54 protein-coding genes (2 of these 54 cut by a window edge) are annotated in these 56,305 nt (G+C 68.1%); 43 read left to right on the top strand and 11 right to left on the bottom strand.

What is annotated here, in order from left to right:
* The 7 genes from fabF to HNR76_RS05365 all read left to right on the top strand — a co-directional run.
* Positions 1-212: the end of a beta-ketoacyl-ACP synthase II gene (gene fabF, locus HNR76_RS05335; protein ID WP_162309847.1), read on the top strand. Its footprint begins 1,027 nt before the window's first position; the window shows 212 of its 1,239 coding nt (coding positions 1,028-1,239); its start codon lies off the left edge, out of view; the stop codon is at positions 210-212.
* A 133-nt stretch (positions 213-345) separates the two neighbouring features.
* Positions 346-1,704, top strand: coding sequence for an aminodeoxychorismate synthase component I (locus tag HNR76_RS05340; RefSeq protein WP_162309848.1), 1,359 nt, complete (start codon positions 346-348; stop codon positions 1,702-1,704).
* A 111-nt stretch (positions 1,705-1,815) separates the two neighbouring features.
* A complete protein-coding gene (gene mltG, locus HNR76_RS05345; protein WP_162310113.1) occupies positions 1,816-2,847 on the top strand; it encodes an endolytic transglycosylase MltG in 1,032 nt (343 codons plus the stop codon).
* Between the two features lie 5 nt (positions 2,848-2,852).
* On the top strand, positions 2,853-3,536 hold the full coding sequence (gene tmk, locus HNR76_RS05350) for a dTMP kinase (RefSeq protein ID WP_162310114.1): 684 nt from the start codon (positions 2,853-2,855) through the stop codon (positions 3,534-3,536).
* The gene (locus HNR76_RS05355) at positions 3,533-4,570 is read left to right on the top strand and encodes a DNA polymerase III subunit delta' (RefSeq protein WP_162309849.1); all 1,038 of its coding nucleotides are present in this window, start codon (positions 3,533-3,535) and stop codon (positions 4,568-4,570) included. The genes tmk and HNR76_RS05355 overlap by 4 nt, the downstream gene beginning before the upstream one ends.
* A complete protein-coding gene (locus HNR76_RS05360) occupies positions 4,567-4,920 on the top strand; it encodes a PilZ domain-containing protein (RefSeq protein ID WP_162309850.1) in 354 nt (117 codons plus the stop codon). The genes HNR76_RS05355 and HNR76_RS05360 overlap by 4 nt, the downstream gene beginning before the upstream one ends.
* Before the next feature lie 41 nt (positions 4,921-4,961).
* Positions 4,962-6,017 carry a DUF4380 domain-containing protein gene (locus tag HNR76_RS05365; RefSeq protein WP_162309851.1) on the top strand — a complete coding sequence of 352 codons (1,056 nt, stop codon included), beginning with the start codon at positions 4,962-4,964 and terminating at the stop codon, positions 6,015-6,017.
* An 87-nt stretch (positions 6,018-6,104) separates the two neighbouring features.
* Here HNR76_RS05365 and HNR76_RS05370 read toward each other — a convergent pair whose 3' ends face one another.
* A complete protein-coding gene (locus tag HNR76_RS05370) occupies positions 6,105-8,192 on the bottom strand; it encodes a 3-hydroxyacyl-CoA dehydrogenase NAD-binding domain-containing protein (RefSeq protein ID WP_162309852.1) in 2,088 nt (695 codons plus the stop codon).
* A 310-nt stretch (positions 8,193-8,502) separates the two neighbouring features.
* Here HNR76_RS05370 and rpoE point away from each other — a divergent pair, with 310 nt between their 5' ends.
* The 10 genes from rpoE (at position 8,503) to HNR76_RS05420 (ending at position 17,899) form a co-directional block, all read left to right on the top strand.
* Positions 8,503-9,120: an RNA polymerase sigma factor RpoE gene (rpoE, locus tag HNR76_RS05375; protein ID WP_425501763.1), complete on the top strand. Its 618-nt coding sequence runs from the start codon at positions 8,503-8,505 to the stop codon at positions 9,118-9,120.
* On the top strand, positions 9,117-10,061 hold the full coding sequence (locus tag HNR76_RS05380) for an RseA family anti-sigma factor (RefSeq protein ID WP_162309853.1): 945 nt from the start codon (positions 9,117-9,119) through the stop codon (positions 10,059-10,061). Before rpoE ends, HNR76_RS05380 begins: the two co-directional genes overlap by 4 nt.
* A gap of 106 nt (positions 10,062-10,167) precedes the next feature.
* Positions 10,168-11,676, top strand: a complete 1,509-nt coding sequence (locus HNR76_RS05385) for a DegQ family serine endoprotease (RefSeq protein ID WP_162309854.1) — start codon at positions 10,168-10,170, stop codon at positions 11,674-11,676.
* 197 nt (positions 11,677-11,873) lie between these two features.
* On the top strand, positions 11,874-13,682 hold the full coding sequence (gene lepA, locus HNR76_RS05390; protein WP_183982139.1) for a translation elongation factor 4: 1,809 nt from the start codon (positions 11,874-11,876) through the stop codon (positions 13,680-13,682).
* Between the two features lie 9 nt (positions 13,683-13,691).
* Positions 13,692-14,492, top strand: a complete 801-nt coding sequence (gene lepB, locus HNR76_RS05395; RefSeq protein WP_162309856.1) for a signal peptidase I — start codon at positions 13,692-13,694, stop codon at positions 14,490-14,492.
* A 22-nt stretch (positions 14,493-14,514) separates the two neighbouring features.
* Complete coding sequence (locus HNR76_RS05400) at positions 14,515-14,892, top strand: DUF4845 domain-containing protein (RefSeq protein WP_162309857.1); 378 nt, start codon at positions 14,515-14,517, stop codon at positions 14,890-14,892.
* A complete protein-coding gene (gene rnc, locus HNR76_RS05405) occupies positions 14,882-15,580 on the top strand; it encodes a ribonuclease III (protein WP_162309858.1) in 699 nt (232 codons plus the stop codon). Before HNR76_RS05400 ends, rnc begins: the two co-directional genes overlap by 11 nt.
* Complete coding sequence (gene era / locus HNR76_RS05410) at positions 15,581-16,513, top strand: GTPase Era (protein WP_162309859.1); 933 nt, start codon at positions 15,581-15,583, stop codon at positions 16,511-16,513.
* A gap of 29 nt (positions 16,514-16,542) precedes the next feature.
* A complete protein-coding gene (gene recO / locus HNR76_RS05415; RefSeq protein WP_162309860.1) occupies positions 16,543-17,274 on the top strand; it encodes a DNA repair protein RecO in 732 nt (243 codons plus the stop codon).
* A 136-nt stretch (positions 17,275-17,410) separates the two neighbouring features.
* Positions 17,411-17,899 (top strand): NUDIX hydrolase, encoded by a 489-nt coding sequence (locus HNR76_RS05420; protein ID WP_162309861.1) that lies wholly within the window; start codon positions 17,411-17,413, stop codon positions 17,897-17,899.
* Between the two features lie 348 nt (positions 17,900-18,247).
* Here HNR76_RS05420 and HNR76_RS05425 read toward each other — a convergent pair whose 3' ends face one another.
* The gene (locus HNR76_RS05425; protein WP_162309862.1) at positions 18,248-19,006 is read right to left on the bottom strand and encodes a 3-hydroxybutyrate dehydrogenase; all 759 of its coding nucleotides are present in this window, start codon (positions 19,004-19,006) and stop codon (positions 18,248-18,250) included.
* 206 nt (positions 19,007-19,212) lie between these two features.
* On the opposite strand from HNR76_RS05425, the gene HNR76_RS05430 reads away from it, so the two are divergent.
* The 8 genes from HNR76_RS05430 to HNR76_RS05465 all read left to right on the top strand — a co-directional run bounded on the left by HNR76_RS05430 (position 19,213) and on the right by HNR76_RS05465 (position 26,082).
* Complete coding sequence (locus HNR76_RS05430) at positions 19,213-20,949, top strand: 3-hydroxybutyrate oligomer hydrolase family protein (RefSeq protein WP_162309863.1); 1,737 nt, start codon at positions 19,213-19,215, stop codon at positions 20,947-20,949.
* A 187-nt stretch (positions 20,950-21,136) separates the two neighbouring features.
* Positions 21,137-21,751, top strand: a complete 615-nt coding sequence (locus tag HNR76_RS05435; RefSeq protein WP_162309864.1) for a CDP-alcohol phosphatidyltransferase family protein — start codon at positions 21,137-21,139, stop codon at positions 21,749-21,751.
* A 49-nt stretch (positions 21,752-21,800) separates the two neighbouring features.
* Positions 21,801-23,504, top strand: a complete 1,704-nt coding sequence (gene phaE / locus HNR76_RS05440; protein ID WP_162309865.1) for a class III poly(R)-hydroxyalkanoic acid synthase subunit PhaE — start codon at positions 21,801-21,803, stop codon at positions 23,502-23,504.
* Positions 23,501-24,571, top strand: a complete 1,071-nt coding sequence (locus HNR76_RS05445) for a class III poly(R)-hydroxyalkanoic acid synthase subunit PhaC (RefSeq protein ID WP_162309866.1) — start codon at positions 23,501-23,503, stop codon at positions 24,569-24,571. Before phaE ends, HNR76_RS05445 begins: the two co-directional genes overlap by 4 nt.
* A 74-nt stretch (positions 24,572-24,645) precedes the next feature.
* A complete protein-coding gene (locus tag HNR76_RS05450; RefSeq protein ID WP_162309867.1) occupies positions 24,646-25,011 on the top strand; it encodes a DUF5329 family protein in 366 nt (121 codons plus the stop codon).
* A gap of 32 nt (positions 25,012-25,043) precedes the next feature.
* On the top strand, positions 25,044-25,253 hold the full coding sequence (locus HNR76_RS05455; RefSeq protein ID WP_162309868.1) for a PspC domain-containing protein: 210 nt from the start codon (positions 25,044-25,046) through the stop codon (positions 25,251-25,253).
* Between the two features lie 26 nt (positions 25,254-25,279).
* On the top strand, positions 25,280-25,717 hold the full coding sequence (locus HNR76_RS05460; RefSeq protein ID WP_425501755.1) for a hypothetical protein: 438 nt from the start codon (positions 25,280-25,282) through the stop codon (positions 25,715-25,717).
* A 128-nt stretch (positions 25,718-25,845) separates the two neighbouring features.
* Positions 25,846-26,082 (top strand): hypothetical protein, encoded by a 237-nt coding sequence (locus tag HNR76_RS05465; protein WP_162309869.1) that lies wholly within the window; start codon positions 25,846-25,848, stop codon positions 26,080-26,082.
* Between the two features lie 22 nt (positions 26,083-26,104).
* On the opposite strand, the gene HNR76_RS05470 is transcribed toward HNR76_RS05465, so the two are convergent.
* The gene (locus tag HNR76_RS05470; RefSeq protein WP_162309870.1) at positions 26,105-28,951 is read right to left on the bottom strand and encodes a serine/threonine-protein kinase; all 2,847 of its coding nucleotides are present in this window, start codon (positions 28,949-28,951) and stop codon (positions 26,105-26,107) included.
* Complete coding sequence (locus HNR76_RS05475) at positions 28,948-29,517, bottom strand: ECF-type sigma factor (RefSeq protein ID WP_162309871.1); 570 nt, start codon at positions 29,515-29,517, stop codon at positions 28,948-28,950. Before HNR76_RS05475 ends, HNR76_RS05470 begins: the two co-directional genes overlap by 4 nt.
* A gap of 368 nt (positions 29,518-29,885) precedes the next feature.
* Between HNR76_RS05475 and HNR76_RS05480 the strand changes: the two genes are divergently transcribed.
* The 4 genes from HNR76_RS05480 to HNR76_RS05495 all read left to right on the top strand — a co-directional run bounded on the left by HNR76_RS05480 (position 29,886) and on the right by HNR76_RS05495 (position 34,377).
* Entirely contained in the window at positions 29,886-30,326 is a 441-nt protein-coding gene (locus HNR76_RS05480) for a hypothetical protein (protein WP_162309872.1), read from the top strand.
* A 157-nt stretch (positions 30,327-30,483) separates the two neighbouring features.
* A complete protein-coding gene (locus tag HNR76_RS05485; protein ID WP_162309873.1) occupies positions 30,484-31,602 on the top strand; it encodes an OmpA family protein in 1,119 nt (372 codons plus the stop codon).
* A 31-nt stretch (positions 31,603-31,633) separates the two neighbouring features.
* A complete protein-coding gene (locus HNR76_RS05490; protein ID WP_162309874.1) occupies positions 31,634-32,260 on the top strand; it encodes a hypothetical protein in 627 nt (208 codons plus the stop codon).
* 47 nt (positions 32,261-32,307) lie between these two features.
* Positions 32,308-34,377 carry a hypothetical protein gene (locus tag HNR76_RS05495; protein WP_162309875.1) on the top strand — a complete coding sequence of 690 codons (2,070 nt, stop codon included), beginning with the start codon at positions 32,308-32,310 and terminating at the stop codon, positions 34,375-34,377.
* A 147-nt stretch (positions 34,378-34,524) separates the two neighbouring features.
* On the opposite strand, the gene HNR76_RS05500 is transcribed toward HNR76_RS05495, so the two are convergent.
* Positions 34,525-34,812, bottom strand: coding sequence for a DUF3247 family protein (locus HNR76_RS05500; protein ID WP_162309876.1), 288 nt, complete (start codon positions 34,810-34,812; stop codon positions 34,525-34,527).
* A 945-nt stretch (positions 34,813-35,757) separates the two neighbouring features.
* Here HNR76_RS05500 and HNR76_RS05505 point away from each other — a divergent pair.
* Genes HNR76_RS05505 through HNR76_RS05520 form a run of 4 tightly spaced genes read left to right on the top strand, consistent with a single transcriptional unit; the run spans position 35,758 to position 38,191 of the window.
* Positions 35,758-37,170: a tyrosine-type recombinase/integrase gene (locus tag HNR76_RS05505; protein WP_162309877.1), complete on the top strand. Its 1,413-nt coding sequence runs from the start codon at positions 35,758-35,760 to the stop codon at positions 37,168-37,170.
* Between the two features lie 3 nt (positions 37,171-37,173).
* The gene (locus tag HNR76_RS05510; RefSeq protein ID WP_162309878.1) at positions 37,174-37,527 is read left to right on the top strand and encodes a type II toxin-antitoxin system RelE/ParE family toxin; all 354 of its coding nucleotides are present in this window, start codon (positions 37,174-37,176) and stop codon (positions 37,525-37,527) included.
* The gene (locus tag HNR76_RS05515) at positions 37,527-37,847 is read left to right on the top strand and encodes a helix-turn-helix domain-containing protein (protein WP_162309879.1); all 321 of its coding nucleotides are present in this window, start codon (positions 37,527-37,529) and stop codon (positions 37,845-37,847) included. The genes HNR76_RS05510 and HNR76_RS05515 overlap by 1 nt, the downstream gene beginning before the upstream one ends.
* A 38-nt stretch (positions 37,848-37,885) precedes the next feature.
* Complete coding sequence (locus tag HNR76_RS05520; protein ID WP_162309880.1) at positions 37,886-38,191, top strand: helix-turn-helix domain-containing protein; 306 nt, start codon at positions 37,886-37,888, stop codon at positions 38,189-38,191.
* An 87-nt stretch (positions 38,192-38,278) separates the two neighbouring features.
* Here HNR76_RS05520 and HNR76_RS05525 read toward each other — a convergent pair whose 3' ends face one another.
* Together HNR76_RS05525 and HNR76_RS05530 are read right to left on the bottom strand one after the other, a co-directional pair.
* Entirely contained in the window at positions 38,279-39,634 is a 1,356-nt protein-coding gene (locus tag HNR76_RS05525; RefSeq protein ID WP_162309881.1) for an AAA family ATPase, read from the bottom strand.
* A 73-nt stretch (positions 39,635-39,707) separates the two neighbouring features.
* Entirely contained in the window at positions 39,708-40,610 is a 903-nt protein-coding gene (locus HNR76_RS05530; RefSeq protein WP_162309882.1) for a BrxR family helix-turn-helix transcriptional regulator, read from the bottom strand.
* Between the two features lie 210 nt (positions 40,611-40,820).
* Here HNR76_RS05530 and HNR76_RS05535 point away from each other — a divergent pair, with 210 nt between their 5' ends.
* From HNR76_RS05535 to HNR76_RS05565, 7 genes are all read left to right on the top strand, one after another.
* The gene (locus HNR76_RS05535; protein WP_162309883.1) at positions 40,821-41,042 is read left to right on the top strand and encodes a DUF2188 domain-containing protein; all 222 of its coding nucleotides are present in this window, start codon (positions 40,821-40,823) and stop codon (positions 41,040-41,042) included.
* 19 nt (positions 41,043-41,061) lie between these two features.
* Complete coding sequence (locus HNR76_RS05540) at positions 41,062-41,991, top strand: AAA family ATPase (protein WP_162309884.1); 930 nt, start codon at positions 41,062-41,064, stop codon at positions 41,989-41,991.
* Entirely contained in the window at positions 41,988-42,461 is a 474-nt protein-coding gene (locus tag HNR76_RS05545; protein WP_162309885.1) for a hypothetical protein, read from the top strand. The genes HNR76_RS05540 and HNR76_RS05545 overlap by 4 nt, the downstream gene beginning before the upstream one ends.
* Entirely contained in the window at positions 42,458-42,961 is a 504-nt protein-coding gene (locus tag HNR76_RS05550) for an HORMA domain containing protein (RefSeq protein WP_162309886.1), read from the top strand. Before HNR76_RS05545 ends, HNR76_RS05550 begins: the two co-directional genes overlap by 4 nt.
* The gene (locus HNR76_RS05555) at positions 42,961-43,866 is read left to right on the top strand and encodes a CBASS oligonucleotide cyclase (RefSeq protein WP_162309887.1); all 906 of its coding nucleotides are present in this window, start codon (positions 42,961-42,963) and stop codon (positions 43,864-43,866) included. Before HNR76_RS05550 ends, HNR76_RS05555 begins: the two co-directional genes overlap by 1 nt.
* Positions 43,867-43,875: 9 nt before the next feature.
* The gene (locus tag HNR76_RS05560; RefSeq protein WP_162309888.1) at positions 43,876-44,640 is read left to right on the top strand and encodes a DUF6602 domain-containing protein; all 765 of its coding nucleotides are present in this window, start codon (positions 43,876-43,878) and stop codon (positions 44,638-44,640) included.
* A gap of 91 nt (positions 44,641-44,731) precedes the next feature.
* Positions 44,732-46,054, top strand: coding sequence for an LA2681 family HEPN domain-containing protein (locus tag HNR76_RS05565; RefSeq protein WP_162309889.1), 1,323 nt, complete (start codon positions 44,732-44,734; stop codon positions 46,052-46,054).
* A gap of 16 nt (positions 46,055-46,070) precedes the next feature.
* Here HNR76_RS05565 and HNR76_RS05570 read toward each other — a convergent pair whose 3' ends face one another.
* The 4 genes from HNR76_RS05570 to HNR76_RS05585 form a co-directional block, all read right to left on the bottom strand.
* Positions 46,071-46,892: an HNH endonuclease family protein gene (locus HNR76_RS05570; RefSeq protein WP_211373157.1), complete on the bottom strand. Its 822-nt coding sequence runs from the start codon at positions 46,890-46,892 to the stop codon at positions 46,071-46,073.
* A 118-nt stretch (positions 46,893-47,010) separates the two neighbouring features.
* The gene (locus HNR76_RS15285; RefSeq protein ID WP_211373158.1) at positions 47,011-49,323 is read right to left on the bottom strand and encodes an AAA family ATPase; all 2,313 of its coding nucleotides are present in this window, start codon (positions 49,321-49,323) and stop codon (positions 47,011-47,013) included.
* Positions 49,310-50,626 carry a T6SS phospholipase effector Tle1-like catalytic domain-containing protein gene (locus HNR76_RS05580; RefSeq protein ID WP_162309891.1) on the bottom strand — a complete coding sequence of 439 codons (1,317 nt, stop codon included), beginning with the start codon at positions 50,624-50,626 and terminating at the stop codon, positions 49,310-49,312. Before HNR76_RS05580 ends, HNR76_RS15285 begins: the two co-directional genes overlap by 14 nt.
* A 58-nt stretch (positions 50,627-50,684) precedes the next feature.
* Positions 50,685-51,167 (bottom strand): hypothetical protein, encoded by a 483-nt coding sequence (locus HNR76_RS05585; protein ID WP_162309892.1) that lies wholly within the window; start codon positions 51,165-51,167, stop codon positions 50,685-50,687.
* A gap of 906 nt (positions 51,168-52,073) precedes the next feature.
* Between HNR76_RS05585 and HNR76_RS05595 the strand changes: the two genes are divergently transcribed.
* From HNR76_RS05595 to HNR76_RS05605, 3 genes are all read left to right on the top strand, one after another.
* Positions 52,074-52,658 carry an RNA polymerase sigma factor gene (locus HNR76_RS05595; RefSeq protein ID WP_162309893.1) on the top strand — a complete coding sequence of 195 codons (585 nt, stop codon included), beginning with the start codon at positions 52,074-52,076 and terminating at the stop codon, positions 52,656-52,658.
* 22 nt (positions 52,659-52,680) lie between these two features.
* Positions 52,681-53,673, top strand: coding sequence for a FecR family protein (locus HNR76_RS05600; protein ID WP_162309894.1), 993 nt, complete (start codon positions 52,681-52,683; stop codon positions 53,671-53,673).
* A gap of 190 nt (positions 53,674-53,863) precedes the next feature.
* A protein-coding gene (locus HNR76_RS05605; protein ID WP_162309895.1) for a TonB-dependent receptor crosses the window boundary here: on the top strand, positions 53,864-56,305 show its 5' portion. Its footprint extends 216 nt past the window's final position; 2,442 of the gene's 2,658 nt are visible here — the first part of the coding sequence; it begins with the start codon at positions 53,864-53,866; its stop codon lies beyond the right edge, outside the window.

Below are 56,305 nucleotides of genomic sequence, written 5' to 3' on the forward strand. Positions count from 1 at the left end.
TGGGCGCGGCCGGCGGCGTGGAGGCGATCTTCTCGGTGCTGGCCATCCACGAAGGCATCGTCCCGCCGACCATCAACCTGGAGCACCCGGGCGAGGGCTGCGACCTGGACTACGTGCCCAACGTGGCCCGCGAGGCGCGGGTCGACGTGGCCGTGTCCAACGGCTTCGGTTTCGGCGGCACCAACGGCACCCTGGTGTTCGGCCGGATCTGATCGCGAGCGCCACGGGCGTGCCGCGTACCGGCACGCCCGCCTTGCCGGGCCGGCATTCCTCCGCACCTCCGCCACGGACGGGCGGGGCGCGGCGCCGGCTTCCGCCTCTCCCAGAGCCGCGCCTGCGCCGACCATGCCCTGCCTCCACCCGCTTCCGGCCGACACCGACCTGCTGGCGCTGCACCGGCTGGCGCCGTCGCGCTATCCGCTGCTGCTGGAGTCGGTGGCGGCGGGCACCGCGCAGGGGCGCTGGGACCTGCTGCTCGCCGCCGACGGCCACGGCCTGCGCCTGGATGCCGACGGCATCACCCGCGACCTGGCGGGGCAGGTGCACCCCGGCGGCTTCCTGCAGGCGCTGGACACGCAGTGGCAGCGCCTGCGCAGCGAGGCCCGGGAGCCGCGCTGGCCCTTCATCGGCGGCTGGGCGCTGCTGCTGGACTACGAACTGGCCGCCCAGGTCGAACCGGTGCTCGACCTGCCGCTGCGGCCGTCCGGCGACCGCCCCATGGCGCTTGCGCTGCGCTGCCCGGCGGCGGTGCTGCGCGACCGCGCCAGCGGCGAATGCGTGGCGCTGGCCGAGGCCGGGCATGCCGCATCGCTGCAAGCGGTCCTCGACGACCTCGCCGCCGCCGCGGCGCTGCCACCGTTGCCGGCCTGGCGCCCGCCCGCGGCGATCGCCGAGGACGACCCGCAGCGCTTTCTCGACGGCGTCGGGCGCGTCCTCGACTACCTGCGTGCCGGCGACGTGTTCCAGGCCAACCTCTCGCGCGGCTGGCGCGCCCGCTTCGATGCGCCGCCGGACCCGGCCGCGCTGTACGCACGGCTGCGACAGGCCAACCCGGCCCCGTTCGCCGGCCTGTTCGCGGGCGAGGGCTGGGCGGTGGCCAGCTCCTCGCCGGAGCGGCTGGTCTCGGTGCGCGGGCGCGTGATCCAGACCCGCCCCATCGCCGGCACCCGTCCGCGTTTCGCCGGCGACGACGACGCGGCGCGCATCCGCGAGCTGGTCGGCCATCCCAAGGAGCGCGCCGAGCACGTGATGCTGATCGACCTGGAGCGCAACGACCTGGGCCGCGTGTGCGCGGCGGGCAGCGTGCAGGTGGACGAGCTGATGACGGTGGAAAGCTACGCCCACGTCCATCACATCGTCAGCAACGTGCGCGGGCGGTTGCGCGGGGAGGTCACGCCGGGCCAGGCGATCGCCGCGGTGTTCCCCGGCGGCACCATCACCGGGTGCCCGAAGGTGCGCTGCATGCAGATCATCGCTGAACTGGAGGGCACGCCGCGCGGCGCCTATACCGGCGCCATCGGCTGGCTTGGCCGCAATGGCGACCTGGACCTGAACATCCTGATCCGCAGCGTGGAAGTGCGCGGCGACGAGGCCTCGTTCCGCACCGGCGCCGGGATCGTGGCCGACTCGGTGCCCGCGCGCGAACTGGACGAGACCCGGGCCAAGGCGCGCGGCGTGCTGCGCGCGCTGGAGCCGTCGGCGTGAGCCGGCCGCCGGGCTCCTGCGCGGGCCGGTCGCGGTATCCTGAGCGGCCTCAGCAGCGATGGAGCGGACGTGGCCGGCGGATGTAGACGCATCGTGCGTGCGGTATTGCTGCTGCTGTGCGCGTCGCTGCTGGCCGCGGCGGTCGCGGCCGCCTGGATGTGGAACCGGTACCAGCACTTCGTCGATGCGCCGGCGTTCGGCGCCGACGCGGCCGCCAGCGTGCGGATCGAGCGCGGCGACGGCTTCGCCACGGTGCTGCGCAAGCTGCGCCAGGCCGGCGCCGATACCGGGCACGACCTGGAATGGCGCCTGCTGGCGCAGCGGATGGACGCGGCCGGCAAGCTCAAGGTCGGCGAGTACGCGCTGGAGCCGGGCATGAGCCCGCGCACCCTGCTGCAGCGCATGCGCGACGGCCGCGTGATCCACTACCGCATCACCCTGGTCGAGGGCTGGAACATCCGCCAGGTGCGCGCCGCGCTGGCCGCGGCCGACCCACTGGAGCACCGGGCTTCCGGCATGGACGACGCGGAGCTGATGGCCGCGCTGGGCCAACCCGGGCAGCACCCGGAAGGGCGCTTCCTGCCCGAGACCTATCTTTACCAGCGCGGCGACAGCGACCTGGACGTGCTGCGCCGCGCCCATGCGGCGATGGAGCGGGCGCTGGCCGCGGCCTGGGAATCGCGCGCGCCGGACACCCCGCTGAAGTCGGCCGAGGAAGCGCTGGTGCTGGCTTCCATCGTCGAGAAGGAGACCGGGCAGGCGCACGAGCGCGCGCAGATCGCCGGCGTGTTCTCGCGCCGGCTGGGCCTGGGCATGCTGCTGCAGACCGACCCGACGGTGATCTACGGCATGGGCGGCGCCTACGACGGCAACATCCGCAAGCGCGACCTCACCACCGACACGCCCTACAACACCTACACCCGCGCCGGCCTGCCGCCCACGCCCATCGCCATGCCCGGCCGCGACGCGCTGCGCGCGGCGGTGAACCCGGCGCCGGGCCGGACGCTGTACTTCGTCTCGCGCAACGACGGCAGCCACGTGTTCTCGGCCACCTATGCCGAGCACAACGCGGCGGTGAACTGCTACCAGCGCCGCCGCACCTGCCCGGCCGATGCCGGCGCCACGGCGGGGGAAGGCCGGTGAACGGCATCGCTCCGCCGCCGCGCCATCCGCGCCTGCTCAGCCTGGAAGGCGGCGAGGGCGCGGGCAAGAGCACCGCGCTGGCCTCGGTGCGCGAACTGCTGCAGCGCCGCGGGCACGAGGTGGTGCTGACCCGCGAACCCGGCGGCACGCCGCTGGCCGAGCGCATCCGCACGCTGCTGCTGGGCACGCGCGACACCTTGCGCGGCGAAGCCGAGGAGGAGCCGCTGGCGGCCGAGACCGAGCTGCTGCTGATGTTCGCCGCCCGCGCCCAGCACGTGCGCCACGTGGTGCGGCCGGCGCTGCGGCGCGGCGCCTTCGTGGTCAGCGACCGCTTCACCGATTCCAGCTACGCCTACCAGGGCGATGGCCGCGGCCTGGACCGGCAGTGGATCGCCGACCTGGAGCGGCGCGCGGTGGGCCTGCGCCCCGGGCTGACCCTGCTGCTGGACCTGGACGTGCGCGAGGGCCGTGCCCGCACCAGCGGCCGCGACCTGTGGCCGGACCGGATCGAGAGCGAACAGGACGATTTCTTCGAGCGCGTGCGCCTGGGCTTCCGCCGCCGTGCCCAGGCCGAGCCGGAGCGCTTCCGCCTGGTCGACGCCGCGCTGCCGCCGCCGGCGGTGGGCGAGGCCGTGGCCGGCGCCGTGTCCGCCTACCTGGACACGCTGACGGATGCGGACCTGGCATGAGCATCGCGCTTTCCTCGCCCTGGCAGCGGCGCGCGTACGAGCAGGCGGTCGCGGCGCTGGAAGCCGGGCGGCTCGCCCATGGCCTGCTGGTCTGCGGCCCCGAGGGGCTGGGCAAGCGCGACCTGGTGGAGGCGCTGGCGCAGTACGTGCTGTGCCGCGACCGTTCGCCGCAGGCCGGCCCGTGCGGGAAGTGCCGCAGTTGCCACCTGTTCGGCGTGCGTTCCCAGCGCGATCCGGCCGAGGTCCGGCCGGACGGGTCGCCGGCCCACCCGCGTGGCCACAGCGCGCATCCGGACTTGATCTTCGTCGGCTACGAGTGGCGCCTGAAAGCGCCGCCGCGGATGCGCACCGAGATCGTGATCGACCAGATGCGGCAGTTGTCCGAGCGCCTGGAGATGTCGGCCGAGGCCGGCGCGCGCGTGGCCATCGTCGAGCCGGCCGACGCGGTCAACTACAGCGCCTGGAACGCCATCCTCAAGACCCTGGAAGAGCCGCTGCCCGGCCGCTATCTGTGGCTGGTGGCGTCCAACCCCGCGCGCCTGCCGGCGACCATCCGCAGCCGCTGCCAGCGCCTGGAGATGCGCCTGCCGCCGCGCGAGGAGGCGCTGGCCTGGCTGCGGCAGCGCGGGCACGAGGCGGCGCCCGCCGCCGAGGCGCTGGAGGCCGCGCGTGGCCATCCGGGCCTGGCCGATGCCTGGCTGCGCGGCGACGGCCTGCCGCTGCGCCGCGGTATCGCCACCGACCTGGAGGCCATTGCCGCCGGGCGCGCCGACCCGCTGGAGGCCGCGCAGCGCTGGAGCGGGGACGATCTCGGCCCCGAACGGCTGCGCCACGCCGCCGAGATCGCGCTGGCCCAGGCCTGGGCGGGCGGCTTGACCGATCCGGCCCGATTGCACAAGCTGGCGGCGTGGTTCGACATGGCCAACCGTGCCCGCGAGCTGTTGCGGAGCACGGTGCGCGCGGACCTGGTGGTGGCCGAGCTGTTGCTGGCCTGGCGCGACTTCGCGAAGGAAGGCAGAGGGGAATACCGATGAGTGCTGCGAGCGGGCGCCAGGGCATCCTGTCGCTGGCGGTCAAGGACAAGGCCGCGCTGTACAACGCCTACATGCCGTACATCAAGCATGGCGGCATTTTCGTACCCACGCCCAAACGCTATTTTCTCGGCGACGAGGTGTTTCTGCTGCTCACCCTGCCCGACTCCAGCGATCGCCTGCCGATCGCCGGCAAGGTGGTGTGGGTGACCCCGGCCGGTGCGCAGGGCAATCGCATCGCCGGCATCGGCGTCCAGTTCCCCGAGGGCAGCGACGGCGAGGCGGTGAAGAACCGGGTCGAGACCCTGTTGGCCGGCACCCTGGGCGCGGACAAGCCGACCCAGACCATGTGAACGGCCGGGCCCGGGCCCGGCGGAACTTCTTGGAGGATGCGATGCGCGCTGCGCCGAACCTGATCGCCGGCCTGCTGGCCGCATGGCTGCTGGGCCTGCCGGCCGGCGCGGCAGCGGCCGACGCGCCCGCGCGTGCGGCCCTGCGCAGCGACGTGCTGGAACTGGAGGCCGTCCCGCGCCTGGGCGGGCGCGTGCTGCACCTGTCGCTGCGCGGGGCGCCCAACCTGATCAAGGTCGGCGAGGAGGCGATGGCCAGCCAGCCCGATCCGCGCGTGCAGGCCGGCGGCCAGAACATCCCCTACCTGGGCCACGAGGTCTGGGTCGGGCCGCAGGCGGACTGGTGGCGCTTCCAGACCGTCAACGCCGCGCGCCGCAAGGCCGGCGCGCAATGGCCGCCGGATCCGTGGCTGGCGCATGCGCCGACGAAGGTGCTGGCGCACGACGATGCGCGCCTGGTGCTGGAAGGCGCGGCCAGCCCGGTCAGCGGCGTGCAGCTCACCCAGACGTTCTCGATCCCACCGCAGCGCCCGGACACCGTCGAGATGGCGGTGGAGATGCGCAACATCCGCAAGCAGCCGGTGGCGCGCGACATCTGGTTCAACACCCGCGTGCCGCCGCACACGCGCGTCTACGTGCCGGTCGCCGCCGACGGCAGCGGCGTGCGCGTGCGTTCCGATACCGAGGACGGCTACGACGGCCTGCTCAGCAGCACCGCCGACGGCCTGTTCTCGCTGGAGCTGCCGCCGCCGGCCGAAGGGCTGCAGGGACGGCGGGGCAAGGTCTTCATCCAGCCGCGCGCGGGCTGGATGGCCGGCTTCGCGGCCGGCCAGGCGTTCCTGATCCATTTCGAGCACCAGCCGCTCGAGCGCATCCATCCGGACCAGGGGCAGATCGAGCTGTACCTGGACTGGAAGCCGGGCCAGGCCGACACCGGCCTGATGGAGCTGGAAGTGCATGGCCCGTACATCGCTCTCGAGCCCGGCGCGACCACCACCGCCCGCGAGTGGTGGGTGGTGCGCAGCTACGATGGCCCCGACCGTCGTGATGCGCAGGTCGCCTTCCTGCGGCGCATGCTGGATGAGGCCGGCGTCGAGTAGGCCCCTCGCGCGGCCGCTTCCGGCGCATCGCCCGGCACCGGATCACGCCGATACGCACGCATCGCGGTCGCCGGCTGCATCCGGCGCCTACAGCAGCTCCCGCAGTAGCGGGTTGTCCCAACCGGGGCGTGGGGCGAAGCGCTCGCCATGGCGGGCGCGCAGGGTCTTGAGCGTTTCCAGCAGGGCGTCGGCGCCGCTGGCGCGGATGTGCTGGATCGGGCCGCCGCGGAACGGGGCGAAGCCGGTGCCGAAGATCGCCCCGGCATCGAGCAGGTCGGCATCGGCGACCACCCCTTCGTGGAGGCAGGCCACCGCTTCGTTGAGCAGGGGCAGGATGAGGCGATCCTCCAGGTCCGCCGGCGCCTGGTAGCCGGCCGGCACCTCCGGCTTGACCGGCTTGCCGTTCTCCCAGCGGTAGATGCCCTGGCCGTCCTTTCTGCCGCGCTTGCCCGGCTCGACGGCGGACAGCGCCGCCGGCAGCGGCAGGCCGAGGAAGGGCGACAGTTCCGCGCCCACGCCCTGGGCCACGTCCAGGCCGACGGTGTCGATCAGTTCGATCGGGCCCATCGGCATGCCGAACTTCACCGCGGCCCGGTCGATGACCGCGCCGGGGATGCCCTCGGCAAGGGCGGTGGCCGCCTCCAGCATGTAGGGGAACAGCACCCGATTGACCAGGAACCCGGGGGTACCGGCCACCGGCACCGGGAACTTGTCCAGTGCCTTGCAGAACGCGGCCAGGCGCTCGACCGTGGCCGCGTCCAGGCGGTCGTGCTGGACGATCTCCACCAGCGGCATCGACGCCACCGGGTTGAAGTAGTGCAGGCCGGCGAACTGCGCCGGGCGGGCGATGTGTTCGCGCAGCTCGTCCAGCGGGATGGACGAGGTGTTGCTGGTCAGCAGCGCATCGGCCTTCATCCGCGGCTCCAGCGCCTGGTACAGCGCGCGCTTGGCCTGCGGGTCCTCGACGATCGCCTCGATCACCAGGTCGGCCTGGGCCGCGCCATCGCCGGCCAGGTCGGATTTCAGCCGCGCGGCCACGGCCGGCCGCTTGCCTTCGTCCTTGACCTTCTTCGCGAACAGTTCCTGCGCGCGTCCCAGCGCGGCGTCGATGAAGCGCTGCTCGCGGTCCTGCAGGGTCACCTCGAAGCCCTTGTAGGCCGCCCAGGCGGCGATGTCGCCGCCCATCACCCCGGCGCCGACCACGTGCACGCGCGCGATCCCCGCCAGCGGCTCGCCGCTGGCATCCAGCGTGTCCTTGCCGCCCAGGCCCTTGAGCCGCTCGCTGAGGAAGAAGATGCGGATCAGGTTGCGCGCGGCCGGAGTGCCGGCCAGCTTGACCACGGCGCGGCGCTCGGCGTCCAGGCGCGCCTGGATGCCGCCGCCGCCGCTGCGCTCCCACACGCCGATCAGCGCGTACGGGGCGGGGTAGTGGTCCTTCCTGGCCTTGCGCGCGACCTGCTTGGCCATCTGCGGGGCGAGGACCTTGCGCGCCACCCAGGTATTGGTCGCCCAGCCCAGGAAGCGCTGCCGGAACGGCCGCTGCACGCCCTTGAGCGCCAGCGCGGCGGCCGCGTCCTCCAGCAGCGCCGTCTCGACCACCTTGTCGACCAGGCCGATGCCGCGCGCGGCCGGGGCCGACAGGGTGCGCCCGGTCAGCATCATGTCCATCGCCGCCGGCGCGCCGACCAGCCGCGGCAGGCGCGCGCTGCCGCCCCAGCCGGGGAAGATGCCCAGCTTGGTCTCGGGCAGGCCGATCCGGGTGGAGCCGTCGCTGGAGGCCGCCCGGTAGTCGCAGGCCAGCGCCAGCTCGGTGCCGCCGCCCATGCAGAAGCCGTGGATCGCCGCGGCGGTCGGACAGGGCAGCTCGGCCACCTTCTGGAACACGGCCTGGCCGCGGCGAATGGCGTCGTCCACCGTGCCCTTGCGGTCGAACTCCTGGAATTCCTTCAGGTCGGCGCCGGCGATGAAGCCCGACGGCTTGGCCGAGCGGAACACCACGCCGGCCGGCGGATCGATGGCCAGCCGCTCCACGATGTCGGCCAGTTCGATCAGCACGTCCTGCGACAGCGCGTTGACCGGTGCGTCCTGGCGGTCCAGCGACAGCACTACCACGCCGTCGTCGCGGCGCGCGGCTTGCCAGTGGCTGAATCGGAGTCCGTCGAAACCTGCGAGCATGGCGAAACCATCCGGTCGTGTACGGAGAAGCGGCTATCATCCCGAGGTTGTTTCCGCCGCGTCAAATCCCATACATGTGCATACGGAGCCGGCACCAGGCGTGACGGGCGGCACGCGCGATCCTGCGCGCACGGCGGTTAAGGTTCTGCATGGGCGCCGCACCCGCGGCGGCGGCCGTGGCTCCATCGAACCCGAATCCATGATTTCCGGAGCGGCCCGCGCCAGGCCGCTGAACTTTTCCCGGCAACGGCGGTCACAGCGCACGGCCATGGCCGAGCTGACAGGAGTGCGGCCCGGCATGGCCGATGCGATGCAAAAGGATTCACCCCAGGAGCTGGACCTCGAGCTGGTCCGTCGCGTGCAGCGCGGCGACAGCGCGGCATTCGACCTGCTGGTGCGCAAGTACCAGCACCGGATCGTCGGGCTGATCGGCCGCTATGTCGCCGACTGGAGCGAGTGCCAGGATGTCGCCCAGGACACCTTCATCCGCGCCTACCGCGCGATCGGGAATTTCCGCGGCGACGCCCAGTTCTATACGTGGCTGCACCGGATCGCCGTGAACACCGCCAAGAACCACCTGGTCGCCCACAACCGCCGTCCGCCCATGGACGACATCGACGCCGGCGACGCCGAGCAGTACGACGTCGGCATCCGCCTGCGCGACACCGACACGCCCGAGCGCGAGGCCATGCGCGAGGAACTGGAGCGCACGGTGATGAAGGCGGTGGACGCGTTGCCCGAGGAGTTGCGGACCGCCATCACCCTGCGCGAGGTGGAAGGCCTGAGCTACGAGGAGATCGCGCAGAAGATGCAGTGCCCGATCGGCACGGTGCGCTCGCGAATCTTCCGTGCCCGCGAAGCCATCGATGTCGAACTTCGGCCGCTGCTCGATGTCCAAAGCGCTACCCGCGAGCGAAACCGCCCATGAGCCAAGACATGACCCCTTCCACCACCGGCGCCGACAAGCTCGAACGCCACCACCGCCAGCAGTTGTCGGCCCTGGTCGATGGCGCGCTGGCACCGGACGAGGCGCGCTTCCTGCTGCGCCGCCTCCAGCACGACCAGGAGCTGGCCACCTGCTACGAGCGCTGGCACCTGTGCGGCCAGGCGCTGCGCGGGCAGTTGCATGCGCTGGCCGCGCCGGACCTGGGCGCGCGCGTGGCCGCGGCGATCCGGATGGAAGTGGCGCTGCCCGTGGCGCGCACCGCCGGCACCCGCCCCGGCTGGGTCCGCTGGGGCGGCGGGGCGGCGGCGCTGGCCGCCTCGGTCGCGGCGGTGGCCCTGTTCGTGAGCCGGCCGCAGGCGCCGGTGCAGACCGGCCCGGCACCGGCGGTGCTGGCGGCCGATTCGATCCCGGCCGATGCTGCGCCCGCGGCCGCTGCCACCGCACAGGCGCTGGCCGCGTCGGACGCGTCCCGGGCCGTGCCCGAGGGCGATGCGCGGCTGGCCGCCACGCAGGATGAGCCGCGCGCCGCGACCCGCACCCCGCGTCCCGCGCGTCCGCAGGCGGTGGTGCGCGAATCCCTGCCGATCGCGGCAATGGCCCCGGCCCCGGTCCGCAGCGTCGCGGTGGCCGATGCCGGCCCTGCCGGTGCAGCGGTCGCCGCCGCCAGCGCGATGGCGCCTTCCACTTCCGTCGCCTCGCAGCAGGCGCGCGCGCCGTTCGCCTCCGCGCCGCTGGATGCGCGGCCATGGCCGCGCGCGGCGCTGCCGCAGCAGGCCAACGGCGCCTATACCGCCAGCTTCGGCGGCGAGAGCACCGCCGCGCGCACCTTCTATCCGTTCGAGCCGCGGCTCCCCGCCGCCGTGCCGGCCGCGGAAGGCGTGCCCCCGCCGGCGCCGCATCCGGCCGGGGACGCGCCGCGCTGAAGCCGCGGCCGTTGCTCCCTTCCTGCCGTTCCGCTCCCGGAAGCCGCCTGCGGCCGGCCGGGCAGCGGCCGGTCGTTTCCACGCACGATACGAGGCCCGCCTCCGCATGAATCCACGTGTCCGCAATCGCCTGTTCGCCGCCCTGGCCCTGACCGTCCCGCTCGTGGCCTGCGCGCGCGATCCCCAGCCCGCCGCGCCGCCGCCCGCGCCGGCCGCCGCCCAGACCGTACCGGCCGCGCCGCTGGTCACCGGCCTGCCCGATTTCACCCGCCTGGTGGAACAGGTCGCGCCCGGCGTGGTCAACATCGAGGCGCGCACCAGCCCGCGCGTGGCCTCGCGCGGCGGCATGCCCGACGAGCAGCAGATCCCGGAAATCTTCCGCCGCTTCTTCGGCCCCGGCTTCGGCATGCCCGGCCCGGCGCCGGAAGCGATGCCGGGGCGCTCGCTGGGTTCGGGCTTCCTGATCGGCGACGGCTACGTGCTGACCAACCACCACGTGGTCGACGGCGCCGATACCATCACCGTGCGCCTGGACGACCGCCGCGAGTTTTCCGCCGAGCTGGTCGGCAGCGACGAGGCCTACGACGTGGCCCTGCTCAAGGTCGAGGCCAAGAACCTGCCGAGCCTGCGCCTGGGCGACTCGGCCGCGCTCAAGCAGGGCCAGTGGGTGGTGGCCATCGGCTCGCCGCTGGGCCTGGAGCAGTCGGTGACCGCCGGCATCGTCAGCGCGCTGGGGCGCAGCGGTGGCCGCGGCCAGCAGTACGTGCCCTTCATCCAGACCGACGTGGCGATCAACCGCGGCAACTCCGGCGGGCCTCTGCTCAATACCGCCGGCGAGGTGGTGGGCATCAACTCGCAGATCCTGAGCAACTCGGGCGGCTACATGGGCGTGAGCTTCGCCATCCCCATCGACCTGGCGATGAGCGCGGTGGAGCAGATCAAGAAGACCGGCAAGGTCAGCCGAGGGATGCTCGGGGTGACCATCGAGCCGGTCGACGCGAACAAGGCCAAGGCGCTGGGCCTGGACAGCAGCCGCGGCGCGCTGGTCAACAACGTCGAGGCCGGCAGCGCGGCGGCCAAGGGCGGGGTGGAGATCGGCGACGTGATCGTCTCGATCAACGGCCAGCCGGTGAACAGCCACGCGGACCTGCCGCCCATGGTGGGCATGCTGCCGCCGGGCACCAAGGCCAGGGTCGGCGTGATCCGCGACGGCAAGCAGCGCGAACTGGGCGTGACCCTGGGCGAGCTGACCAGCGACATGCAGCGGCTGGCCGCCAGCCCCGGCGCCGAGCGCGGCACCGGTCCGGCCGCGGCCGCGCCGGCTACGCTGATCGGCCTGCGCGTGGCCGACCTGGATGCGGCCGCGCGCCGGCAACTGGGCCTGGACGCGGGCGAAGGCGTGCGCATCGTCGGCGTGGAAAGCGCCGAGGCGCGCGAGGCCGGGTTGCGCCCGGGCATGGTGATCCTGCGGGTGGGGCGCACGCCGGTGGCCAGCGTGGCCGAGCTGGAACGCCAGGTGCGCGGTTTCCGCAGCGGCGAAGTGGCGATGCTGCTGGTCCGCAACCCGTCCGGGGCGACCAGCTTCGTGGCGCTCGCCATCGGCGCGGGCGACTGAGTCCGCCGAGGTGGCCGGTTCCCTCGGGCCGGCCACCGAAGATTCCCGCGCGGCGCGGTCTTCACGCGCACGGGAAGCGCCCCGTCCGGCCGATACGGGCCGGGCGAGGCGACACGCAGGCGATGGGCAGGCCCATGGAGAGCGTCGCGGCATGCGATAATCCGCGACTGTCCGACGACGGTCCCGCCGCCGCTCCCATGTCTTCCGATCCGATGCGGTCCATCCGCAACTTCTCCATCATCGCCCATGTCGACCACGGCAAGTCGACCCTGGCCGACCGCATCATCCAGATCTGCGGCGGCCTGACCGCGCGCGAGATGGAGGCGCAGGTGCTCGACAACAACCCGATCGAGCGCGAGCGTGGCATCACCATCAAGGCGCAGTCGGTGTCGGTGCCCTACACCGCGCGCAACGGCCAGACCTACCACCTCAACTTCATCGACACCCCCGGCCACGTCGACTTCAGCTACGAGGTCAGCCGCTCGCTGGCCGCCTGCGAGGGCGCGCTGCTGGTGGTCGACGCCGCGCAGGGCGTGGAGGCGCAGTCGGTGGCCAACTGCTACACCGCGGTGGAGCAGGGCCTGGAAGTGGTGCCGGTGCTGAACAAGATCGACCTGCCCACGGCCGACATCGAGCGCGCCAAGGCCGAGATCGAGGCGGTGATCGGCATCGACGCCTCCGAGGCGGTGGCGGTCAGCGCCAAGACCGGCCTCAACGTGGAGGAGGTGCTGGAGGCCATCGTCCACCGCATCCCGCCGCCGCAGCCGCGCGACACCGACAGGCTGCAGGCGCTGATCATCGACTCATGGTTCGACAACTACCTGGGCGTGGTCTCGCTGGTGCGCGTGATGCAGGGCGAGATCAAGCCCGGCGACAAGCTGCTGGTGATGTCCACCGGCCGCAGCCACCAGGTCGACAACGTCGGCGTGTTCACGCCCAAGCGCAAGGTCATGCCGCATCTGCGCGCCGGCGAGGTCGGCTGGATCACCGCCAGCATCAAGGACGTGCACGGCGCGCCGGTGGGCGACACCCTGACCCTGGCCGGCAACCCGGCGCCCAAGCCGCTGCCCGGCTTCCAGGAGATGCAGCCGCGCGTGTTCTCGGGCCTGTTCCCGGTCGACGCCGAGGACTACCCCGACCTGCGCGAGGCGCTGGACAAGCTGCGCCTGAACGACGCCGCGCTGCGCTTCGAGCCGGAGAGCTCGGAGGCGATGGGCTTCGGCTTCCGCTGCGGCTTCCTGGGCATGCTGCACATGGAGATCGTGCAGGAGCGCCTGGAGCGCGAATACGACCTCAACCTCATCACCACCGCGCCGACGGTGGTGTACGAAGTCCTGCTGACCGACGGCGAGGTGATGCCGCTCGACAACCCGGCCAAGCTGCCGGCGGCGAACAGGATCGACGAAATCCGCGAGCCGATCATCCGCGCCAACATCCTCACGCCGCCGGACTACGTCGGCAACGTCATCACCCTGTGCGAGGAGAAACGCGGCAGCCAGGTCGGCATCCAGTACCTGGGCAGCCAGGTGCAGATCAGCTACGAGCTGCCGATGGCCGAGGTGGTGCTGGACTTCTTCGACCGGCTGAAGTCGGTCAGCCGCGGCTACGCCTCGCTCGACTACCACTTCGTGCGCTTCGAGGCCGGCCCCTTCGTGCGCGTGGACACGCTGATCAACGGCGACAAGGTCGATGCGCTGTCGATCATCGTCCACCGCAGCCACGCCGACCGCCGCGGCCGCGAGCTGTGCGACAAGATGAAGGACCTGATCCCGCGCCAGCAGTTCGACGTGGCCATCCAGGCGGCGATCGGCTCGCAGATCATCTCGCGGTCCACGGTCAAGGCGCTGCGCAAGAACGTGCTGGCCAAGTGCTACGGCGGCGACATCTCGCGCAAGAAGAAGCTGCTGGAGAAGCAGAAGGAAGGCAAGAAGCGGATGAAGCAGGTCGGCCGCGTGGAGATCCCCCAGGAGGCGTTCCTGGCGGTGTTGAGTACTGGCAAGGAATGAGGTGTCCGAATGAAATGGTTTGAGATCGGCCTGGTCGTGCTGACCTTCGCCACCGGCATCGTGTGGCTGCTGGACAAGCTGTTCTTCGCCAAGCGCCGCGCCGCCTCCGGCGGGCTGCTGGACGACGAGCCGGTGGTGGTGGACTACTCGCGCGCCTTCTTCCCGGTGCTGGCGGTGGTGCTGGTGCTGCGCAGCTTCGTCGCCGAGCCGTACAAGATCCCTTCCAGCTCGATGATGCCCAACCTGCTGATCGGCGACTTCATCCTGGTCAACAAGTTCGCCTACGGCCTGCGCCTGCCGGTGAACAACCACAAATTCGTGGCGCTGGGCGAGCCGGCGCGCGGCGACGTGGTGGTGTTCAAGCCGCCGCACGACCCGGAGCAGAACTGGATCAAGCGCGTGGTGGGCCTGCCCGGCGACCGCATCGGCTTCCACGGCGACACCCTGTACATCAACGGCGAGGCGGTGGAATACCAGCCCATCGGCCGGTACACCGGCACCGGCCGCGGCGCGGAGATGACCGGCGCCACCCTGCTGACCGAGCGCCTGCCCGGGCGCGAGCACCAGGTGCTGGAGTGGATCGACCGGGCCAACCCGTCCGGGCAGGGCGAGTGGACGGTCCCGGCCGGCCAGTATTTCGTCATGGGCGACAATCGTGATAATAGCGAGGACAGCCGGTTCTGGACGCGGACCCACTTCCTGCCCGAGGAGAACCTGCGGGGCAGGGCGTTCCTGATCTGGCTGAACTGCGAGGGCTGGTTCTGCAAGGGAAGTTTCGATCCGTCGCGGATCGGGACATCGATCAAGTAGGCATGCAGCGAAGGGGATGGCAATGAAGCGCAAGCAAGGCGGTCTGAGCCTGGTGGGGTTCCTGGTCGTGCTGGCGGTGGTCGGCTTCACCGCCTACATCGGCATGAAGCTGTTCCCGATGTACCAGGAGTACTACTCGGTGCGCACGGCGATGAAGAGCCTGGCCAACGAGCCGGGCGTGGCCGACATGGACCCGGCCAAGGTCCAGGACCTGTTCTTCCGCCGCCTGTACATCAGCTACTCGGAGAACGTGAAGGCGCAGAACGTGAAGTTCGAGCGCACCGACGGCGGCTGGCGGATGAAGGTGAACTACGAGGTGCGCCGGCCGCTGGTCGGCAACCTGGACGTGGTGGGCCGCTTCGACACCACCCAGGACCTGACCCGGCGCGGTGCCAACTGACCGCGCCATCCTCCGCGACCGGATCGGCCATCCCTTCGCCGACCCGTCGCTGCTGGCGCAGGCGCTGACCCATCGCAGCGCCGGCACCCCGCACAACGAGCGCCTGGAGTTCCTCGGCGACGGCGTGGTCAACCTGATCGCCGCCGAGGCCCTGTACCAGCGCTGGCCCAAGGCCGACGAAGGCGTGCTCACCCGCGCCCGCGCCGAACTGGTGCGCGAGGCCTCGCTGGCCGCCATCGCCCGCACCCTGGAGCTGGGCGAACGCCTGACCCTGGGCCCGGGCGAGCTGAAGTCCGGTGGCTTCCGCCGCGATTCGATCCTGGCCGACGCGCTGGAGGCGGTGGTGGCGGCGATCTACCTGGACGCCGGCTACGAGGCCTGCCGGCGCGCCGTGCTGCCGTGGTTCGAGCAGGCCCTGGCGGCGCTGCCGGTCGGCAAGCCGGAGAAGGACGCCAAGACCCGGTTGCAGGAATGGCTGCAGGCGCGTCAGCGGCCGCTGCCGGCCTACGAACTGGTTTCCGAAGCGGGCGAGGAGCACGCCAAGCTGTTCCTGGCCCGATGTACCCTGAACGAACCTGCCGTCAGCGCCGACGGGCAGGGCACCTCGCGGCGGCTGGCCGAGCAGGCCGCGGCGGCGGCGGTGCTGGAACGGCTGGCGTCCCTACGCGGCACACATGAGCGGCATTGAGTGAACCCCCAAACCACCCCCGATCGCGCACCTCCCCACCGCTGCGGCAGCGTCGCCGTCGTCGGCCGCCCCAACGTGGGCAAGTCCACCCTGGTCAACGCCCTGGTCGGGGCCAAGGTCAGCATCGTCTCCAACCGGCCGCAGACCACCCGCCACCGGCTGCTGGGCATTGCCACCGTCGAGGGCGGGCAGATGCTGCTGGTCGACACGCCCGGCCTGCATCGCGAGCAGGGCAGGTTCAAGGCCTCGGCGATGAGTCGGGTGATGAACCGCACCGCGCGCGGCGCGGTGCAGGACGTGGACGCCGCGCTGCTGGTGGTCGAGGCCGGGCGCTGGGACGAGGAGGACACCCTGGCGTTCCGCGTGCTGCACGACGCCGGCATCCCGGTGGTGCTGGTGGTCAACAAGGTCGACCGGCTCAAGGACAAGAGCGCGCTGCTGCCGTTCCTGGCCCAGGTCAGCGACGGCCGCGACTTCGCCGCGGTCCATCCGCTGTCCGCGCTCAAGCGCAAGGGCCTGGAGGCGCTGGTGCGCGACGTGCTGGCGCAATTGCCGGAAGCGCCGCCGGCGTACGAGGAGGACGAGATCACCGACCGCAGCCAGCGCTTCCTGGCCGGCGAGCTGGTCCGCGAGCAGCTCATGCGCCAGTTGGGCGACGAACTGCCCTACGCGACCACGGTGGAGATCGAGCGCTTCGCCGAGGACGGCGCCCTGCTGCGCATCGGCGCGGTGATCTGGGTCGAGCGCGAGGGCCAGAAGCCGATCGTGATCGGCAAGGCCGGCACGCGCCTGCGCGAGATCGGCAGCAAGGCGCGCCAGCAGATGGAACGCCTGTTCGACCGCAAGGTGTTCCTGGAGACCTGGGTGCGCGTGCGCGAGGGCTGGTCCGACGACGAGGCGGCGCTGAAGGCCTTCGGCTACGGCGACAACTGACCGCGGCATGGCCGCGCCGGGCTGACAGCATGCGGATCGAAGGCGAGGCCGGCTTCGTCCTGCACGCGCGCTCCTGGCGCGAGACCAGCCTGCTGGTGGAAGTGCTCAGCGATGGCCACGGCCGCCTGGGCCTGGTGGCGCGCGGCGTGCAATCGCCCAAGCGGCAGCCGCTGCGTGCCGCGCTGCAGCCGCTGCAGCGCATCCGCTTCGACGCGGTGATGGCTGGCGAACTGGCGCAGTTGCGCGCGGCCGAGGCGCTGGACGTGGCGCCCCGGCTGGCCGGCGAGGCGCAACTGGCCGCCTTCTACCTCAACGAGCTGGTGCTGCGCCTGGCGCCGCGCCAGGACCCGCTGCCCGAGCTGAGCGCCGCCTACGCCCGCACCCGCGAGCGCCTGCGCGCGGGCGAGGCGCTGGCCTGGACCCTGCGCCGCTTCGAGCGCGACCTGCTCGACGCGCTGGGCGTGGGCTTCGAACTGCATTGCGACGGCGACGGCGAGCCGATCGACCCGGCCGCGCGCTATCGGCTCGATCCCGAGCACGGCCCGCGGCGGCTGCTCAGCGACCGCGGCCAGGCCGAGCGCGGTACCGCAGCCACCGGCAGCGCATTGCTGGCGCTGGCGGCCGACGCGCGTCCGGCCAGCGCCGACCTGGCCAGCCTGCGCCTGCCGCTGCGCGCGGTGCTGGGCCATCACCTGGGCGCGCGCGGGCTGAAGTCCTGGGAGATGGCCGCGTCGCTGGGCCGCCTCCACGCCCCGGGCTGAGCCGCATTCGCCGCAGGCCATCTTCTCGCGGAACCGCGCCCGATCCGACGGCACGGGGGGAGAAGCATCGCGCCCAGGGGCGCTCCCACGGGACATGGCCGGTAGAATGCGCGGGTTTTCCGCGCAGGACCGGCCGATGCCGTATACCCCCATCGTCGCCACCCTCGGCTACGTGCTCTCGCCCGACCGTTCGCGGGTGCTGATGATCCACCGCAACACGCGTCCCGGCGACCAGCACCTGGGCAAGTACAACGGCCTGGGCGGCAAGATCGAGCGCGACGAGGACGTGGTGGCCGGCATGCGCCGCGAGATCCGCGAGGAGGCCGGCATCGAGTGCGGCGCGATGCGCCTGCGCGGCACTATCAGTTGGCCGGGCTTCGGCAAGCAGGGCGAGGACTGGCTGGGCTTCGTCTTCGTCGTCGATGCGTTCGAAGGCGCGCCGCTGGAGCGCAATCCGGAGGGCACGCTGGAATGGGTGGCGGTGGAACGCATCCTGGAGCTGCCGCTGTGGGAAGGCGACCGCCACTTCCTGCCGCTGGTGTTCGACGCCGACCCGCGCGCCTTCCATGGGGTGATGCCGTACAGCGGCGGCCGGATGCAGTCCTGGAGCTATTCCCGCCTCTGAGCGGAGAGGGCGGCGAAGGCGGTTCGCCCGGCGCATGCCCCGCGCCGCCGCGGGCCGGTGCGGTGGCGGCCGGCGGTGCGGCCGCCGGTGGCGCGCGGGGTTGTCCACATTCGGTGTGGATGATGATGGGGCAAGTTTGTGGATAACCGCGCGTCCGCCTTGCGTGCCAACGCTGTCAAGATGCATGGCCAATTTTTGTCCAGCCCGCGTCCGGCGCGTCCCGGAGTTTTCCACACCGGGTGTGGATGAGCGCCGGGCAAACATGTGGATAACCGGCGGAGCGCCTTGCGTGGCGGCCACGTCAAGAGGGATGGCGAAGAAATGACCAGGCGTCGTGCGCGCCCCGGCCTATTGCACCGTCCAGCCGCCGTCCAGCACCAGCGTCTGCCCGGTCATGTTGCGCGCGGCCGGCGAGATCAGGAACGCGGTGGTGCCGGCCAGCTCGTCGTATTCGATGAACACGCCCTTGGGCATCGGCTTGAGCATCACCTGCGACACCACGTCCGCCTCGGAGATGCCGCGGGTGCGTGCCTGGTCGGCGATCTGCCTGTCCACCAGCGGAGTCTTCACGTAGCTGGGGCAGATGGTGTTGATGGTGATGTCGGCATCGGCCGTCTCCAGCGCGATCACCTTGGAGAAGCCGACCAGGCCGTGCTTGGCCGCCACGTAGGCGCTCTTGTACGGGCTGGCCACCAGCGCGTGGATGCTGCCGATGTTGACGATGCGGCCGAAGCCGCGCTCGCGCATGCCCGGCAGCACCGCGCGGGTCAGGCGGGCCACGCCGACCAGCATCACCTGGACCAGGAAATCCCACTTGGCCAGCGGGAACTCCTCCAGCGCGGAGACGTGCTGCAGGCCGGCGTTGTTGACCAGTACGTCCACCGGGCGGCCGAGTGCGGCCAGGGCGGCGGCCACGCTGGCGTCGGAAGTCACGTCCAGCGCGACCGACTCGGCCGAGCCGCCGCGGGCACGGATGCCGGCGGCCACGGCTTCGGCGGCGTCGCGGTCCAGGTCGCTGACGATGAGGTGATGGCCGGCGGCGGCCAGTGCGTGGGCGATGCCGGCGCCGATGCCGCTGGCCGCGCCGGTGATGAGGATGCTGCGCATGGGAATACCGGGAACGTGGGGAAATGGCCGGGCCAGCTTAGCAAGCCGTGCCGGCAGCGGCGTGGCGGCGAAGTGCGATGATGCATCGGGCGTCGGGCCGCGCGCGGGCATCCGGGCGTGGTCGAACCGCGCGTGCGCGTGGCTCGTTCCCCGCCTCGCGGCCGCCGGCGCCCCTCCCCCGACGCATCCTCGAACCCACCGATCCCATGCACGAGCCGGCCTCCGCGATCGAACCGCAGCGCATCACCGGACATCGCGGCGACGACGACCTGCTCACCGCCGGACTCGGCGCGGAAGGGCTGCGCGCGACGGCGCCGCCGGCGTTCGCCGATGCCGCGCATCCGGCCGCCGCCGAACTGCGCAGGCGGGCGATCTGGAGCAACTGGCGCGGCATCGCCGACCTGTCGCCGGGCGGCGGCTACGGCAGGCTGTACGGCAGCTTCGCCTCGATGCCCGGCCGCGAATACTCGGCGCTGGCGCGCGTGCCGGGCGCCAGGCACCCGCATCGCGTGCTGGTCCAGGTGCCCGATGCGTTCGACGCCGGCAGGCGCTGCGTGGTGGTCGCGCCTTCGTCGGGCTCGCGCGGCATCTACGGCGCGATCGCCGTCGCCGCGCCATGGGCCTTGCCGAAGGGTTGCGCGGTGGCCTACACCGACAAGGGCGCGGGTACCGACTACGTCGACCTCGACGCCGGCCTCGGCGTGCGCCTGGACGGTACGCCCGCGCGCCTGGATGCGGCAGGCGAGGACCTGGCCTTCGCGCCGCACGTGCCGGCCGGCGCCGGCGGCATCGCCTTCAAGCATGCCCATTCGCAGGACAACCCGGAGGCCGACTGGGGGCGCCACGTGAAGCAGGCCGCCGAGTTCGCCCTGGTTGCACTGGCGCGCGCCTTTCCGCAGGACGCGCCGTTCACCTTCGGCAATACGCGGGTGATCGCCGTGGGCGTCTCCAACGGCGGCGGCGCGGTACTGCGCGCGGCCGAGCTGGAGGGCGACTGGCTGGATGCGGTGGTGGCCGGCGAGCCCAACGTGTACGTGGATGGGCATGGCGGCCGTCCGTTCTACGACTTCGCCACCGAGGCCGCGCTGCTGATGCCCTGCGCGCTGCCGCACGCTTCACCGCGCGCGCCGGCCGAAACCGCGTGGCGGGTCCGCTGCGCCATGCTGGCGGCGGCCGGGTGGTTGGAGGGCGCCGACGCCCTGGCGCAGGCGCGCTCGGCGCACGCGCGCATGCGGGCGGCCGGCTGGACCGGCCAGGCACTGGAGGCCGGTGCATCGAGCGTGGACCTGAACCTGTGGCGCGCGGTGGCGGCGACCTATGCCTCGGCCTACGGGCGCCATGGCGTTGGCGAGCATCCCTGCGGCTTCGCGTTCTCCGTGCAGGACGCCGGCTCCGGCTCGCACCCGGCCACTCCCGCCGAGCGCGGCGCGTGGTGGTCCGATGCCTCGGGCATCCCGCCGGGCAACGGCGTGGGCCTGGTCGACCCGCACCTGGCGCCACCGGACCTCGCCCTGCCGGGCCTGCTTCGCCTGCGCGCGCTTTACGCCGGGCAGGGCGAGGAGGCGACGCGGGTGCGCGAGGGCATCGCCGCCACCCGCGCCGCGCCGCCGCGCGAGGGCCTGCCGGTGCTGGTGGTGCACGGCACCGACGACGGCCTGATCCCGCCGGCCTTCACCAGCGCGCCCTACGTGGCCGCGGCGCGGGCGGCCGGGTGCGATGGCGTGCGCTACTGGCAGGTGCGCAACGGCGGCCACTTCGACGCCTTCCTCGCTGTGCCGGCCTACGGCGCCCGCCATGCGCCGATGCTGCCCTACGTCCACGCCGCCCTGGACCGGGTGTCGGCGTACCTGGACGGGCGGGCCGCGCTGCCGGCCGACGCGGTGATCGATGCGCGCGGCCGCGGTGCGGGCGTGGTGGAAGCGGCGCAGTTGCCGATGCCCTGAGGCGCCGCCCCGCACGCGTGGTCGACATGCATTCGACGCCAAGGGCGTGGGCGACATGCGGCGCGGCCGAAATGGGAGGGCAGCCGTCGCCGGGCAGGCATCCCCGCGGCGGAGGCCGCGCGCACCACTCCGCCTCCACGGTGGCATGGGTATGCTGGCCGCCGGTTACCGCAACGGCCGCTCCCGCATGACCCGCCATTTCTCGATGCTGCGCGATTTCCAGTTGGCCGACGGGTTCACCCTGGCCAACGCGTTCTGCGGCACCGGTGCGATCTTCGCCGCCATGCGCTTCCTGCAGGATGGCCGCAGCGGCGACCTGCTGCTGGGCATGGCCCTGATCCCCCTGGCCTTCGTGTTCGACGCGCTGGACGGGCGCGTGGCCCGCTGGCGCAAGTCGTCCTCGACCCTGGGCCGGGAGCTGGACTCGCTGGCCGACGTGATCTCCTTCGGCGTGGCCCCGGCGGCGCTGGCCTACGCCTGCGGCATGCAGGGCGGCTGGGACTGGCTGGTGCTGTCCTACTTCGTCGGCTGCGGGGTGAGCCGGCTGGCCCGCTACAACGTCACTGCCGAGCAGTTGTCCGACGGGCAGGACAAGGTGAGGTACTTCGAGGGCACGCCGATTCCCACCAGCCTGGCCTTGGTGGTGCTGCTGGCCGTAGCCGCGGCGCAGGGGCGCATCGGCCACGGGTTGTGGTGGGGGCAATGGCAGCTTGGCCCCTGGCAACTGCATCCGCTGGTGTCGCTGTTCGCCGTGTCCGGCTCGCTGATGATCAGCAAGACGCTGCGTATCCCCAAGCCCTGACGCCGTGCGCGGAGCGCGCTGCTAGAATCCCACGCATACCGGAGGGTTCATGGCCAACGCACCGTTCTCACCGTTTCAGGGCGAATTCGAATCGCTGGCCCGGCAATACTGGAACACCTGGAACGAACTGCTCGGCCGCGGCGCCGCGCCACAGGATGGCTGGAGCCTGCTCGCGGGAGGGTTGCCACCGGGGCTGGGACGCATGGACCCGGGAGCGTTCGATTGGTTCTCGCGGATCCAGCAACTGGCGGCGCGGTTCGGCGGCGGCACCGGTAGCGCCGGTGCCGCCAACGCCAGTGCGGCCGATATCGCCCGCGCCTGGCGCGAGATGCTGGGCGGCGAGGGCGCCAACCCCTTCGCCCGTACCTTGCACGCGATGCCGGGCGGCCTGGCGGGCGGTGCCTGGCTGGAACAGATGCGGCCGCTGCTGGACCTGCTGCTGCGCCCGCTGCGCCAGCAGCAGGCCGAATGGCTGCAGCGCCCGGCCTTCGGCCCGGCGCGCGAGCACCAGGAGCGCCTGCAGGCGCTGGCCCTGGCCTGGCAGGAATGGGAGCAGCGCAACGAGGCGTTCGGCGCATTGCTGACCCGGGCCGGGCAACGCGCCTTCGAACGGTTCGAGCGCCTGCTGGAGGACCACGATGCGCCGGGCAAGCGGCTGGAGTCGGCGCGTGCCCTGTTCGACCTGTGGATCGACGCGGCCGAGGAGGCCTGGGCCGGGATCGCGATGTCGGACGAATACCGCCACGCGTATGGAGAGATGACCAACGCGCTGATGCGGCTGCGCCTGGGCTTGCAGCGCGAAGTGGAGCACTTGGGCGCCCTGCTCGGGATGCCCGGGCGCGGCGAGGTGGACGCCTTGCATCGCAAGGTGGCCGACCTGGAGCGCGCGCTGCATGCGGCGCGGCGCGGCGCGGCCGTGCAGCCGGCGCCGGCCAGGGCGGGCGCGACGGTCCGCGCCGAGGAAGAACCAAGCGCTGCGGCGCCGGCCGCCTCGCAGACCGGCTCCACCGCCTCGGGCACCCGGCGCCGCGGCGCCGCAGTGCGTACGCCCGTGTCCGCCCGCGGCAAGGCATCCGCGGGCCGTGCCCCGGCGGCCGCGCGAACGCCGAGCGATTCGCGCAAGGCCGCATCCGGTACCGGGAAGCCTTCGCCCGGGCAGGGCAAGGCCGCACGCCCGGCGGCCGCGCGCGCGCCCGTAGCGGCGAGGACATCGGCGCAAGCCGCAGCGGCGGCGAAGCCCGCGCGGGCCGCACAGGCCGCGACCGCCACGTCACGCCCCGGACGCCTGGCCCCAGGGAAGGCCGCCAAGGCGGCGCGCAGGGCACCGGCCCCCGTGGTCGCGGCGGCCGGGCCGGCGAAGCGCAGTGCCGCGTCGGCGGCGGGCAAGACCGCCCGTCCCGTGGCCACGTCCACCGTGGCGGCGAAGAAATCCACCCACTCCGGCAGCCGGGCGCCCAAGGCCGCGGCGGCGAAGAAGGCGGCATCGCCTGCGCGCCGCACGCCGGGCGCCACCGCCGCCCGCAAGCAGGCATCGGCCCGGGCTGGGTCATCGCGGGAACGCAAGGCCGCCGCTTCCGGCCCGGCCTCGTCCGCGCGCACGGGACCGGCCAAGGGGCAGGCGAATGCGGCCGCCGCGTCGCCTCCCGCGCCGGCCAAGGTCGTGTCGATGAAGGACTGGGTGACCCGTAACCTGGCCGCGCCGCCGCCCGCGGCGGCCGCGCGCGGCGGCAAGCGAGGAGGGCGCGGCAAATGAGCGTCGGCCCGCTGCAATTCAATCCGCTGGACCTGGCCCAGGAGGCCTGGAGCTTCCAGCAGCGCCTGCTCTCCGGCATGCGCGTGCTCGGGCAGGTCGAGGACGTGCACTACGGCGCCACCCGGCGCGAGGAAGTCTGGCGCGACGGCAAGACCGTGCTGTACCGCTTCGTCGGCGAGCGCCCGGCATCCGGCCCGCCGCTGCTCATCGCCTACGCGCTGGTCAACCGCCCCTACATGGTCGACCTGCAGGCCGACCGTTCCCTGGTCAAGGGCCTGCTGGCGCTGGGGCTGGACGTGTACGTGATCGACTGGGGCTATCCGGACCGCTCGGACCGCTACCTGGCCCTGGACGACTACATCAACCGCTACATCGACGGCGCGGTCGACCACCTGGTGGAGGCCAGCGGCGGCCCGGTCAACCTGCTGGGGGTGTGCCAGGGCGGCGCGTTCTCGCTGTGCTACGCGGCCCTGCATCCGGACAAGGTGCGCAACCTCGTCACCATGGTCACCCCGGTGGATTTCCAGACGCCGGACAACATGCTCTCCAGTTGGGTGCGCGAGCTGGACGTGGACCTGTTCGTCGACGCCCTGGGCAACGTGCCGGCCGACCTGATGAACGCCAGCTACCTGATGCTCAAGCCGTTCCGGCTGAACCTGCAGAAGTACGTCGGCCTGGTCGACGCGCTGGACAGCCCGAAGGCGGTGGAGGACTTCCTGCGCATGGAGAAGTGGATCTTCGACTCGCCCGACCAGGCCGGCGAGGCGTTCCGCGACTTCATCAAGCAGTTCTACCAGGGCAACGCCTTCGTCAACGGCACCGCCAGCATCGGTGGGCGCAAGGTGGACCTGGGCTTCGTCGACATGCCGGTGCTCAACATCTACGCCGAGCAGGACCACCTGGTGCCGCCGGACGCCTCGCGCGCGCTGGCCGGGCTGGTCGGCAGCGACGACTACACCGAGCTGGGCTTCAAGGGCGGCCACATCGGCATCTACGTGTCCAGCCGCGCCCAGCGCGAGGTGCCGGCGGCGATCCACCGCTGGCTGGCGGCGCGCGGCGGGGCGTGATCCGGGCAGGGCGGCGGCGCGGGCCGGCGCAGGCCGCCGTGCCGCGCATGCGCCCGGGATGGCGCCGGGGATGGATGGCCGCCGCGCTGCTGGCGCTGGCGGCATGCGCGGCGACGACGCAGGCAGGGGCGGCCGACGCCGGTGCCGCCGACGCCGAGATCCGCGCCCTGATCGGGCAACTGGAAGGGTCCGCCTGCCGCTTCCAGCGCAACGGCCGCTGGCACGATGCCCGTCAGGCGCAGGCGCACCTGCTGCGCAAGTACGACGCGGCGCGCAGGCGTGGGCTGTCCCCGGATGCGGAGGCCTTCATCGAGCATGCCGCCAGCCGCAGCAGCCTGAGCGGGCGTGCCTACCGGGTGGCCTGCCCGGGGCAGGCCGAACGGAATGCGGGGGAATGGTTCGCCGAACGGCTCGCCGCGTCGCGACGGGCGCCGCGCTAGACTGGCCCGGCCAGCGTCGACGGAGCCAGCGCATGAACACGACCAATGCGGGTCCAGGGCTGTCCCGGTCGCTCAGCGACCGCATGATCGCCGGGGTGATGGGCGGCGTCGCCCGGCGCTACGGGTGGGATTCGACCTGGCTGAGGATCGCCTACGTGGTCGGTTCCATCGTCTCGGCCGCGTTTCCCGGCATCCTGGTGTACCTGCTGCTGTGGCTGTTGATCCCCAACGAGTCGGACTGAGCGCGCGCCGCGCGCGGGCGTGGCGGGTGCTGCGCCCGGCGGCGTTCGCGCTGGGCGTGCTGTGGGCCGCGCCGTGGAGCCTGTGCGGCCTGCTGGCCGGGCTGGCGGCGCTGCCGTTCGGCGCCCGTCCGGCCTTCAGCCGGGGCGAACGCGCGCTGATCTTCGGGTGCTGCCCGTGGGGGCCGGGCGGGGCGATGACTCTGGGCAACGTGATCCTGTGCACCGGACGGGACCTGGACCTGCGCTGCAGCACCTACGAGCACCGCGCCGGCCGCTGCGCGCATCCGCAGGTGCGCCTGGGCGACCACGAGCGCGCCCACGTGTACCAGTACATGCTGCTGGGGCCGCTGTTCGTGCCGCTGTACTTCCTGTGCGGCGGGATCTCGGTGCGCAACCGCTTCGAGCGCGCTGCCGATCGCTATGCGCTGCACGGGCGCGGCTGGTGGCCCTGGCCCGCTTCCTGAACGTGCGGCGGCGCCGCAACCGGGCGGAAATATCCGTCTCCTAACCTGCGTTGTACGGGATTCTCACATCTGCCCGTGCACACTGCGCGCATCGACCGAATGCGGCACAGAACAGAGGAAACGGCCGAATGTCCATTGTCCTTTACGTGGGTGGCAGCAAGGACGGCACCCGCGGCTTCCTTCCGAACGGCTTCAGCAAGACCATGCTGGAAACCGTCGAGCACGGACGCGAGATCTACGTGGAGCGCATGGTGCGCCTGGCCCGGTACGGCACGGTGCGGGTCATGGCGCTGGAAAGCCTGTGCGAGGATCTGCTCGCAAGCCGCGCCGCGGACCACTACGCGGCTGCCGCCTCGGCGGCCTGAACGCGCGGCGCGCTAGAGAAAGTTAGAGTTCGAGTTCGCGCGCCAGGACCTCCGCTTCCGCGCGCTTGAACTCTCCCGGCAGCAGGGCCTCGCGCAGGATCGGCAATACCTGGCCGAGAAGCTCGCCGGCTCCGGCGCGGTCGCCCTGTTCGAGGCGCAGGCGCGCCAGCTCGACCTGGGCGCGGGCGACGTCGACCGACGAGGTGTCGGTGACCCGCAATCGATCCATGCCTTCGCGCTGCAGGCGCTCGGCGGCCGGCAGGTCGCCCTGCAGGTAGGCCAGCGCCGACTCGGCCAGCAGCACGTTCGCCATGATCGGGTGCTCGGGCGCGAAGCGCTTGCCGGCGCGTTCCCGCAACTCCCGCACCAGTGGCTCCATCGCTTGCGCATCCGAGGTGCGGTGCGCAAGCAGCATTTGCTGCCATGCGACGAAGAGGTACTCCATCGAATCCTTGCCTTCGATGCGAACGGTGCTTGCCGCCAGGCGCCGCAACAGCGGGCCAGCCTCGGCATGGCGCCCCGCCGCCACCAGGCAGTTGGCCAGGTTGCGCTCGGTCCGGCGCCGGGCCTGGTGGTCGGCGGGCGCCCCGGCTTCGTCCAGCTTGGCCAGGCTGCGCGAGAACAGTTCCAGCGCGCGCGGATAGTCGCCGAACTCCTTGTGGATGGACGCCAGTTTGTCCAGGTCCATGGCGATGCGGGCCGGCGTATCGCCGCCGCGGACCTGCATGGCGCGCTCCTGTGCCTGGATCGCTTCGCGGAAGCGGTTCTGGTGCCGGAGTATGGAACCCATTTGCGCGTATACGTAGCTGCTCGTGTCGCCCTTTCCGTCGAACGCGCCCTCGACCAGCGCGACGGCCTGGCGGACGGCCGCCTCGGCCGCGTCGGCGTTGCCGCCCCGGAGTTGCGCCACGCCGATGGAGCGCAGGATGTCGATGCGCCAAGGCGATTGAGCCGGCAGCCCTGCCGCATCGGCGTATGCCAGGGCCTTTTCCGCGAACTCCACGGCCCGCGCAGGCTGGCCGATGTCCCCTTCCACCCCGGCGAGCATGGAATACGCCTCCACCAGGGAGAGCGGCGGTGGGTTGGACATCCCTTCGGCCAGCGCCGTCGCCTCCAGCCACAGGTCGCGGGCCTTGCCGTCGTGGTCGGCGTAATAGTTGCCGTACCCCAGGGCGATCAGCGCGAGCAGTTCCTGGAGGGCATCGCCGGCCGCGTGCCGGCGGCGCACGGCGGCGGCATGCTCCGCGGCCGCCAGGCTGTCGCTGCCGCGCATCGCCTTGCCGAGCGCGGTGGAATACGCGCCCCAGGTATCGGCAAGGCGCAGCGCCTCGTCGCGGCCACTCGGCTCTGCGCCACGCAGCCCGGCCTCGTACATGTCTGCGGCGATCTGCGGCTCGCCCAGCGACTGGTACAGGTCGCCCAGCGTCCGCTGCACCGGCTGCCGCACCTGGGCGGCGACGGTGTCGCGCTTGTCCAGTTCCTCGCGCGCCTTGTCCAGCAGTTCGCGCACGCTGACCTGGTGGCTCATGGCGCTTTCCGGAGCGGCGGCTTTCAGGGTGTCGCTGAGGAACTGCAGCGATTCGCGCGCGTTGGCGCTTTGCAGGCGCGCCACATCCGCCTGCCACAGCGCCAGGCCGGCGCCGACCAGCATGGCGGCGGCCACGCTGCCGGTCGCCGCGGCGAGCGTGCGGTTGCGGCGCAGCCACAGCCCGGCCCGCCTCCAGCGTCCCGGGGCGGCGACGCGCAGCGGCTGGTGTCCGCGCCAGCGGCGCAGGTCGTCGGCCAGGGCATCGATGGACGGGTAGCGGTGCTCCGGTGCGCGCTGCAGGCAGCCTTGCACGATGCTGGACAGGCCGCCACGCGCGGCCCGGGCCAGCGTCGCCACGGTGTGCCCGCGCGACGCGGCGGTTTCGGCGCTGGCGTCCGCTGCTGCCCGGGACAGGGGCTCCGGCTCGCGCCCGAGCTGCTGCAACTGCCGGGGCAGCGGCGTGTCCCGGCCGATGCCGAACGGGTGGGCGCCGCCGAGCAGGCGGTACAGCACCACGCCCAGTTGCCAGATGTCGGTGGCCGTAGTGATCGGGCCCACGTCCAACTGTTCGGGCGATGCGTATTCCAGGGTCAGCGCGCGCTCGCCGACGGTGGCGGTGGAGTCCCGCAACTGCTTGGCCACGCCGAAGTCGAGCAGCTTCACCCGGCCGTCGCCATCGACCAGGATGTTGGATGGCTTGAGGTCGCGGTGCACCACCAGGTTGCGGTGCGCGTACTGCACGGCGTCGAGCACCTGGACGAACAACTCGGTACGTTCGCGCAGGCCGAGGCTGCGCGCGTCGCACCAGGCATCGATGGGCTCGCCATCGACGTACTCCATGACGAAGTAGGGGGCGCCGTCGTCGGTGAAGCCACCGTCCAGCAAGGTGGCGATGTTGGGATGCCGGAGCTGCGCCAGGGTCTGGCGTTCGCGCAGGAAGCGCTCGCGCGCGGCCGGCGAATCGGCGCCGATGCGGATCAGCTTGAGCGCGGCGTGCTGGCGGTAGGTGCCGTCGTCGCGCTGCACCTCGTGCACCACGCCCATTCCGCCGTGGCCGAGGATGCCGACGATCCGCCACGCGCCGAGGCGGCGGCCGCGCCAGTCCGGTGGCCGGGCCGATGGCTGCGTTGCGAGTTCGGCGCCCCAGCGTGCGGCATCCCCGGAGAACGGTTCGGTGCTGCCGGCATCGGCTGCCAGCATCCGTTCCACCTGCGCGCGCAGCGTGGCGTCGCCGGCACACAGCGCCTCCAGTCGCGCAGCGCGCTCGGGGTCGGACAGGCGGGCCACCGCGTCGAAGATTCCGGCGGCCTGGCGCCAGCGCCGCTGTTCTTCCCCGGTCATGGTTCCAGCTCCGTCTTCAGCCAGGCGCGGGTGCGCCGCCAGTCGCGGCGCACCGTGCGCACGCTGATGCCGAGCAGTTCGGCGATCTCGTTTTCGTCGTAGCCGCCGAAATAGCGCAGCTCCAGCATCCGCGCCGCGCGCGGGTCGAGCCGGTGCAGGGTCTGCAGGAGTTCGTCCAGGCGCAGCACTTCGACCTGGGCGGCATCACGGGAAGGGATGCAATCGGTCAGGGTCAGCCGGTGCAGTCCGCCGCCATGCTTCTCGGCCTGCTGCCGGCGCACGTGGTCGACCAGGATCTGGCGCATGGCCTGGGCCGCCAGGCCCATCAGGTGCCGGCGGTCGTTGGGGGCCAGGGCCTGGTTGCCGGCCAGCTTCAGCCAGGCGTCGTGGACCAGCTCGGTGGTCTGGAAGGCGTCGCGATGGGCGTGCCTGAGACGGGCGCGCGCCAGTTGCTTGAGCTGGGCGTAGACCGCGGTCAGGGCCGCGTCGGCGGCGGCTGGATCGCCGTCGCGGGCTTGTGCCAGCCAGAGGGTCAGGGTCGGGTTTTCCGGCGCTGGCAACGTCATGCTGCGATTTCCGGTACCAGGCGCAGGGAAGGGCGTGTCGGCTCCGCAGTCTGGCACGTGGCCGGGGCTTCCACCAACCGCTGTCCTGTCCGCCGCGGATTTCTCGATTGGCTTGCGTTGCCGTCCTCCGGATCCGTAGAGCAGCCCGCATGAAGCCGCCGTTCCCGTCGTCGCGATCGTACCCATCCGCCAGGCCATGGGCGGCCATCCTTGCCGCGGCCGTCCTGTCCATCGGTTGCGGGGCCGGGCCGGATGCTTCCGGCGACGGGCCGCAAGCGGCCACGCCCCGCACCGGTATGGCCGTGTCCGGCGTGGCGCAACCGCATGCGGGCGATCCGCGGGCGCTGGCCGCTGGCGCCGGGAGGACGATGGCGCAGGCGAGCGGTCACGGGCATCTCGACTACCGGATCGATCACATCGACCCGGAGACGGGCATCCGCCTGCGCGGGCTCAAGTGCGGAGGCTTGGCGGGGAACTGGACGCTCACTTTCAAGGGCGACCTGGGCGGGGCGATGCAGGTGGAGGGCCAGAGCCTGGTCGATCTCGACGACGCCGGCACGGGAACGTTCGTCACCCATACCCGCACCGCCGTGGCCGAGGAAGCGGAGGAGTTTCTGGAGGTGTCGCCGGCCCGCACCCACGGGCGCGCGCGGATGGCGCCGGAACGGACCCACCTGCGCCTGGAGCCGATCGATGCCGATGCGGCGGTGCGATGGGACGGGTACTGGGGCGACGCCAAGCCGACCCGGGTCGAGATCGTCCCGGTGCAGGCCGGCAACCACTGCGGCGGGCCGCCCGGTTCCCGCTGAGCCGGCGCCGGCCCGCACGGCCGTCCTCCGGCGCCATCCACGCGCCGCCGTGCGCACGCGCCCATCGGCCTTCCGGCGGCGTGTCCTGTCCGGCGCAGGTTTCTCGATTGGCTTCCATCGACCTTCCATCGACCTTCCATCGATCCGGGGAACCTCCATGAAACTGCATCGTGCAACGCTGTCCCAATTCCGCCTGTCCGGCGGCCTGCTGGCCGTGATGGCCCTGGCGGTCTCGCCGCCCACCTGGGCCTCCGGCGACTGCAAGCCGCATACGCTGTTCACGCCGATGCAGGGCTACCGCGTCTACGAGTGCGAATACTCGGATTTCGACGCCAAGGAGATCCCGGTAAAGGCGGCCGCGAGCCATAACCAAGCGGAAACGAAGCCCATCGAGGGCATCTACGAATACGTGGTGTACGCGGCTGATGCGGGCACCGCACCCAGCTCGCCGCTGAAGATCCTGCGCAACCACCTCGATGCCGCCAGGGCCAAGGGCGCGACCGTGGTGTGGGAACCAGGCACCCGGTCTTTCCACGCCAGCGAGTGGACCGACATCCAGCAGCAGATCGCCACCCTGCGCATGACCCAGGGCGGGCGCGAGTATTGGGTGCACCTGGGCTCGGTGAACGATGGCGACTACTACGCCATCGCCAGCATCGCCAGCGAGGCCATGGCCCAGGAAGTCTCGGCCAACGAACTGCTGCAGCAGTTCGCCCAGCAAGGCTTCCTGGCCTTGGACGTCCACTTCGACACCGGCAAGGCGACCATCCGCGCCGAGTCCGCAGCGGTCCTGGACCAAGCGGCGGCGATGCTGCGGCAGGCCTCGTCGGTGCAGGCCGAGGTTGGTGGGCATACCGACAACGTCGGCAGCCCGGCGTCCAACCTGACTCTGTCGCAGCAGCGCGCCGACAGCGTGCGCGCGGCGCTGGTGCAGCGCGGGATCGACCCCGCGCGGCTCACCGCCAAAGGCTACGGCGACACCGTGCCGGTGGCCGACAACCGCAGCGAGGAAGGCCGGGCGGCGAACCGCCGGGTGGAAATCAAGAAGACCGGCGGCAGCATCGGCGCTGTACCGACGCCTTCCGCGGACGTGGCCACGCCGCGGACGCAGGCGAAGGCGTCCACGCAGGAAAAAACGCAGCGGGAAGGCCGCGCCGGGCGCTTCGCGCGTGAGCGCGCGCAACACGCCGGGCATGCCGCCGAGGCCGAGGCCGGCGACAAGGTCGACGGCAAGATCCGGGAAAAGGCCCGCGGCCTGCTCGACCGGATCCTCTGACTCCCCTCCAACAACGACAAAGGAAACCGACATGTGCGCATCCCGTCTTCTCATGGTGTCCGCCGCGTTCGCGCTGGCGCTGGCCGCCTGCGGCAAGGAAAAGTCCCCCGAACAGCAGCGCCAGGAAGCCGTGGCCCAGATGCAGGACACCGCCGGCCGGCTGAAGAATCTCTCGTCCGACCCGGACAAGGCCGCGGCCGAACTGCAGGCGCTGGGCAAGGATATGGAGGAAAGGCTGGCGCGGGCCAAGGCCGGCGAGGGCGGGGCGGTCGTCGATGCCTGCGCATTCCTGGACGAGGCCGACGTGCTGGCGCTGATCGGCGCCGCGGCGACGCGGGAGCCGATGCCACGCATGGGCTCGTCGTGGGGCGGGTGCAACTACGGCCCCGCGGAAATGACCCTGGAGAACATGGGCGCATCCCGGTACCTGATGGTCAACATCCGCCCCGCCAACGAGTTCGACGGCACCGTGGACTACCACCGCCAAGGCGGCGCGGTGGCCGAGGTGCCCGGCCTGGACGGCAAGGCCTACGTCGACGGCAAGTCGCTGCTGTGGCAGCCGCCGGGCAAGCCGTGGTTCGTGTTCGTCAGCGGCGGCCCGATGGGCAAGCAGGACCCGCGCTTCGCGGTGGATGCGGCCAGGCGGATGAAGCTCTGAGCGCCGGCCCGCCGGCCGCCGCTTCCCCATCGTCGACGAGGATCGCCATGTCCCGCTCCCGTGCCGTGCCGGCGGCATTCGCCGCCGCCCTCCTGTTCGCCCTCCATGCCGACGCGATTGCGCAGGATGCCCGTGCCCGGGAGATCCTGGAGGAGCACCGCGAAGGGCTGGAGACAGGCGCCGCCAAGATCGAGCAAGGAGCACGCAGGGCGGAGCGGGCCGCGCAGCATGCGGACGTGGAGGGGATGCTGCTGGGTACCGGCGAGGTCGCCGAGGGCTTCTGCACGATGGTCGCGACCAATGCCGACGCCTTCGCCGAACTGGGATTGGATTTCTCCGGCCTGGTCGGGCGCGCCGGCGGCGAGGAGAACGCCGACCGCTATTCCCGGGCCGAGGACGCCTGCGGCCAGGCACGGGCGCCGGTCGAGGACTTCGCCCTGAGCGGCTGCACCGACATCGTGGTGGGCCATCGCACCACCCTCACCGCCACCGCCGGCGGCACCTACCGCTTCACCGCCAGCAGGCCGGGCGTGCTGGACGTCGCCACGCGCGGCAACAGCGCCACCCTGACCGCCATCGCGCCGGGCATCGCCACGGTGAAGGCCGAACGTACCGACAAGGGACGCGCGACCTCCTCGGAAGTGGTGTACAGCCTGCAGGTGAAGTCGATCAACGATGGCCAGCCCGTGCAGGTCGGCCTGTACGACGCCCGGGGCAGGCGCATCGTGCGCGCGGAAGTGCCGGTGGACGTGCGACCCGGCGGGGCCGCGCGCCGGGTCGTCTACCGGAGCGACGCCGGCGTGCTTACCGCCGTCGGCGATGCCGGCGGTGCGCTCACCCTGCGCCCGCATGCGCCGGGCGCCACCCAGGTGCAGGCCATGAGCGCCTGCGGCGCGCCCACCGGCGCGCCGCTGCAGGTGGAGGTCGTGCCCTGCACCGCAGGGGTCCTCGCAGACCTGCGTACCGAAGAACGCCGGTTGCTCCAGCGCCGGGACAACGTCCTCGCCGCGATCGCCGAGGTGCTCAACGATCCCGAGTTCGAGCGCGCCCTGCGCGATTTCGAGGGCAACGCCACCGAGCTGGCGTTCAAGCTCGCCGAACTGGCCATCGCGCTCGCCGCCCCAGGCGAGCGATTCAAGGAGGCGCACACGTTGCTCGAGTACACGGCTGACGTCCGCAACCTGCGCGCATATGTGTCCGCCGTGCTGGGCGCCGGTGGCGATGCGGCCGGCCAGCAGAAGGTGGCCGAGGTGGCGGTGGGCGCCTCGATGGACGCGGCCGCGAAGGTCGCCGGCGCCCGCGCGAAGGCGCGCGGGAAGTCCTCCTGGGCGGGGCCTCTCAACACCCTGCTGCAGTTGGCCTACGCCACCATGAAATCCGCGCGGGACGTCGGTACCTCCGTGGGCGCGGCCGAGCGGCTGAAGGAACTCGGCATCCAGCTCGACGGCGTGGTCCGCGAACTGGAGGGCGTCTGGCGGCGGATGGAACTGTGCAAGGACCGGCGCGATCCGCAGGATCGCCGTCCCGGGCCGGAGCACCCGCCGGCCGCCCCGCCGTCATCGTGGTCGTCGCAGCCCGGCCCCCGGCCCGTGCCGCCGCCGGGAGCGCCGCCGAAGCAGGCGAAGGTCGTCGAGGTCGCGGACAACGATGCGCCGGCCGGTGCGGATACCGATGCGGGGCCGGAGTCGCCGGTCGGGCCGCCGGGATCGCCGGCCAGCGCGGCGGCCATGGCGAGCCTGATGTTCGAGAAGCAGTGTCCCGGCTGGGTGCCGGTGGCGCAGAAGCAGGCCGGCGTCTTCGCCACGCTGGCCGGCAACATGGTCGCGCTGGGCGGGGCCTACGGCGAACCGCAGGCCCAGGCGTTGGCGCCGGTGATCGAGCGCATGGAGGGTGTGGTGCAGGCGCTGGCGCTGTTCGCCGAGGCGAACGCGCAGACCGGGGACGCGCGCGAAGCCGGGCTCAGGCAGGCCGGCGAACTGCTGGCCAGGCACGATCCGGACCAACTCGCCGCGCATGCCCCGGCGCTGTACGCCCGGTCGGTCCAGACGCAGGCCTGCGCCGGCCTGCTGCGCGATTCCTTCGAGGTGAAGATCGAAGAACTGCGCACGCGCTACTGATCGCGTGCGCGGTCGCACGGCGCGAACGCGGCGGCACTCGGTGACCAAGCCCGGCACGAGGGGAACCGGGCGATCCGATGCCCACAGCCGGTCGCGCACGATGTGCCGCGAGGAGCATCGCCGAAACGGCCCGCGCGCCGCTTCGGCCTAGGCGCTGCCCAGGCGGACCACCTCGACCAGGCGATCGAGCCACAGGTAGCGGGAGGGATGGTCCCCGGCCAGCGGCTCCAGCCGCAGCAGCGCATTGAAGCCCTCCTGCCCGTCGCCGTCGCGGAATACCTGGACCGTCGGCCGCGCCGCGACCACGCCATCCAGCACGAGGCCGTCGTCGAAGCGCAGGCGCACCTGCTCCTCGTCGTCCAGGGCCGTGCACAGCGCGGTGAGCCGGTCGATCCCGGCGCGGGTAGTGAGCAGGCGTTCGGGGGATGCGTTCATGGCCGGTCCCGGTCCCGATGGCGGGCCAGTATCGGCGACGGCCCGCGAGCGCGGCGTGCAGGCGGATGGCGGTATTCGCGGTAGTTAAGAGCCGGATTCATCCGGCGACATCATCGGATGCCATGTGAGGAACGTGCCGCCGATATAAAGAGGCGTCGCGATCACACCCACAATTAGTCCGTCGCCGGATTGCTTATGGCAGTAGCTACGTGTAAGAAAAGTCTGATAGACACCTTGGAGATAGCCACACTAGGATCGGGCTGCCTGGTTAGCGGGCTATTACAAGGAGAACAACATGAGGCAGGCCGTCAAAAGGCTGATTGTCGGTGGTTTCTTGTCCTTGGCAGTATTTGGTGGAACTGCATCCGCATCATGGTGTGGTCAGCCTTGTCTGGTGATTTACAACCATTGCCTCGCGCAAGGGCAGTCCGATGAAATCTGCATGATCAAGTACGAAACGTGCATTTCCGGTTTATGTCCTGGAGGCTGAGCCCTCACCAAGCCCCGCTCATGCGGGGCTTGGTGTTTCCAGTCTCCGGCATGGGATTGCGTCTCCTCCGTTGAGTCTTGCTCCAATCCTCCACAGCATGCCGAAACGACGGTGGCGACCGAGGCAGCTCGCGACGCATAGCCTGCATCCCCGCCATGGCCGTGAGCCCGCAGGGCGCTAGGATTACGCCAAACAGGCCGGGAAGCCTGCGCCACAGTGGGCATTGGTGCCGAAGGAGAGACTCGAACTCTCACGATGTTGCCACCGGCGGATTTTGAGCCGCGAAAATTCTACTAGGATGAATTTCGCTGGAGCCCGCTAAGCATTGATTTGCTTGGTGTTTTCGCGGATTCGTCCTGTGTAGCCTTACGCCATGAATGGACGAAATGCGGCGATGTTGTCGTTGCCGTGGCTCCTATGTGGTCCCTAATTTTTCCGGGGAAACAGGAGGTGCCATGGCCTCGATCAAGCTTACCAAATCCGTTGTCGAGAAGGCACCGGTGACGGGCAAGGACTACGAACTGCGCGACACCGTGGTGTCCGGATTCCTGTGTAAGGTGACGGCAAAGGGCCGCAAGGTGTTCATGCTGCACTATCGGACGAATGCGGGTCAGCGGCGCAAGCCGGTGATTGGCCGCTACGGCGGGCTGGGCGTGGATCAGGCGCGCTCGATCGCGCAGGAATGGCTAGGCGACATCCGCAGGGGGCACGACCCCAGCACGGCGAGGCAGGCGGCGCGCAAGGCGCTGACGGTCAAGGAACTATGCACCACGTTCATCGAGGAATACTCCAAGCCCCGCAACAAGCCGCGCACCGTCACCACGAACAAGGAGAACATGAAGCGCTACATCCTGCCGCGCCTCGGCCGGATGAAGGTGCCCGACGTGACGCGCGCCGACATAGTTGGCCTGATGACATGGATGGTCAACTCGCCGACCACCGCCAACCGGGTGGTGGCGTGCCTGAGGAAGATGTTCAACATGGCGGAAGTGTGGGGCTATCGCCCCGACGGGTCGAACCCCTGCCGCCATGTCCCGATGTATCCGGAGCGGGGCAGGACGCGCTACATCAACGACGACGAATTGCGCCGCATCTATGCGTATCTGGATCGGGCCGACACCGAGGAGCTGGAGCATCCGCTGCTGACCCTCGCGATCCGGTTGCAGTTCGAGTTCGCCGCGCGGATGTGCGAGATCCGCATGCTCGAATGGGCATGGGTCGATTTCGAGCAGCGGCGGGTGACATGGCCGGACAGCAAGACCGGCGGCATGTCCAAGCCGATGAGCCAGGAAGCCTACCGTTTGCTGTCGGCCGCGCCGCGCATCGAGGGATCGCCCTACGTGTGCCCGAGCCTCTACGACGGCGCGCAGCCGATGCCCGAGGGCACCTACAACAACGGCTGGACGCGCATCCAGCAACGGGCGAACGTGCCGCACGTCGGCACGCACGGCATCCGCCACCGCGCCGCCACCGACATCGCCAACTCGGGTGTCCCGGTCAAGGTCGGGATGGCGCTCACCGGGCACAAGACGGTGGCGATGTTCATGCGCTACGTCCACACCGAGAGCGAGCCGGTGCGCGAGGCCGCCGACAAGGTCGCCTCCCTCCGCAAAGCCGTGATCGAGCGCAAACCTGCGGATGCCGACTCCGGAGAGGCCGAAGCCGGCCCAACCCATCGCCATCGCCGCGTCCGTACGCGCTCGGTACCGCCCGTCGCGGAGCCGGCAGCGGCGGACCGGAAGCGGGGTAAGCCCAAAAAGCGGGTCACCAGGGCGGGGGCTCGGCGTGGCCGGAAACCCGGCCGGCGGCCTGCCGCGCCGCTGCTTCGGCCGTCCGATCGCTTGCCATCTATATCCGAACAGGTATAGTCTATGGCCGAGAAACGCAAGCTGCTGTACTGGGAAGGCTCCTCGAAGAAAGATTTCAAGGCGTTCCCGGTTCCCGTCCAGAAGGACATGGGCGTGGCGCTGTTCATCGTGCAACTGGGCGGGACACCGGATTCGGCCAAGTCCTGGAAGGGGCTTGGTTCCAGAGTGTACGAATTGGTGGAAGATCATCGCGGAGACGCCTTTCGCGCGGTCTACACCGTGCAGATCGGCGATGCGGTGCACGTGCTGCATGCGTTCCAGAAGAAGTCCAAGTCCGGCATCGCCACGCCGCAGCCGGACGTGGAATTGATCGAGAAGCGGCTGAAGGCCGTGCTTGCCCGCTACGGGAGATCGTGATGACCCGCAAAGACAACCCCCAAGGCACCGACAACGTCCTCTTCGACCTAGGCTTCGAAGATGCCGAAGATCTGTCGGCTAAGGCCGCGCTCGCGGTCAAGCTCAACGAATTGATCGACGCGCGGGGGCTCAGCCAGGTGGAAGCGGCGCGCATCACCGGCATGACCCAGCCCAAGGTGTCCCAGGTGCGTCGCTACAAGTTGCAGAACATTTCTCTGGAACGACTGATGCAGGCGTTGGCGTCGCTCGACCAGCGTATCGAAATTGTCGTGCAACCCGCTCGCCGCAAGCACGCGGCTGGTATCGCGGTCGTAGCATAAAAGACTGACTGTGTAGTCGGGCGATTGGAGGTGCGATCGTGGCGAGCAAAATCATAGAATCCCTGTGTAACGACCTAGCCACGCTGCACGCGGCGGGCGTGATCGGCAAGGTGACGATGCGCGAGTTCGACGTGATCTATCCGCCGCCGGTGCGGGAGTTCAGCGCCAACGACATCAAGCGTCTGCGCCGGTCGCTGAAGCTCAGCCAGCCGGTGTTCGCCCAACACCTACACACTACCGCTTCGACCCTGCGCAAATGGGAGCAAGGCGACACAAAGCCGACTGGGCCGGCGCTTAAGCTGTTGAACGTGATCGCGGACAAGGGATTGCAGATCATTCTCTGAAATCTGCGGCAAGTCTAGCTGGCAAGCACCTTAGCTCGCAGATGCAGGAGCGGGCCCAAGGCGATGTTGAACTTGCGGCTCCGTTCTTTACCGGCGTAGTGTCGATGGAGGGCCACCCAAGCTCCGCGGGTCGATGTATCTACGTGCAGCTCTGGCTTGAGCAGTTACTACCGGACGCGGATTCTTGTAGCGAGCATCGACAAGCTCAACACCGTCAGCAGCGGCGCACAATCTGACGTAGCCGCGGGTGATGTTCTCGGTGAACTCGTAAAGACCTCTCCTCATGCCTCCTTTCAATATGGCTCCGTAGCTTGGCCCTTTGAGGCGCCCAAGCAATGCTGAGAACTTTTTTGATTCTAGGGAAGGATGTCCGACTCGTTCGCAGATTCCCACGTAAGAAGCGTAAATCTGGCTTGCTCCGCGTTCAAGATCCCACGAATCAGCCGCCGCCCATACCGCCAACTTTATGTCTCGCGACCTTCCCGAAACTGCTGCCTCATAAGGCGCTCGTATAACCTCCTCAACATCTAGTACTGCATTCTCAATAGCCGTGGAGAGATGCTTGGCTGTAATGTCCTCGGCTTCCTTATCTGCGTACAAAGCATGCATCAGCTTTTCAACTACGAGGTGCACGTAGTAGGGGAATCCGTTGGCGATATCAGCCACGCGAAAGCGTGCGGTGCGCGTAGGTTCTTCTTCCCACCCAAGTTCAAACCGTTGAAGAACATCATCGATGATGTCAAGAGCAGGGTTGTAATCGAGCCGTTCCAGCGGGATCTGCAGCAGATGACGGTAGCTAGACGGATGATGTCCAAGGATTTCTCGAAAATCTCTGCCTACTCCTGTAAAGATGATTGTTGTTCGACACGCGCGATCACCGATCAATTTGATTAGGTCCGCGAAGGCTTCTTTAACTGATTTGTCTTCGAGCTTGTCCATTTCATCTATTACGAAGATACGACCGTCTGCAAAGGGATCGTCTTCATCGAGACTTGCCAGAATGTCAGCCGCTGTCGAGGCGGAAAGCTTTGGTGCATCTTGGCGAACAAGTTGCTGATTCTTGAACCCAAAGTCCTTGAGCGAGAAGGACCATCCTTTTGTCCTTTCGACTTGTGTCAATTTATCGGAGCCATATGCCTCGATGATCTGACGGAGAATTTCCTCAAATGACGTGCCGGCGGCACACCCAATTTGTCGAAATTCTCGGGGCGAGTGAGCGCCCGTCTTGCCCGCTGTCTTTGCCAACGATGTCTTCCCAACTCCTCGCTCACCGAAAACAAAGACGTGCCGGCCCTTTGTCAGCACGGCCTGTTCGATCTTCTGCAATTGGACTTCACGACCTTTGAGGTGCTTCAAATCCTCGATCGGATAGGAATGTCGACTGACTCCATTGAGTGCGAGAATGAACTCTCGGCGCGTGAGTGAGTGAATAGCTTTGATCATTGCAGTACCTCAGGGCTTTCAGTCCCTATTTGGGCGGAGTAGCGCACAGCTCCGGATAGTTTGGCGGGTACCATCAGGCTCGTTCTTTCGGTCCACAGGATGCACGAAGCGCGTCCAACTCATCGCGGTTCTGCAAGATGATTTGCCGTCGGGACGCTGGAAGAAATTTGGTGGGAATGTCGAGTCCGTAATGACGTTCAAAGTACCAAGTCATGCACAATCGCATTTGGATTCCGACGGATCCATCTGTCATTCCATAGTCCATTTCAATGGCTTGGCGCTGGGAGTCCGACAGGTCTGGATGCGGGGCCAGTCGCATCGTGAACATCTCCTGCCATTCGCGATCGATCGCGGGATCGGTGTTAGATGGGCGACTGTCACCGATCGACAAGATTCTCGCTAGGACGAAATCGGTAAACGTCGACCGATTGAAACACCAGCTTCGCGCATGCCAGCGGGCACCGTCATAGACGAGGGCGTGTGGAGCAATCCATCGCAGGATAGGTTCTGGCGTGGACATGGACTGGTAGTGGATTTCAATTGCTCGGCGTTGCCGGATTGCCGAGACGACCGGTCGCAGAGTCTGGTTGTCTAGTCGGCGTCGCACGCGCGGCATCACCGCATGCATAGGCGTGTGACCCAACCAGGACTCGCTCGAGTCGATCGCATCGTCGGCGAGCAGCAACAGCTGGGTTAGGTATTGGCGTGCGTCAGGCACCGTGACATGAGGCCTAAATCGTGGCGTGGCAACGAATGCCTTCTTGACCCGGTCGTACTCCAAATTCCCCGGTGCCAAATCGAGATATTTCGCGATGTCGTCTGAGGCTTGCGGGGCGGAGATGCCGAAGCGCGACATTAGATCGGTGCGGGTCACCTCTCCTTCCCAATACAGCCGGTTCTCGATGAAGGCGTAGCGCTGGCGCTGGCTCCAAGTACGTGTAGCAAGAAGAGCGGCGAGGGGAGGGGCGTCAGTCATGTCAGAGGGGGCGGTGGAAAGAAAGTAGTATGAATGAACTCTAAAATTAAAGTTTCTTGACTCCGGTTCAGACTAGTGTTAAATTGGCAGTCGATAGGTGAGAGTGCCAGCATACTTCCTTACCGCTAAATCTTGTGGTCGTGTGTGTATGTGGCCCCATATGCTGGGTCAGGTTTCTCATCCGCAGCTTTTAACAAATTGGAGAAGGACGTGGGTAAGAACGTTCATGTTGTGCCGCACGACAGTGGCTGGGCCGTGCGCATCGAGGGCAACGACCGGGCGTCCTCGGTTCACCCGACACAGCGCGATGCGACTCAGGCAGGACGCGCCCGCGCCCGCCGCGATGGGGTCGAGATCCTTATCCACGGGGAGAACGGTCGCATTCGGGCCCGTGACAGTTACGGCAACGACCCCTTCCCGCCGAAGGGCTGACCCACCGAGACCGGAGACAATGAAAAATCCTGCCTTGCACCTTGTAACGCCTGTCGATCTCCCGCGCGGCATCCATGCTGTCCATGCGCTGCCCGATGCCGAGCTCTCCGCGCTGTGGGACAGCATCATTGTCGAGCCCCAGCTCAAGGATCGCCTGCTCTCGCAGGCCATCTTGAACTACACCCTGCGTCCGAACATCTCGCGAAACGACGTGCCGCTGCACGGCGTCATCCTGCTGGTTGGCCTGCCGGGCACGGGAAAGACGTCGTTGGCACGAGGCCTTGCGAGCAAGCTCGCTGCCGTACTCAAGTCGCCCGGCCAAGGGTTTCGTCTCGTCGAAGTGGATCCGCACGCACTGACCAGTTCCGCGATGGGCAAAACCCAACGCGCGGTTTCCGAATTGTTCTCGCAGACCATCGCCGAACATGCCGCCAATGGCCCGACCGTGGTGTTGTTGGACGAGGTGGAGACGTTGGCGGCTGATCGCGCGAAGCTCAGCCTGGAGGCCAACCCGGTGGACATCCACCGCGCCACCGATGCGGTGCTCGTGCAACTAGATGCTCTTGCCGCCTCGCATCCCAACCTGCTCTTCATCGCCACCAGCAATTTCCCGCAGGCGATCGATGACGCGTTCACCTCCCGCTGCGACCTAGTGGTCGACGTCCCGCTGCCGGGTCCCGACGCGGTCGCGAAAATCCTGGGCAGTTGCCTCGACGCGATCGCGCAGAAGTTCCCTATGGTGAGCAAGCTCACCCGGGCGGACGGGCTCGCCAAGGTGGCGCGCGCGGCGGTGGGCTTGGACGGCCGCGCCATCCGCAAACTCGTCGTCAGCGCGATGGCGATGCGCAAGGAGACCGCGCTCGATCCCAACCAACTCTCGCTCCCGGACCTGCAGGCCGCAGTCGCCCAAGCGCAGGCCTCGCGTCGTCCCGACAAGGAGCGCCCGTGAGCACCGTAGCCCGGCGTGACTTTCGCAGCACGCCTCATCGCGATGCCCGCCAAACCTGGGCCGACATCGTCGCTCTGCTCACCGCGAGCGCGAGTGGCGGGGCGGCTCGGCCGGACTTGGTGGCTGTCGCCGGCGTGGCCAGCAGCGTGATTGCCGACCAGGGACCACGGGACGTGCCCATCATCGTGACATGCGATGGTCCGCGCACGCGCATCTACTGCCATTACGACGACGATGCGCTGGATGAATCGAATGGCAACGAGGCCGCGCTCGGTTTCGACCCGCTGAAGGGCGAGTGGCAGGTGTCCCTGCCGGTTGATGCCGAGGATTTGGCGTGGGTGACGGCGGCTTTGCGAGCCAAGTCCGCGCGAGTCGTGGCCCGCGATAGAAACGAAACGATCGAAACGTCGACCGCCAGCAACGCCACCGCACGGTTTGTCGTGGATGTAGAAGGATTCATGAAGACATGACGACCGTAGCCGCCTATACCCGTACGCACTCGGTCACTTACGTCGCCGACAACGTGCTCAAGAGCCTCAAGGACATCATCCGCTTGAGCGGCATGGATCCGTCCAAGCTGGTCGACGAGTGGGAGAGCATCCACCGCGCCATGCGTACGTGGTTGGACAGTGAACACCTCGAACGCGTGGTCCTGGAGGTGTTCAACCCCTACACCAATGCCCTCGTGCTGCGCTGGGACGTCGACATCGTTTATCAGTGGGCGGCGGGCGGCGAAGGCAATTTTTATACCGATACCGAGCAGTTGCGCTACCACATCCGCAAGGCCGGTATCGCACCGGCGGATGCCGAGTACAGCGTCCTGCTGCACAACAAGCCCGGGCGGCCGGATGTCCCGGGCTGGGGTCCGGGGAGCTACCGGTCAACCAGTGGGCTGGTTCGGCAGAGCCTGGGCTCGACAATTGAGCACAGCGGCCTCGGAGCGAATGCCGCCTACTGGAGGACAGCCTGATGCTGACCATCGAGGAAGCTTTCCGCAAGTTCAAGAGCCGGCTCGAACTCAATGAGCGCGAGCAGAAGAACGCCAGCAAGCGGCACACCGAAGTGCGCGAACACATCCGGTCGCGATTCACGATTGCCGATGATTTTCTCACCGGCTCCTATCGTCGCCATACCAAGACCAAGCCCCTCAAGGACATCGACATCTTCTTCGTCCTGGCAGACTCGCAGCGGGCGAAGTATCGTGACAAGACGCCCAGCGTCGTCCTCCAGGACTTCTATGACGCGCTGGTCGACAAGTACGGCGAAAACGCAGTCAGCAAGCAGGGGCGTTCGGTGTGCGTGGATTTTGGCGTGGTCGTCGATGCCGACGACAATACCGACCACCGAGTGGTAAGCGTGGACGTCGTACCGGCCTTCACGGCAGGGAGTGACTACGAGATCCCCAACGCCGACACCGGGAAATGGATGAAGACCAATCCGAAGATCCACGCCGAGAAGGCCACCGAGGCGAACGGCAACTACGACGGCGAATGGAAAGGCCTCGTGCGGATGGTCAAGTACTGGAACAACAACCCCAATCACGGCACGGACAAGCCGGTCAAGCCGTCGTTCCTGATCGAGGTCATGGCCCTGCAGGTTCTCCACGGCGGTTGGGGTGGGCGTTTCGATTACGAGATGCAGGCCTTGTTTGCCACGCTCGCCGACCGGATAACAGACGAATGGCCAGACCCCGCGGGGCTCGGGTCGCCGATCAGCGATGGCATGGACGCTGCCCGGAAGCAGCGGGCGCGTGACCTGCTCCGTACTGCCAGCCGCCAAGCCTCCGATGCAATTGACCTTGTTCGCAAGGGGCGAAACGGCGATGCCTTGAAAGCATGGCGGAGCCTGTTTGGACCGAAGTTTCCCTTGACCTGAAGTCCACCGATGACGACAGACACCGATACGTCGAAGACTGCCTTGAACGCTCCGCAGGGAGACGTTTCCTGGATGAGGCAGGCATTCGAGCAGGTGCAATCGAACCTGGCTGCGACCATGAAGCTGGCCTCCCAGTCCATCAGTCATGGCGGCGTGATGGGCTCGGTGAACGAGGAGCATTGGGCAGATCTGTTCCGGAAGTATCTGCCGAACCGTTACGACGTTGCCACCGGGATCGTGATCGACAGTCGGGGGAATCGTAGCGAGCAGATCGACCTGGTGATCTTCGACCGTCATTTCACGCCCACCTTGCTCGATCAGAAGAGCCATCGGTATATCCCTGCCGAAGCGGTGTATGCCGTCTTCGAATGTAAGCCGACCATCAACAAGGACTACCTCGACTACGCGGAGAAAAAGGCCGCTTCCGTCCGCGCAATGCATCGGACGTCGGTGACGATTGCCCACGCGGGCGGCACCTACGAACCCAAACCGCATTTCCGCATCCTCGCCGGGATCCTAGCCCCCGATGTCAGTTGGGCTGACGGGCTCGGTGAGGCGTTCGAGCGCAATCTCTCGGCCGATCCCGACGCCATGCTCGATTGCGGCGTGGCACTCGATCGCGGCTGCTTTGATCGCTACGAAGGGGTTCTTTCGATTGCCAACGAACAAGGCGCGCTGATGTATTTTCTGTTCCGGCTGCTGGCGCGCCTGCAGTCTCTTGGCACGGTTCCCGCAATTGACTGGGCGGCATACAGCCGCATCATCCGTCCCTGAAGATTTTCCGTCCGTCGCATACCGAGCGTGAAGCGCGAGGCCGGTTGAAGGAGCGCCGGCGTTCACCGCTCCAACAAAACGCTGATGCCACATGACGAACAAGCAGCGAGCGCCGAATCTGGAATCACTGATGCGCAGGCGGATCGGTGATCTGCCCGATGGCAAGGCCATGCAGTTGATTGGCACGATCATCGACATGGGTGGCGATGAGCGATCGTCCGCGGCACTGGATCATGCCGACGGTCTCCTGGCCCAACTCGCGGAGAGGGGCCTGCCGGATCGGGATGTCAGCCGGGCTCACTACTTTCGCGCCAACATCTGGAGTGCAAAGCGCCGGGCTTCGCCGGACTGTAGCGCGTGGCTGTGGAAGAGTGAGCACATCGATGGGGAGATACTGGAGCTGCGTAAGGCATTGGGACATCCAGGTTTCGCGAAGTTCGACCCGGTCGAACGCGCGCAAATCCACACCAACCTGGGCAATGTCCTGAATCACACCGGGCGATTCATAGAGGCCATCGAGTACTGGGACCGAGCGCTGGCGTCCGTGCCGCGATTCGCGATGGCATGGGGAAATCGCGGAATTGGCTTGGGGTACTACGCCGGTTCGCTCTACGATCCGGGACATCATGCCGTGATGATGATTGCGGCTTTTGAGTCGATGCTGCCTTCAATCTCCGCGGGCATGGACGAAGGGCCGGGACCGCCTGCGGTCATTCGCCACTTCAACCTTATCAAGCAGGAGTTCTGTGCTGCCCGCTACGCGCTGTACGAAGGCATGAACTCCGCCGGCGTGCACTTTTCGGATCGAGGCGTGCTGCTCTACAACACGTTGGACTACCCGACGCTCGGATTCGCGGTGGAACGGATGAAGATGGCGTTTCGCGGCGCATATGCGGTGTTCGACAAGGTGGCCTTCCTGTTGAACGACTACCTGAACCTCGGGATCCCGGATCGACAGGTGAACTTCCGGAACCTCTGGTTCGTCAAAGGCAAAGGGAAGACGTTGCACCCGTCTCTGGACGGATTGGCGAACTGGCCGCTGCGCGGCCTGTTCTGGCTTTCGAAAGACATCCATGAAGAAGGCGTTCGGGAGGTGACCGAGCCTGATGCGCGAGAGCTGTATGAGCTACGGAATCACATGGAACACAAATTCGTTTCCGTGCACGATGGTTTCCTGCGATCCATGTCTCCGAATTCGGTCGAGGCATCAGAGTCCGGAATCTTCGACATCTCCATCACCGACCTGATCACCAAGACGCTGCGCCAGCTGAAACTGTCGCGGGCCGCAATCATCTATCTGTCTCTCGGTATACACGTCGAGGAAAAGCGGCGGTTCGAGACACGAGGGAGCAAAATGATCAGCGTGCCCATGATCCTTCCTGTCTGGGAGGACAAGTGGAAGCGGCTGGACTAATGTGGGTTCTGCTTGCTCAGCCGCGATCGAGTTTCTCTGCAAACGCCGCTAACCACGTTTCCGCTATGGCGGAGTAGGGCTGCGTGGGTGACGCCATGGCTTTCATCTCAGTGACCGTACGATCGAGTAGCAGTTGCAGGCGCTGCGCCACGGTGCCAGCCTGCGTTCCAGCCAGAGCGGACACTACCACCGGCTGCGCGAGCTGATCGATGAGTTCGCCGAGTTCGAGCACAAGGTCACCGAGGAATTCCAGATGGCGAAGGACCCGCGTGCGTTCCTGGACCAAGCCAAGGCGATTCAAGCCATAGACCTGTATCGACACGGCGCCACGCTCACTCGGATCGGGATCGGCTCGCGGCACGACGAGGCTGACGGGCGGAGTCCCGTCGAACACGAACTCCAGGTGATCCCTCGGTACGTCCACGCACGGATTGAGCAGGAGCGCCTGCTCTGCCGTGTAGACAACGTCTTCCGGTTGAAGTCTCGGCGAGCCATCCTTGATCGGGAAGCTGTCCTGCTTCCCTGATTGGGTGGACGGCTGCCGTTTCATGTTTTCGCGCAGCTCCGTCAGGCTGGCCGAGCTCGCCACCATATGCTGCTTCCGTTTGCGGTTGCAGTCGATGCAGCTTGGCAACAGGTTGTCCCATGCCATGGCGATCCACCAGTAGCCGGGATGCGCGGGATCCTCGCTTACCGAGCCCTTGGGGCGGAAATGCTCGACGTCGACCGGTGCAGATGCCGAGTAAAACGTTTCGCAATAAGCGCACTTCCCGTGAAAAATGGCGTCGAGCCGACGCTTGACCTCGTCGTGCTTGTACGCCTTGAACGGAAACGCCACCCCCGACGCGGGACTTTGCAGGTGCGCGCGAACGCGATCGAGCTCGGTTAGTCCATTTCTGTTCTTTACGCCGAGTGATGCCGGAGCTGGATCGTCGCCCCTTGAGACATTCCGCATGTCAGACCTCTCGCAGTATCTGAAGAATACGGTTCCTGGTGTCTGTGCGCAGCTCATGCATCCTCGCCTCGGACGCCGTGCGGCGCTCCTTGAGGAACAGTGCGACAGCCTCCTGGACGAGCCGATGTGCTTCGGAGGTTCCGATAGGTAGCGCGTCGGCGATGTCGCGCTGGAACTCAGTGACGATCCTCTCATCAGTGACCGACAACGGCTCTTTGCGACGTCTCACCAGGAGATCGGCGATCATGGCTAGGCGATCTTCGAACTTGGGCTCATCAGTAGAAAAGAGCTGAAAGAAATCTGAGGTCAGCAACTGTTCGACTCCCAACTGCTCGACGTTGGGGAGGTCGACGAGTTGCTCCACAAACACCGGGAGTTGGGTCGGATCCTGGTAGTCGACGCTGGCGATACGCTGAAGGACGGAAACTTCGCCGGTTCCCATGCCCCGCAGGCAAAGCGGATCGTGGGTCGTGGCAACGAAGGTCATACCGGGCAAGGCATGACGCAGGCTGGACATGATCTGCATCTTCCAGCGTGGATGGAGGTGGGCTTCCACTTCGTCGATCAGGATAACGCCGCGTGCAGAAACAAAGGTTTCGAACCCGGGATACACGCGAGGATCCATCAGGCATTGCATGACATCGCAAGCCATTGCCAGTACCGACCGGAAACCTGAGGACACGGCGCTTAGCGGCGTTCGGTTCAGAACAGTGTTGCCGTTCCGATCCTGAGTCGCCGTCACCACCGAGCATTGTCTGGCCTGAAGATCCCGTACGATGACCTCGAATTCCCCGTCGATCGACAGGATCCCTCGTAATGTCCGTACTACCATCGCGAAGCGGGCATCGTTCAAGGTCAGCAACCAGGCTTGCGGGTTGCCGAGCAGACCGCCATCGAACAAGTTGCGGATTGTCCGATCCGCCGCGTGCTGTCGCTGCTTATGCTGATAGTGCCGGAATGCGCCGTAGGCGAACACGGGCAACGTCTCAAAACTCGGGCCATCTCTGGTGGTCATCCGACCTTCATTGATCGTCAGAGTGCGTGTAGCGCCATCGCTGAGTGTCACGATGACTTCGGCTGAAGTCGGAGAAACGACGTTCTCGGCGCCCATGTAAGAAGGATTGAGCACATAGTCTCGTGCAGCCAGTCCTAGCCCCTTCCGTGCCGGATCGTCCACCAAGGTCAGGGCAATTGCTTCGAGAATCGAGCTCTTGCCTGTCGCATTCTCTCCAAGGACCAATAGCGACGGCACGGGCTTGATCGATTCTGAGTTTGACGATCCGTCGACGGCTTCCGGCATGCTCAGCAGGAGGCGTTCGATGGCCTTGAAATTGGTCAGCCGGACTTCCTTGAGACGGGCGACACCTGGGCGTGGAATTGTGCGTATCGGCTCGATATCGGGGCCGCGTTCATCCTCCTGTTGCAGGAGCGCCAACGCCCGCTGCAAATGCTCCTCGGTTCTTTTCCCACCGTACAGGGGCGAATAGAGCCGGACGATCCGAGCCGGGGAAAGGATCGGCTTCGGCCCCTTGTCGCTGCCGATGAAGGCGGCCAGCCTTCGCAGCAGAATGTACCAAGTTCCGCCGAACTCCAGGCTGGGAAAGTCGAACAGCTCGGCGATGCCGCCGCGCGAACGACTTGCGGTCAGGGCTTCGACGAGTCTGGAATAGTATTCCGCATAGCGAGCCTGACGTTGGCGCACCCGATACGGATGATTTAGGTTGAATGTATTGATGGTCTCGTGGCCGCGGTGGGAGAGCGCGGTCAGCTCCCCGTTCCACTGGGCTCTCATGCTGCGATAGAAGTCCTTAGATTCGCAGGGATCGAGCAGCTGGTAATTCTCTCGGATGGGGTAGTTGCGCCAAACTCCCAGTCCCTCGTTGACATAACGGTCGATGTCTTCATGAGTTGGAAGCGGGGCGCGGGAACCGCGCACAGGAAAATAGTTGGATTCCTTCGGGCTGCAGTACTCGCAGATCGGATAGAGATTTTCCCATGCGTCCGAAAGCCAGACATAGTAGAGATGCCCTTGGTCGGTTTGCTGAAAAGGAAGCGCTTCGGCGGCGGGCCTGAATCGATACGGGCGGGTGGAATCTGCGGCCTCGCAGAAGGCGCAGCGCCCACGGAACAGCCGGTGCAGCGCCTCCATGATGCTGGAATCGTGCAGGGCGTCATCCAGCAGAGGTGCGCTCGTTTGTCCGCGCTTGTCGGCACCGAAATGCATGAACTCGCGCATCATTTCACGTGATCGCTGTACCTTCGGTCGCTGCAGCCCGGGAGGTGGCGGCTCGCTTCCCCTTTCATACTTCTGCATCGTCTTCTCCTTGCTCCCCCAGCGCATCGCTACCCGCCGATGGCTCCAAATTCCCACCGTCCGTGACCGGTGACCCGCTATCGATGAATCGGTAGTTCCCGCGCAGATTGATCGGACGGTAGCCAATGCCCGCATCGATTCGCTTCTCCACCGAACGGTGGACGAGCGCGTCGTCGGGCATCGCCCTAGGCTCCGACCTAGGAAGATACCAGCCGAGAATGCTGTGCCGTTCGTCCCATTCCGGCCATCTGTCGCGCTTCGGCAGCCATTCGAGGATCCGCCAGGCCATGTTCATCGATTGATGCAGAGGGGCCGTTTCGCTTGGAGGCACATAGCTGTGGAGGCTTCCCTTTCGTGGTGCGCCATGGACCAGGTGATTGACCATGGCCCGATTGACGTGGAGCCCGTGCGCATGGGCCTCTTCGATCATCCATGCAAGTGGAAACTTGGACAGGCCACTCTCTTCCTCGGGATAGCCGCCCCCTATGTCGGCATGGACTCCGGCGAACCACACCTGCCGGATGTCCTGGGCAACCTCGGTATCGGGGTCGAACGGGTTGGATCGATAAACTTGCGGTTCGATCCAGCGATTCAGTCGGAACATCCTGCGTCGCTCGTCGATCGCGATCGCTTGGCGGAAACGTTTCACGCTGGAGTTGGTGCGCGTGAACCTCAGCGTCTGCAAGTCCGGAAGCAGCCGATCCGCGCGCGGCACGATGACGGAGGCCACGGTATCCCAGACGCCGACGAATTCGATTCTGACGGTGCGTGCGCCGCTCACGCGGCCTAAGTGCCAGGCTTCGGCCAGCGCCATACTGTTTGCACTGACCGGAGCCGTCGATTCCATGTTGTTCTCGGGGCTTCGGGGACCTGCATCTGCCTCACTCTTGCCACTCGATCTCTTGTAGGCGGCAAACGCATAGCCGGCAAGGTTGGACTGATCCGGTCGCAGCAGACCGATCACATGCAGGAAGGCCGCCAGGACACGGACGGTATAGGCGCCACGGCTGAATCCAAACAGCCAGATCCGGTCACCTTTCTCATAGGTTTGGCACAGAAAGCGGTAAGCACCCAACACGTCGTCGTCGAGGCCATACCCGGTTGCGAGCCCGAATACCGCCCTTGCCTTCTGGCGAAAGCGCTGCCAGGCATTCTGATGCCCGATCGTGCCTACTCCGGGGTTGTAGTAGGCACGCTGACGATTACTTTTCTCAAGAACTCGATAGAGCTTGAGCACGTTCGAGATCGTGGTGCCGATCTCGTTGCCGGTCCCGTCGCAACAGATGACGATATTCTTTGCCACCTCTCACCCCCTCTATTCGTACCTTTTGCCTGATCTCGCCGTGCCTCGGGCATCACCATTACGATATCTGCGTTTTCTGCCTCAACGACAGTCCCAGAATGGACCCTAAGATCGCATGCAAGCCTGTGCGAACCAACATGGGAGGCCGACTTGGGGTCGGCGGGCGTGGGCCGCGCCCCTTCCGCGTGTCGAGCATCCTGATGGCCACGAGGTCCGACTCAAGCGGGTGGCGCTCGGCCACGTTCGCGAGCTTTTTCGCTTCGGTGAACCGGCACCGCTGCCCCTGCACCAGCGGCGCCACCGGGTCGCTGTCCGACGGACGGTTGGGTCGGGGGTCGACTTGCCTTAATTCTTGCCTTATTTGTGCCGCCGGCCGGACGCCATTCCGGACGTTCGGATGCATCAGGTCGCGCCAGTCATCGACCTGCAGCGCGTTGCGAAACTTGCGGGCTTCGCGTCGCATCCGGCGCACCAGAAGATGGTGCGCCAGCGCGTATTCCGTGGCGTTTAGCCTGCTTCCGCGCTGCGCTTCGGCGTGCATCACTCAGAACGCATACGAGGCTCGTGCCCATTGCGGGGACGCGTCCTTCTTCGTCCTGGAAATAGGAAATTGGCAGCGGACACAAGGTGAGGCGACCTTACGCTTACGTTGTAGAGTGACATTTGGTTGTAAGGCAAGGTAAAAGGACGCGGCACCATGCCGCGTCTAAATCTAGGTCTGCACACGGGTTTGCGCGGCACGCGCCTTGAAGCTCGACGTGCCGCTGGCGGCACGGTCACGGCACTAATTGCGGCACCTTGCCGTGCCACGCTACTACGGCCTGCGCCGACGTTGCCTCGGCCTTGCCGAAGCCGCAGCGATGAACTGCCGCAGCGAAGACGACCTCTGCCTGTGGCCCGACCCGCGGGAGCGGCCACGCAGTGACCGAAGTTCGTCTCGCACGCTCGCCATCCTGGGCAGTCGCGCACCGGAAACCGCAGCCGGATCCATCGCCGCCGAAACTGGCCTGAGGCATCGCCTGGCTGCGGACGGCCAGCGCGTCTCGGGGGGTACCTACCTCCGCAGTGTGCGGCTCGCCAGCGACCGCTGCGCGCTGCTACACAACACCCGCGAGCCGTAATCGAGAGGCAGCCCGGCCAGCCGCTCGTTGCCAACGTTCGCGGCAGCCGCGTGTTCTGGGCGAGGGGATTCTGCCGGGGCTTTCCGCACTGGTCGCCGCACGACCATGCCGCATCGCAGCATGGAGTCGACGAGTAGGCCGAGACCCGACAGCCCAACAGGCCCGTTCCGTGCCGTTTCCGACAGGCAGGGTAGGGTTTCCGCATCGTCCTGCATTAACAGCTTAATGCCCTGTCGACAGCCCCGATGCTGCCCAAGCCACCGTTTGCGTCCCGCTCCCCTGCCGGTTAAAGATTCGTGTGTCGCACTGCTGTGATCGACCGGCCCATGACGCACGGCTACACCGGTATCGTCGAGATCGAACTGCTCCGGGATGTGCCCGCGGACGCCCCGTGCGCGAACGACGACGTGGCGCAGGAGTTCGAGGCCTTCATGCGCGACCAGCAGCCGTGCCTGCTGCAGTTCCTGCGACTGCGCGTGCCCAACGACGAGGACGCGCACGATCTGGCCCAGGAGAGCCTGACCCGGCTGCTGCGCTACCGCGACAGCGAGCCTGCCTCGGCCTGGCGGCCGCTGCTGTTCCGCATCGCCCGCAACCTGATCAACGAGCAGTACCGCCGCAGCCAGACCCGGCACGTTGGCGATCACGTGCCGCTGGAAGGCGTGGAACTGCCCGACCCCGCGCCGGCGCCGGCGCAGCACCAGCAGGATGAGTGGCTGCGCGCCGCCATCCTGGAACTGCCGCCGCGCTGCCGGCAGGTGTACGTGCTCAGGCGCGTGGACGGCCTCAGCCACGCGCAGATCGCCCGCCGCTGCGGCATTTCCGTGAAGACCGTCGAGAAACACCTCACCAAGGCACTGGCCATCCTGTGCGAGAGGGCAGGGGTTTGGGCCTCCGATGCATCTTCATGAAGACACCGATGGACCGAAGCCCATGAACAGCGGAGCCATCCCACCGGAAGTCCGCACGGCCGCACAGCAATGGTTCGTGCGCCTGCAGTCGGCGCAAGGCGGCGACGCCCAGCGCGACGCCTTTGAACGCTGGCGCGATGCCGATCCCGCGCACGCCGCCGCCTACCGGGCGGTGGAAAGCGTGTGGCAGCGCAGTGCCGCGATGGTCCAGGATCCGGCCCTGAGCGACGTACTGCACCGCGCCCGCAGACTGCCGCCCGAACCGTCGCTGCTTCGAAGCGCGTTTCCCGCGCTGGCCACTGCCGCCTGCCTGATGCTGGCCGTCGGTATCGGCTACCGCCTGTGGTGGATGCCGGAGCAGGTGCCCGCAGTCGCCCATGCCACCGCGCTGGGCGAACAGCGCACCGTGCAGCTGGACGACGGCTCCACCGTGGTGCTGGACACGCAGAGCGAACTGCAGGTGCGGTACGGCAGGCGCGAACGCGGGCTCGTCCTGCAGCAGGGCCAAGCCGACTTCCAGGTGCAGGCGGACCCGCGGCGGCCGTTCGTGGTCCGCGTGGGCGACGCCACCGTCACCGCGACCGGCACCCAGTTCCAGGTGCGGCTGGCCGAGGACGCCAGCGCCGTCACCCTGCTGGAAGGGGAGGTGGTGGTCGCCGGCCGCGGAGGCGAGGGCGACCGGGTGACGCTGCAGGCCGGCGAACGCATCGCCATCCTGTCCGGCGGCGGCCTTGGCCCCCGCGAGCGCTTGGCCGAGACTGACCTGGCCAGCGCCCGCGGCTGGACCGAGGGCACCCTGGTCGTGCGCGAATGGCCGTTGGCGCGGCTGCTCGCCGAGATGAACCGCTACACCGAGTCACCCTTGCGCCTCGCCGATCCTGGCTTGGCCGGACTCGAGATCAGCGGCAGCTTCAAGCCGAGCGACCAGCAGTCGTTCCTGCTCTCGCTCGAATATGGCTGGCCGATCGAGGTCGACCGCAGCGTCCCCGATGAGATCGTGCTCCGCCGCAAGTGACTGCCCGGGAGTATCCCTCTCCCGCGAGCGGGAGAGGGGCGGGGGTGAGGGTGCGCACGGCAGGCATGCGATTGCCCCCATTCGATCCGGAGGTAGGGATTGTTCGTTCCCCTGCATCAGCAGGTGGGCACTCCGCACTGCGCCATTCAAGTGGGCGGGCGGCACCACACCTGACACTGGGGAGTCATCGATGAAGGCACGAAAGGGGAACGTGCGCCGGCAACGCCCGGCGCCGATGCCGAAGAAGCTGTGTAGCGCGCTGCTGCTGGCGCTGGCCACGTGTACCACGCCGGCCTGGGCGCAGCGTAACGATGCGCTGCAGGCCTACAGCATTTCCGCCGGGGACTTGGCCAGCGCGCTGGACCAACTCGCCAGTCAGAGCAAGGTGCAGATCATCTATCCGGCCGAACTGGTGCGCGGTAAGCGTGCACCGGCCGTTTCCGGCCAGCAGACTTGGCGCGAAGCTCTGCAGCGATTGCTTGCCGGTAGCGGCCTCGAATGGGGATTCGTCAATGACACTACTGTGGTGATCCGGCAGGGCGCTGCCCCAGTCACGTCGCAACCGCAGGCCGCTGTACGCAATACCCCGGCACGCACGCAATCGGTGGAAACCGAAGTCCAAGATTTGGAAAGACTAACCGTCACCGGCACCCGGATCCGCGGTGCTGCGGTCGCATCTCCTGTGATCGTGCAAACTCAAGAGCAAATGCGCGCCGCCGGCCAGAACAATCTGGGTGAAGTAGCCCGCAGCCTGCCTCAGAGCTTTGCCGGCGGCCAAAACCCAGGTGTGGTGGACCCAGAGCAGAATAACGGCGGCGGCAGTTCCTTCAACCTGCGCGGGCTGGGCTCGGACGCGACCTTGACGCTCCTGAACGGCAGACGGCTGGCCTACAACGGCGCAAACCAGGCGGTTGACGTGTCCTCGATACCGCTTGCCGCAGTTGATCGCGTGGAGGTCGTGGCGGATGGCGCATCGGCGCTCTATGGGTCAGACGCCGTGGGGGGCGTTGCAAACATTATCCTGCTGCGAGACTTTGACGGGCTACACACGACGGCACGTCTCGGAACCGCTACAGACGGCGGCTTTACGCAGCAGCAGTACAGCGGTGTCGCCGGTACGACATGGAATTCGGGCGGCGTGCTGCTTGCACTGGACTTTTCCAGGAACACCGCCGTCGACGCAGCCGATCGAGATTTCACGAGCGCGCTTGACGGTGACCAGACATTGTATCCCCGGAATGTCCAGCGCACCGCCCTCGCCAGCGCGCATCATCAGGTTTCCCCTCTGATCGGCGTGTCGATAGATGCAATACTGAACGATCGGGACACGCGGACCGCGAGCGCCTTCTCCGTTGCGTCGCCGCCCACCTTCTTCGGCGCGATTGCCGAAGCCGAAACGCGATCCTTCGTCGTCTCTCCGCAGCTTGATATCAGTCTAAGCGATGCCTGGGACCTGAATGTCTCCGGCACATATGCAGGGGACAAGCGGCAGGGTAATGATCGCGCCTTCAACAATGGCGGCCTGCGCGACACAGCCTTGGCGATGTATGACAACACGACCAAGGTCCTAGAGGTCTCCGCCACTGGGAGCCTCGGCCGACTCAACGGCAATCTGATCCGGGTCGCCTTGGGCGGCGGATATCGCTCGGCCCATCTCGATCAAAGCCTCGATGTAGTTACGGCGACCACGACCACGAGCCTCAGCGAGTTTTCGAACAGCCGCGACAGCTACTATGGCTTCGGCGAACTGGAGATTCCGGTCATTTTGCCGGCGAATGACAGCATCGTGTCCCGTCTTACGATCACGGGCGCGCTTCGGTACGAGGATTACGGCCGGGGAGATGACCTAGCGACCCCAAAGGTGGGCGTCATCGTCGGGATTAGCGATGCGATCGAAATCAAGGGCAGCTGGGGAAGGTCGTTCAAGGCGCCGACGCTTTACGAGCAATTTCGCATCCCAAGCGCTTATGTCTATCCAGCCAACTTCTTCGGCGTAACGACCCCTGGGGCTACAGTCATAATGCTCGGAGGTGGGAATTCGGACCTGACAACCGAGAACGCGACCACCTGGAGCGTTTCGGCGGACGCGCGTCCGGCGCTCCTCAACGGCGGCAAGATCGGAGCGAGCTACTACAACATCCGGTACAAGGACCGGGTGGTGTCACCAGTGACGTCCCTCGTGACGGTGTTCACGACGCCAGGTCTCCAGCAGATCGTCACCTACAATCCAACGACTCAAGAAATCGCGGACGCGGCATCTATCGCTCCACTCGGCCTCCAGCTTGGAATCCCGCTGTCCTATGATCCAGCCGCCGTGTTTGCCATCGTGGACAGCCGCTACTTAAATGCGGCGCGGCAGGACATCGAAGGCGTGGACGTCTTCGTCGACCATCTCATCGAAACGGAACGAGTGGGGCAATTTACGCTTTCGCTCATCGGCACCTATCTCGAAAGCACGCAGACGTTCCTTCCCGGCGCGGAGCCGATTGACCGCGCGGGGACGGTTTTCAACCCGCCCCATTGGCGCATCAGGGGTGGAGTGACGTGGTCGCAAGACGGCGCCGCCGCGAACGCGACCGTCAACTACATGAGCTCGCTCCGCGATAGTCGTTTCCAGCCTGAGGACCTGCTG

This window comes from Pseudoxanthomonas broegbernensis (genome assembly GCF_014202435.1).
Taxonomy (GTDB): domain Bacteria; phylum Pseudomonadota; class Gammaproteobacteria; order Xanthomonadales; family Xanthomonadaceae; genus Pseudoxanthomonas; species Pseudoxanthomonas broegbernensis.

Excerpts from the sequence above, each read along its gene's own strand:
- HNR76_RS05480 (WP_162309872.1), top strand. The coding sequence starts at position 29,886 with ATGGCGCAGGCGAGCGGTCACGGGCATCTCGACTACCGGATCGATCAC.
- HNR76_RS05555 (WP_162309887.1), top strand. The coding sequence starts at position 42,961 with ATGCTGACCATCGAGGAAGCTTTCCGCAAGTTCAAGAGCCGGCTCGAA.
- HNR76_RS05565 (WP_162309889.1), top strand. The coding sequence starts at position 44,732 with ATGACGAACAAGCAGCGAGCGCCGAATCTGGAATCACTGATGCGCAGG.
- HNR76_RS05465 (WP_162309869.1), top strand. The coding sequence starts at position 25,846 with ATGTCCATTGTCCTTTACGTGGGTGGCAGCAAGGACGGCACCCGCGGC.
- HNR76_RS05470 (WP_162309870.1), bottom strand. The coding sequence starts at position 28,951 with ATGACCGGGGAAGAACAGCGGCGCTGGCGCCAGGCCGCCGGAATCTTC.
- HNR76_RS05550 (WP_162309886.1), top strand. The coding sequence starts at position 42,458 with ATGACGACCGTAGCCGCCTATACCCGTACGCACTCGGTCACTTACGTC.
- rpoE (WP_425501763.1), top strand. The coding sequence starts at position 8,503 with ATGCAAAAGGATTCACCCCAGGAGCTGGACCTCGAGCTGGTCCGTCGC.
- HNR76_RS05500 (WP_162309876.1), bottom strand. The coding sequence starts at position 34,812 with ATGAACGCATCCCCCGAACGCCTGCTCACTACCCGCGCCGGGATCGAC.
- HNR76_RS05560 (WP_162309888.1), top strand. The coding sequence starts at position 43,876 with ATGACGACAGACACCGATACGTCGAAGACTGCCTTGAACGCTCCGCAG.
- HNR76_RS05595 (WP_162309893.1), top strand. The coding sequence starts at position 52,074 with ATGACGCACGGCTACACCGGTATCGTCGAGATCGAACTGCTCCGGGAT.
- HNR76_RS05510 (WP_162309878.1), top strand. The coding sequence starts at position 37,174 with ATGGCCGAGAAACGCAAGCTGCTGTACTGGGAAGGCTCCTCGAAGAAA.
- HNR76_RS05435 (WP_162309864.1), top strand. The coding sequence starts at position 21,137 with ATGACCCGCCATTTCTCGATGCTGCGCGATTTCCAGTTGGCCGACGGG.
- HNR76_RS05490 (WP_162309874.1), top strand. The coding sequence starts at position 31,634 with ATGTGCGCATCCCGTCTTCTCATGGTGTCCGCCGCGTTCGCGCTGGCG.
- HNR76_RS05530 (WP_162309882.1), bottom strand. The coding sequence starts at position 40,610 with ATGACTGACGCCCCTCCCCTCGCCGCTCTTCTTGCTACACGTACTTGG.
- HNR76_RS05340 (WP_162309848.1), top strand. The coding sequence starts at position 346 with ATGCCCTGCCTCCACCCGCTTCCGGCCGACACCGACCTGCTGGCGCTG.
- HNR76_RS05515 (WP_162309879.1), top strand. The coding sequence starts at position 37,527 with ATGACCCGCAAAGACAACCCCCAAGGCACCGACAACGTCCTCTTCGAC.
- HNR76_RS05360 (WP_162309850.1), top strand. The coding sequence starts at position 4,567 with ATGAGTGCTGCGAGCGGGCGCCAGGGCATCCTGTCGCTGGCGGTCAAG.
- HNR76_RS05365 (WP_162309851.1), top strand. The coding sequence starts at position 4,962 with ATGCGCGCTGCGCCGAACCTGATCGCCGGCCTGCTGGCCGCATGGCTG.
- HNR76_RS05600 (WP_162309894.1), top strand. The coding sequence starts at position 52,681 with ATGAACAGCGGAGCCATCCCACCGGAAGTCCGCACGGCCGCACAGCAA.
- HNR76_RS05485 (WP_162309873.1), top strand. The coding sequence starts at position 30,484 with ATGAAACTGCATCGTGCAACGCTGTCCCAATTCCGCCTGTCCGGCGGC.
- HNR76_RS05425 (WP_162309862.1), bottom strand. The coding sequence starts at position 19,006 with ATGCGCAGCATCCTCATCACCGGCGCGGCCAGCGGCATCGGCGCCGGC.
- HNR76_RS05525 (WP_162309881.1), bottom strand. The coding sequence starts at position 39,634 with ATGATCAAAGCTATTCACTCACTCACGCGCCGAGAGTTCATTCTCGCA.
- HNR76_RS05420 (WP_162309861.1), top strand. The coding sequence starts at position 17,411 with ATGCCGTATACCCCCATCGTCGCCACCCTCGGCTACGTGCTCTCGCCC.
- lepA (WP_183982139.1), top strand. The coding sequence starts at position 11,874 with ATGTCTTCCGATCCGATGCGGTCCATCCGCAACTTCTCCATCATCGCC.
- HNR76_RS05370 (WP_162309852.1), bottom strand. The coding sequence starts at position 8,192 with ATGCTCGCAGGTTTCGACGGACTCCGATTCAGCCACTGGCAAGCCGCG.
- HNR76_RS05385 (WP_162309854.1), top strand. The coding sequence starts at position 10,168 with ATGAATCCACGTGTCCGCAATCGCCTGTTCGCCGCCCTGGCCCTGACC.
- HNR76_RS05450 (WP_162309867.1), top strand. The coding sequence starts at position 24,646 with ATGGCCGCCGCGCTGCTGGCGCTGGCGGCATGCGCGGCGACGACGCAG.
- HNR76_RS05455 (WP_162309868.1), top strand. The coding sequence starts at position 25,044 with ATGAACACGACCAATGCGGGTCCAGGGCTGTCCCGGTCGCTCAGCGAC.
- HNR76_RS05585 (WP_162309892.1), bottom strand. The coding sequence starts at position 51,167 with ATGCACGCCGAAGCGCAGCGCGGAAGCAGGCTAAACGCCACGGAATAC.
- HNR76_RS05495 (WP_162309875.1), top strand. The coding sequence starts at position 32,308 with ATGTCCCGCTCCCGTGCCGTGCCGGCGGCATTCGCCGCCGCCCTCCTG.
- HNR76_RS05380 (WP_162309853.1), top strand. The coding sequence starts at position 9,117 with ATGAGCCAAGACATGACCCCTTCCACCACCGGCGCCGACAAGCTCGAA.
- HNR76_RS05475 (WP_162309871.1), bottom strand. The coding sequence starts at position 29,517 with ATGACGTTGCCAGCGCCGGAAAACCCGACCCTGACCCTCTGGCTGGCA.
- lepB (WP_162309856.1), top strand. The coding sequence starts at position 13,692 with ATGAAATGGTTTGAGATCGGCCTGGTCGTGCTGACCTTCGCCACCGGC.
- recO (WP_162309860.1), top strand. The coding sequence starts at position 16,543 with ATGCGGATCGAAGGCGAGGCCGGCTTCGTCCTGCACGCGCGCTCCTGG.
- HNR76_RS05540 (WP_162309884.1), top strand. The coding sequence starts at position 41,062 with ATGAAAAATCCTGCCTTGCACCTTGTAACGCCTGTCGATCTCCCGCGC.
- HNR76_RS05445 (WP_162309866.1), top strand. The coding sequence starts at position 23,501 with ATGAGCGTCGGCCCGCTGCAATTCAATCCGCTGGACCTGGCCCAGGAG.
- HNR76_RS15285 (WP_211373158.1), bottom strand. The coding sequence starts at position 49,323 with ATGCAGAAGTATGAAAGGGGAAGCGAGCCGCCACCTCCCGGGCTGCAG.
- HNR76_RS05430 (WP_162309863.1), top strand. The coding sequence starts at position 19,213 with ATGCACGAGCCGGCCTCCGCGATCGAACCGCAGCGCATCACCGGACAT.
- HNR76_RS05400 (WP_162309857.1), top strand. The coding sequence starts at position 14,515 with ATGAAGCGCAAGCAAGGCGGTCTGAGCCTGGTGGGGTTCCTGGTCGTG.
- HNR76_RS05355 (WP_162309849.1), top strand. The coding sequence starts at position 3,533 with ATGAGCATCGCGCTTTCCTCGCCCTGGCAGCGGCGCGCGTACGAGCAG.
- phaE (WP_162309865.1), top strand. The coding sequence starts at position 21,801 with ATGGCCAACGCACCGTTCTCACCGTTTCAGGGCGAATTCGAATCGCTG.
- HNR76_RS05505 (WP_162309877.1), top strand. The coding sequence starts at position 35,758 with ATGGCCTCGATCAAGCTTACCAAATCCGTTGTCGAGAAGGCACCGGTG.